Source organism: Blastococcus sp. TF02-09, from assembly GCF_003319105.1.
Classification (GTDB): domain Bacteria; phylum Actinomycetota; class Actinomycetes; order Mycobacteriales; family Geodermatophilaceae; genus Blastococcus.
The window spans coordinates 1-55,751 of sequence record NZ_QOHH01000014.1 but is presented as its reverse complement, the minus strand read 5'-3'; the positions used below and the strand labels follow the sequence as shown (position 1 = coordinate 55,751).

Below are 55,751 nucleotides of genomic sequence, written 5' to 3'. Positions count from 1 at the left end.
GTGGGCGGTACCGCGGGCGGCGTCGTCCTGGGCGCCAGCATGACGTCGGTGACGTACGCGATGGCCCGGGCCATCGCGAAGGCGTGGCGGCCCGGGGACGAGATCGTGGTGAGCCGCCTGGACCACGACGCCAACATCCGCCCGTGGGTGCAGCTGGCCGAGGAGCGCGGGGTGGCCGTCCGCTGGGCCGAGGTCGACATCGAGACCGGTGAGCTGCCCGCCTGGCAGTACGACGACCTGGTCAACCGGCGGACCCGGCTGGTCGCCCTCACCGCCGCGAGCAGCGCGATCGGCACCTGCCCCGAGGTGGCCGAGATCTCCTCGCGGGCGCACGCGGTCGGGGCGATGGTCTACGTCGACGCCTCGCACGCCGCCCCCCACATGTACCTGGACCGCACCGCCCTGGGGGCAGACTTCCTGGCGCTGTCGGCGTCGAAGTGGTGCGGCCCGCACGTGGGCGCCGTCGTCGCCGATCCCCAGCTGCTGGCCCACCTGCACCCGGACAAGCTGCTGTCCATGCCGGACAAGGTCCCCGAGCGCTTCGAGACGGGCGCGGCGGCCTACGAGCTCTACGCCGGGGTCTCGGCAGCGGTCGACCACCTGGCCGGGCTGAGCGGTGAGCCGTTCGGCTCCCGCCGCGAGCGGCTGCGGTCGTCCATGGCCGCCGTGGCGCGGTACGAGGGCGAGCTGTTCGGCTGGCTGGACGACGCCCTGCGGGCGATGCGGCACGTGCAGGTGCTGGGCAGCGCCCCACGGACGACGCCGACACTGGCGTTCCGCGTCGACGGCATGCGGCCCCGACAGGTGGCCGTCGAGCTCAACCGGCAGGGCATCTGCGTGTGGGACGGCGACGCCTACGCCCGCGAGCTCTTCGACGCCTTCGGCATCACCGAGAGCGGTGGAGCGGTGCGGCTGGGCCTCATGCACTACAACACCCCGGACGAGGTGGGGCAGGTCATCGACGCGGTCGCCGCCCTCCGGCCCCGCCCCCGTTAGTCCGCGGGGAGCAGCAGGACCTTGCCGACGTGCTCACTGGCCTCCACGGCCCGGTGCGCCTCGGCCGCCCGCGACATGGGCAGCCGCCGGTCGACGATCGGGCGGATCGTGCCGCGCTCGACGTCGGGCCACACGTCGTGGCGCACCGCCTCGATGATCTCGGCCTTGCCGCCGGGACCGGTCGCCGGGCGCGAGCGCAGCGCGGTGGCGTGCACCGCCGCCCGCTTGGACAGCAGCTTCCCGATGTTCAGCTCCGCCTTCGCGCCGCCCTGCAGGCCGATGATCACCAGCCGCCCACCCACGGCGAGCGCGTCGATGTTCCGGTCCAGGTACTTCGCGCCCATGTTGTCCAGGACGACGTCCGCACCCCGGCCGTCGGTCTCGGCGCGTACCCGCTCGACGAAGTCCTCGTCGCGGTAGTTGATCGCCACGTCGGCGCCGAGCTCCCGGCAGACGTCGAGCTTGGCCTGCGTGCCCGCGGTGGCGAACACCCGCGCGCCGGCGCGGGCGGCGAGCTGGATGGCCATCGTGCCGATGCCGCTGGACCCGCCGTGCACCAGGAAGCTGTCGCCGCGGCGCAGCCCGGCCAGCAGGAAGACGTTGGACCAGACGGTGCACACGACCTCCGGCAGCGCGGCCGCCGTCGCCAGCTCCACGCCCGCCGGGCGCGGCAGCAGCTGCCCGGCCGGGACGGCGACGCGCTCGGCGTACCCGCCGCCGGAGAGCAGCGCGCACACCTCGTCGCCCACCGACCAGCCGACGACGCCCTCGCCCACTTCGCTGATGACGCCGCTGCACTCCAGGCCGAGGATCTCGCTGGCCCCCGGGGGCGGCGGGTAGAAGCCCTGCCGCTGCATGAGGTCGGCGCGGTTCACCGCGGTGGCCGCGACGTCGACCAGCACCTCGCCCGGGCCGCAGACCGGGTCGGGGACCTCCGACCAGCCGAGGACGTCGGGGCTCCCGGGTTCGCTGATCGTCACCGCGCGCATGCCCCGACCTTAGGAGGGGCGGTGCGCGGGGTGGGCCTGCGGGGATCGCTCCTGCAGCGGCCGCCGACGTCCTCGCACACGCCCGGTCGACGGTGCGCACCGACGCGCCGTGCGGACCCCCGGCGGGGCGGATCGGCGCGCCCGCGCGGCCGGCGGGCCGCCGGTCCGGTGGGAGGGTGTCCGGGCCGCCGGCACGCGCCGCGGCGTCCGCGGCCCGGCGGCACCAGGAGGTGCCCCATGGCCGCCGACCCGCCCGCTGCCTCGCCGCCGTCCGGTCCTCCGGCCGGGAGGTGGGTCCCGCCGCCGCCTCCGCGGGTCGGTGCGGGGCGCATCGTCGCGGGCGTCGTGGGTGCCCTGCTGGTCCTGCTCGCCCTCGGCCTGCTCGGTGCAGGCGGGGTGCTGCTCTGGGCCGACCAGGGGGAGCGGGCCGACGACGGCTACCTCTACACCGCGTCCGACGCCTTCGAGACGCCGGGCGCCGCGCTGCTCAGCGAGCGGATCGACCTGGCGACCGGCGCGGACTGGGTGGGGTTCACCGCGGCGCTGGGCACGACGCGCGTCGAGCTGACGGCCGCCGATCCGACCAGGGGTGTCTTCGTGGGCGTCGCGCCGTCGGCCGACGTCGACGGATACCTCGACGGGGTGCGGCGCACCGTGATCGCCGACCTCGGGCTGGACACCTCGGCCGCCGATCAGGTCCTGCTGCCCGGGGGAGCCCCCAGCGGGCCGCCGGCCGACCAGGACTTCTGGACCGTCCAGGCCTCGGGCCCCGGGACGCAGCAGCTCGGCTGGGATCCGGACGACGGCACCTGGACGCTGGTGGTGATGAACGCCGACGGCTCGGCCGGGGTCGCCGTGGACGCGCGCGTCGGGGCCACCGTCCCGGCGCTCACCGGGTTCGCCTGGGCCCTGATCGGCGGGGGGCTGGTCGTGCTCCTGCTGGCCGTGCTCCTCCTGGTGGTCGCGCTGCGGCGTCCCGCCGTCCCTGCGGCGCCCCGCTCCGGCGGACCGCCCTCCTGGTCCCCGCCGCCCCCGGTCGACCGCAGGACGGCGGCCGACGCGCGGGAGAGCACCCGCAGCGACAGCGCTCCCCGGCGGCCACGAGACGGTTGACCGGGGCGACCGCGGCGCCGGGCCGGGACGACGTCGTCCCGGCCCGGCGCCGCCCTGCTCACGCCCGGGCCTTGAGCTCCTTGCGCAGGATCTTGCCGGCCGAGGACTTCGGCACCTGGTCGATGAACTCGACGAACCGGATCTTCTTGTGCGGCGCCACCTTCTCGCCCATGTAGGCGATGACGGCGTCCTCGGTGAGCTCCGAGCCCTGCGCGCGGACGACGAACGCCTTGGGCAGCTCCTCGCCGCTCTCCTTGTCCGGCACCCCGATGACGGCGGCGTCGGCGATCTCCGGGTGGTTGATCAGCACGGCCTCGAGCTCGGCCGGGGCCACCTGGTAGCCCTTGTACTTGATCAGCTCCTTGACGCGGTCGACGACGGTGTAGATGCCGTGCTCGTCGACGATCGCGACGTCGCCGGTGTGCAGCCAGCCCTCGGCGTCCACGGTGGAGCGGGTGGCCTCCTCGTTGTTGAGGTAGCCCTTCATCACCTGCGGCCCGCGCACCCACAGCTCACCGCGCTCGCCCGGGGCGGCGTCCTCCCCGGTGTTCGGGTCGATGAGCCGGCACTCGGTGTTCGGAATGGCGAAGCCGACCGAGCCCTTCGGCACCTCGCCGGAGAAGCCCGGCGGCATGGCGTCGGGGTCCGGCGTGGTGTGCGAGACCGGGGAGAGCTCGGTCATGCCGTAGCCCTGGCCCACCGTGACGCCGCTGTCGGCGCCCTTGCGCAGCCGCTGCTCGACCGCGAGGGCCAGCTGCTCGTCCAGCGGTGCGGCGCCGGAGAGGATGGACTGCAGCGAGCTGAGGTCGTACTGGTCGACCATCGGGTGCTTGGCCAGCGCCAGCAGGATGGGCGGCGCCACGAAGGCGCGGGTGATCTTGTGGTCCTGGATCGTGCGGAGGAAGTCCTCGAGCTCGAACCGGGGGAGGGTCACCACCGTGCCGCCCAGCGCCAGGCCCTGGTTCATGAGCACGGTCAGCCCGTAGATGTGGAAGAACGGCAGGACGGCGATGATCCGCTCCTCCGCGCCGGTCTTGAGCAGCGGGAGGCACTGCGTCACGTTCGCCACCAGGTTGCGGTGGGTGAGCATGACGCCCTTCGGGAGCCCTGTGGTGCCGCTGGAGTAGGGCAGCGTGACCAGGTCGTTCGCCGGGTCGATGTCCACCGTGACGCTCGGGGCGTCGGCGCCCAGGAGGTCGAAGAGGTTGGCGTGCCCGTCCGCGCCGTCGAGCACGACGATCTCGTCGACGGGCGACTTCTCGGCCGCGGCCGTGGCCCGGTCCAGGAACATCGAGATCGTGATCAGGATCTTCGCGCCCGAGTCCTTGAGCTGGAAGGCGATCTCGTCGGGCGTGTAGAGCGAGTTGATCGGGCTCATCACGCAGCCGGCGGCCGCGATGCCGTGGAACACCACGGGGAACCACTGGGTGTTGGGGCAGAAGACGGCGACGACGTCGCCCTTGCGCAGGCCCCGCGCGTGCAGGTTGGCCGCCACCCGGTCGACGTACTGGGCCAGCTGACCGTGGGTGATCACGTCACCCTTGAGACCGTCGATGAGAGCGGGCGCGTCGGGGCGCTCCCTGCCTGCGGCCAGGACGGCCTCGGGGACCGACTTGTCGGGGATCGCTACGTCCGGAAACGGGCTGGCCAGTGCCACGGGGGTCCTCCTCGATGCTGGTGTGGCGCCAGTCTCACATCCGGCGTGTCGGCGGTCACCGCCGGGTCGGGCGCGCGGACCGCCGTCCTCAGCGGGGCCAGAGCACCGATTGCGTGCAGCGGAACAGCGCGATCGTCTTCCCCGACTCCGCGTTGCGGACGACGGCGTCCCAGACCTGCGTGGTCCGCCCGGCGTGGGCGGCGGTCGCCTCGCAGGTGATCCGGCCCTCGCGCGCGGTGCCCAGGTGGTTGCTCTTGAGCTCGATGGTGGTGAACCCGGAGGAGCCCTCGGGCAGCAGCGCGCGCGTGGGCAGGCCGCAGCTGGTGTCGGCGAGGGTGACCACGGTGCCGGCGTGCAGGTAGCCGTTCGGGGCGAGCAGCTCGGGGCGGACGTCGAGGTGGCTCGTGAGGCGCCCGGGCTCGTGGGTGTCCACGACGATGCCCAGCAGCCCCGGGAGCGTGCCCGGGAGGAGGGCGTTGAGCTCGTCGGCGGTGAGGAATCCCGTGGCGGCCATGCGGGCAACGTAGCGAGCGCATCCTTCGCCCTCACCGGGCGCCGTCGACCTCGCGCGGCGCGGTCGACCTCGCGGTGTGGCAGCCGGGTGCGCGGTCGACCGCGGGGTTCGCTGCCGTACCGCGAGGTCGAGCGGTCAGCTGCGGGCGGTCTCCCACAGGCCGACGACGTTGCCCTCGGGGTCGGAGACGTAGGCGGCGAAGCCCATGTCACCCACCGGCATCTTCCCCGCGACGACGCTGCCGCCCAGCTCGGCCATCCGCTCCAGGGTCGCGTCGATGCTGGGCACGTCGACGACCACGACCGGATGCCGGGTGCTGGCCATCTCCCGCGAGAGCATCCCGCCGTTGATGAACCCGGGCTCGGTCGGCTCCTGCTCGCCGCTCGGGCCGGTCATGACCAGCGTGTAGCCGCCCATGTCCGGCATCTGGACGACCTCCCAGTCGAACGCGGCCTTGTAGAAGCTCCGCGCCCGGTCGCCGTCGTCGTAGGGGATCTCGAAGTGCACGACCCGACCGCTCATCCCGCCACCTCCGGTGCTCGCCGAGGGTCTGAGGACGCGGACGGTAGACCGGCCGGGCCACGGTCACCAGAGCCTTGCGCACCTCCGCGTCGGTACCGCCTCCGGGCTGCGGGTACCGCGGTGCAGCGCGGTACCGGGGCGGTCGGGGCGGTACCCGGCGGCGGGCTCAGGCGAGGCCGCGGACGGTGCGCAGCGGGGCGCGCGTGCCCTGGATCGAGGCGACCATGTCCAGCGTCTGCCGGGTGGGGCCGACGTCGTGGGCGCGGAACACCCGGGCGCCCAGCCAGGCGCTCACCGCCGTCGTCGCCAGCGTGCCGGTGAGCCGCTCCTCGAGGGGGACGCCGAGGGTCTCCCCGACGAAGTCCTTGTTCGACAGCGCCACCAGCACCGGCCAGTCCGTGGCGACCAGCTCCTCGAGCCGCCGCGTGGCCTCCAGCGAGTGCCGGGTGTTCTTGCCGAAGTCGTGCCCGGGGTCGACGAGCACCCGCTCGCGGTCCACCCCCGCCGCCACAGCGGCCTCGGCCAGCGCCGTCGTCCGGGTGACGATGTCGGCGACGACGTCGTCGTACTGCACGCGGTGCGGCCGGGTGCGCGGCGGCAGCCCGCCGGCGTGCGTGCAGACGATGCCGGCCCCTGCCTCCGCCGCGACGGCGGCCAGCTCCGGGTCCACCCCGCCCCAGGCGTCGTTGACGACGTCGGCGCCGGCGGCCAGGGCCTCGCGGGCCACCTCGGCGCGCCAGGTGTCGATGGAGATCGGCAGCGCGGGGTGCGCGGCGCGGATGGCCGCGACCAGGTCGACGGTGCGCCGGATCTCCTCCGCGGCGTCGACGTCCTCACCCGGCGCGGCCTTCACGCCGCCGACGTCCACCATGTCGGCGCCCTCGGCGACCACCCGGTCCACCCGCTCGAGGGCCGCAGCCATTCCGAAAGTGGCGCCGCGGTCGTAGAACGAGTCAGGTGTCCGGTTCACGATCGCCATCAGCACGAAGTCACCGTCTGGCACATCCAGCGCACCGATCCGGAGCAACCCGTTCCCTCCTCCGTGACGCCGGTGTGGTGGAGTCAGCCAACCAGACTCCTTCGGAAGGACGAGCAATGGCGCAGACCACCGTCGACGGCGTCGAGGGCGTGCAGAGCCTCGTCGGGCAGCACCTCGGCTACAGCGACTGGGTGACGATCACCCAGGAGCAGGTGCAGCAGTTCGCCGACGCGACCGGTGACCAGCAGTGGATCCACGTCGACCCCGAGCGCGCGAAGAAGGAGAGCCCCTTCGGCGGGCCGATCGCGCACGGCTACCTGACGCTGTCGCTGCTGCCCTCGCTGGTGCCGCAGATCGTCACGATCACCGGCTTCAGCATGGGCGTGAACTACGGCACCGAGAAGGTGCGCTTCCCCTCGCCGGTGCCCGTGGGCGCGCGCGTGCGGGCCGGCGCGACGATGGAGTCCGCGACCCCGTTCGCCGGCGGCATCGCGATGAATCTGGCTGTGACGATGGAGATCGAGGGCGGCACCAAGCCCGCGATGGTCGCCACTGTCGTCTACCGCCGCTACGTCTGACCCACCCTCCGGGACTTTCTGTACAGAAAGTCCCGGAGGGCTCTGCTTTTCCGCGGTAAAGCGGGCTGCTTTTCCGCGGAAAAGCGGTGGGTTCAGTCGACGAGGGCCTGGTTGACCAGCTGGCGCAGGTAGTTGCGGATCGGCAGGGTGCTCGAGGGCAGCAGCTGCGTGAAGAACTGCACCGTCACGTCCTCGACCGGGTCGACGTAGAAGGCCGTGGACGCCGCTCCGCCCCAGCTGTAGTCGCCGGGGCTGGAGAGCACCCCGTAGGCCGCCGGGTCCAGGACCATCGAGAAGCCCAGGCCGAAGCCGACGCCGCGCATCGGCGTCTCGGCGAACAGCGGCCGGCCGTAGGTGTCCAGGTCCACGTTGCCGGGCAGGTGGTTGGTGCGCATCTGCCGGATGGTCCGCGGGCTCAGCAGCCGCCCGCCGTCGTAGGAGCCGCCGCGCCGCAGCATCTCGACGAACCGCAGGTAGTCCCCCGCGGTGGAGACCAGCCCGCCGCCACCGGACAGGAAGTCGGGCTTGCGATGGGCGCCCCGGTCCATCGCCTCGCTGAACGTCATGCCCGAGGAGGGCCCGCCCGGCGTGCCCGGCGTCGCGAGGTAGAGGCGGGCGAGGGACTCGGGGTCGTCCTCGGGGCGCAGGCCGAAGGAGGTGTCCTGCATGCCCAGCGGGGCGAAGATGCGGGAGGCGAAGAACTCGTCCAGCGGCTGTCCGGAGATGACCTCGACGAGCCGGCCGAGGACGTCGGTGGAGACGCCGTAGTTCCACTCGGTCCCGGGCTGGAAGACCAGCGGTGCCGACGCCCACTGGCGGGTGACCTCGGCGGAGTCGGCGCCGCGGGGGGTGCCCCACTCGTGGCCCATGGCGCGGTAGATCGCGTCGACGGGGTGGGCGTGGTGGAAGCCGTAGGTGAGCCCCGACGTGTGGCTGAGCAGGTGCCAGACGCGGATCGGCTCGATCTGCGGGACAGTGACCGGCTTCTGCGCGGAGCCGGCGACGTAGACGCGGGTCTCGGCGAACTCGGGCAGCCACTTCGTGATCGGGTCGGTGAGCTCGAAGGCGCCCTCCTCGTACAGCATCATCGCCGCGACCGAGGTGATGGGCTTGGTCATCGAGAAGATGCGCCAGCGGGTGTCGTCCTCCACCGGCAGGCCGGCCTCCATGTCCCGGAAGCCGCCGCGGCCGACGTGCACGAGCTCGCCGTGCCGGGCGACGGTGACCAGGAAGCCGGGCAGCTGGCCGTCGTCCACCCAGCGGGACAGCCGCCGGTCCAGCCGCTCGAGCCGGCCGGCGTCGAAGCCCACCTCGGCCGGATCGGTGCTGACGGTCAGATCACTGCCCACGGGGGACCTCCGCTGCCTGTGCGCCGACCGCCGTCGGGCGGCGCCTGCACCCGCATCCTGACCCATGGCACTGTGGCCCGGACCACACGGGTGCGGCGCGACGCCCGACGGCGGTCGGCGGAGCGCTCAGGTCAGGAGACCGGGACGGCGCTCGCAGCCTTCTTGAGGTTCGAGCCGGCGGTCACCTTGACGGTGTTCGCGGCCGCGATCTCGATCGTCTCGCCGGTCTGCGGGTTGCGGCCCGTGCGAGCGGAGCGCTGCGTGCGCTCGACGGTCAGCAGGCCGGAGACGGCGACCTTGTCGCCGCGGGTGATGGCGTCGACGAGCTCCTCCTGGAGACCGGCGATGACGGCGTCCACGGTGGAGGCCGGCACATCGGCGCGCTTGGCGATGGCGGAGACCAGTTCAGCCTTGTTCATCGAGCATCCTTTCGTTGGGGGGTGACCGGTGCCTTCGGTTCGACACCTGGCCGACGCCCCGGGCGCGATCTGCGCCGTGGGGTGTCCGGATCCGCGCCACGCGGCGCAGGGGTCCGGGCCCGGCCTGACGAGAGCCGGACCCGGGGCACGCTGCCATGTCGGCCCGACAATCCGCCAGTGGGCGGCGATTTCCGGGCCCTGGATGGCTCCCAGGTCACATCTGCCCCACGCCGGACGGCGCGCAACTGTGGTCCAGCCCACTTAGCGTGGGGGCATGGCGCAGCTCCCCGGGACCGATCTGACCGTCAGCGACCTCTGCCTGGGCGGCAACGTGTTCGGCTGGACGGCGGACGCGCCGACGTCCTTCGCCGTCCTCGACCGGTTCCTCGACGCGGTGGACCCGCAGCCGGCGTTCGTGGACACCGCCGAGATGTACGGCAACGGCGCCTCGGAGCAGATCCTGGGCGACTGGATGGCGTCCCGGATCGCCCGCGACCGGGTCGTCGTCGCCACCAAGGCCTCGCCGGGCCGGAAGGAGCACCCGCTGGCCGCCGGGGAGATCCGCGCCGCGGCCGAGCGATCGCTGCGGCTGCTGCAGACCGACCGGATCGACCTGTACTACGCCCACTACGACGACCCGACGACGCCGCTGGAGGAGACCCTCACCGCGTTCGACGAGCTGGTGCAGCGGGGCTTGGTCCGGTACGTGGCGGCGTCGAACTACTCGGCGGCGCGGCTGATCGAGGCCCACGAGACGGCGCAGCGGCTGGGCATCCGGGGGTACACCGCCCTGCAGACGCACTACAACCTGGTGGAGCGCGAGGCCTACGAGGGCGAGCTGCGCGACGCCGTGCAGGCGCTGGGCATCGGGGTGCTGCCCTACTTCGGGCTGGCGAAGGGGTTCCTCACCGGCAAGTACCGGGCGGGGGAGCAGATCGACTCACCGCGCGCGAAGGGTGCGGCGGCCTACGTGGGCGAGCGCGGCGACCGGGTGCTGACCGCGCTGGGCGACGTCGCCCGGGCCCAGGGCGTTCCCGTGCCCGCGGTGGCCCTGCGCTGGCTGGCCGACCAGCCCACGGTGGTGGCGCCGATCGCGTCCGGCCGGAACGTGGACCAGCTGGCGGACCTGCTGCCGATGCTCGACCTGGTGCTCACCGACGACCAGCGCGAACAGCTGGACCGCGCCTCGGCCTGACCGGTGAGCCGGCGCGGCCGCGCCCGCCGACCGGTTGGTCAGGCAGGGCGGATGGCAGGCCGGACGAGCACGTCGGAGTCGGTGCCCGGCTCCGCAGCGCCGTGGGCCTCGACGGCATGACGCCGGGTCTGCACGAGGATGCCCTCGTCGTCCGCGGCCGTGAAGCTCGAGGCGCAGCCGGGGATGATGTCGCCGCAGGCGAAGCGCTTCAAGGGGTTCTCCTTCTGGTGAGGGATCGGGTGCAGGGGGTCGTGATCAACGGCTCTTGCGGGCCGCGGCGATGAGGTCCTCGACGCGGAGGATCCCCAGGACGTGGCCCGTGAGGTCGGTGCACACCACCGGCTCCCACCGGTGCGCCGACGCGCGGGTCATGGCGCGCTGGAGGGTCTCGTGGACGTCGCTGGACGGGTGGACCCGCAGCGAGACCGGGGCGGTGTACACCTCCGCCGTCCGCGGGTCACTGAGCAGCAGCCCGGCGGGCTCGCCGTGCAGGCCGAGGAGCAGGGCCGGCGGGACGCCGACGACGTCCTCGCCGTGGGCGCACTGGCGCACCGGCCGGAGCAGGCTGGCCACGCTCTCGGTCAGCCGGGCGCGGGCCACCTGGGCGCGGACGAGCTGCGCCACCTCGGGGGCGAGCGGGGCGAACGTGGGAGCGGGGCGGCCCAGCAGCCACCCCTGCGCGAGGGGGACGCCGAGCTGGGCGAAGGCGGCCAGCTCGGCCGCCGTCTCGACGCCCTCGGCGAGCATCCAGGCGTCGATGCGGCCGGCGAACTCGCCGACCATCTCGGCCAGCGCCATCCGGACGGGGTCGGCGTCGGCGTCGGCCACGAGTGCGCGGTCGAGCTTGACCAGCTGCGGGCGCAGGGCGGCCATCTGCTGGAGGCCGGAGTAGCCGCTGCCGGCGTCGTCGAGGGCGATGAGGGCGCCGCGGGCGCGCAGCGCGTCGGTCTGCCGCCGCAGGGCGGCGAGGTCGTCGACGGGGGTGTGCTCGGTGAGCTCGACGACGACGCGGTGCAGGTCGGGGCGGGTGGCCAGCGCGTTCTGCACCGGTGTCGTGCCCAGCAGGTGCGGGCTCACGTTGACGGTGAGGAACGTGTCGTCGGGCAGGGCGGGGACGGCGGCGAGCGCCTGGTGGAGGGCCAGCGCCTCGAGCTCGGCGGCGATCCCGGCCTCGGCGGCGGCGACGAACCAGACGTCGGGGCCGGCCGAGCCCGGGAAGCGGGCCAGCGCCTCGTACCCGGCGATCGTGCCGGTCTCGAGCCCGACGATCGGCTGGAAGGCCAGCGTCAGGTCGGCGGGGTCGGCCAGTAGCGGACGGCAGTCCGGCAGGCCGATGCGTGTCCCGAGCATGCTTGACCATCGGACGGTGCGGCGCCGTTCTTGAGGCAGGTGCGCGGGGTCACCCCGGCGAGGGAGGTCGCGCCACGGACGGTGCCGTCCCGTATCTCGGGCCGGGGCGTGCGAGCATTCTCCCGGTGGTGGCCGTCCCGGCGCCGTCGTTCCGCCCGGAGGGGGGCCACAGGTGCCCGGCTCGCAGGTGAGCTCCGCCGTCGAGGACGTCCTCGTCGACCCGGTGCGCATCGCGGCTGCCCGCCGGCTGCTCTCGGAGGTCCCCGGACCCGCCGCCTACGACCGGCTGTCCCGGCTCGCAGCCCGGCTGGTGGGTGCCGGCCACGCCAAGGTCACGCTGTTCACCGACGAGGACCTGGTCGTGGGCGGGTACGGGCTGCCGCCGGGCGTGGTGGGCGGTCCGGCGCTGCTCACCGGCCGGCTGTCGGCGATGGTCGTCTCCGGCGGCGCCCCGCTGGTCCTCCCGGACGCGCGGGTCGACGAGCGCATCGCGGACCTGCCCGCGGTGACCTCGGGACAGGTCGGCGCCTACCTCGGCTCGCCGTTGACGACGGCGGCCGGGCACGTGGTCGGGGTGCTGGCGCTCTACGACCCGGAGCCGCGCCCCTGGACCGCCGACGACGCCGAGCTGCTGCGGCAGCTGGCCGGCTCCGTGGTGGCCGAGCTCGAGCTGGCCGCCGCGAACGCCGCCGTCACGTCGTCGACCCGGCGCCTCGACGCCGCCCTGGAGGCGAGCTCGGTGGGCATCTGGGAGGTGGACCTGCGGCGCGGCGAGATGGACTGGGACGAGCGCAGCGCCGCCATCTTCGGGCACGAGGGTGCGCTCCGCCTGCCCATGGACGTGCTCATGACGGAGTACGTGCACCCGGACGACCGGGAGTCCGCCGGGCGGATCATGGGCGAGGCCATCGAGGCCCGCGCCCAGTACACGATCGAGCTGCGGGTCGTGCGGCGCGGCGGTGACGTCCGCTGGATCGTCTGCCGGGGCCGCGTCCTGTCCGACATCGACGGCTCACCGGTTCGGATCCTCGGCACCGTCCTGGACGTCACCGAGGCCCGGGACCAGGCCCGGACCCAGCTGGTGGCGGTGCAGCGGACGGCGGCGATCGCCGCCGTGGCCGCGGAGGTCGCGAACGCCACCGACATCGACCAGCTGGCCGAGATCACGCTGCGCGGGGCCGAGGTGCTGGGTGCGGTCTCCGGCGGGGTGGCCGTGAACGAGCCGGACGGCGCGACGGCCCAGCTGTACCTGGGCCAGCGGCTCCTGGACGCCATCGACCCCGATCTGCTGCCCAGCGACCGGGTGGTCATCGAGCTGGACGACGCGCTGCCCACCCAGTACACCGCGCGGACCGGGGAGCGCGTGCTGCTGGTCACCGCGGACGAGGGCGTCGCCCGCTTCCCGGCCATGGCCGGGGTCACCGACGTCCTGGGTGTCCGGGCGCTCGCGTCGCTGCCCCTGGTCGTCGAGGGGAACCTGCTGGGCAGCTTCGTCGCCTACTGGACCAGCGACCACGCCTTCGACGCCGACGAGCTCCGGCTGCTCGAGGGCCTCGCGGCGCAGATCTCGGTGAGCATCTCGCGGCTGCAGGCCGACACCGCACGCGACAGCGCCGTCACGGCGATGACCGAGGCCAACCAGCGGCTCGAGCTGCTGGCCGAGGCCGGCCGGGTGCTGTCGAGCACGATGGACATCGACGAGCAGCTCCAGCGCCTGGCCTCGCTGGTCGTGCCGCGCCTGGGCGACTGGTGCTGGATCGTCACGACCGACGAGCACGGCCGGCTGCAGGAGTCCGCCAGCGCGCACCGCGACCCGGCCCGCGGCGAGCAGGTGGCGGCCTACGTGCGGATGATGCTGCAGGCGGTCACGCCCGACAGCGCGCCGAAGACGGTGTTCCGCACCGGGCAGCCGCTGGTCATCCCGGCCCTGACGCCCGAGCGCATGGTGCGGTCGCTGTCGGACCCGGCGGCGCGCGAGGCGCTGTGGGCGCTGGCGCCCGCGTCGGCCGCGGCCGTGCCGCTGACCATCCGGGGGCAGACGGTGGGCGTGCTGTGCCTGCTCAACGGCGCCGAGCGCGGTCCCCACCCGGCCGCCGACGTCGAGGCCGCGGTGGAGGTGGGCCGTCGCGCCGGGATGGCGCTGCACCACGCCCGCCTCTACGGCCAGCAGCGCGCCCTCGCCGACGCGCTCCAGCGCAGCATGCTCACCGGGCCGCCGCGGATCCCCGACTGCGAGATCGTGGTGCGCTACGTGCCGGCGGCCGAGGGCGCCGAGATCGGCGGCGACTGGTACGACGCCTTCCAGCAGTCCTCGGGCACGACGGTGCTGGCCATCGGCGACGTCGTAGGGCACGACACCCGGGCGGCGGCCGCCATGGGGCAGGTCCGCAGCCTGCTGCGCGGGATCAGCTTCTCCAGCGGCGGCTCGCCGGCGTGGGTGCTGACCGAGCTGGACCGGACGCTGGCCGGGCTGGGCGTGCACACGATGGCGACGGCGCTCGTGGCGCACCTCGAGCCGGCCGACGGCCCGGGCATGCTGCTGCGCTGGTCGAGCGCGGGGCACCCGCCGCCGGCGCTGCTCGACGCGTCCGGGAGCGCCCGGCTGCTGGAGGGCGCGACGGCCGACCTGCTGCTGGGCGTCGACCCGGCGTCCGGGCGCGAGGACCACACCGCGGTCCTCCAGCGCGGGACGACGGTGCTGCTCTACACCGACGGCCTCGTGGAGCGGCGGGACCGGGACATCGACGCGGGCACCGCGGAGCTGCTCCGGGTCCTGGGCGGGTGCGCCGGCCTGCCGCTGGACGAGGTGTGCGACCAGGTGCTGCGCCGGATGTTCCTCCCGGACGCCGAGGACGACGTCGCCGTCCTCGCCGTCCGGCTGAGCTGACCCGAGCGCGCGAGGGGCAGCTCGACCGGACGGGGATGGAACGGCCCCCGTTCAGGGCCCCGGTCCGAGCCTGCGAGGACCGGGGGGAACGGGGGTCCTTCTACTGACCCGGGGGCACGTCCAGGTCGGTCGCGGTGTCGTTCGGGGTGGCCTCGCCGTTCTGGGCGCGCAGCTCGGCGTCCCGCGCGGCCATCGCCTCCTGGCGGCCGGCCTCCTCCTCCAGGATCGCCGCGGCCTTCCACGCGTCCGGGATGGCGAAGCCGTCGACCAGGGTGACCAGGTGCGGGCGCAGCTCCCGCAGCAGCTGGTTCACCGTGGCGGTGAGCAGCTTGGCGCGCGCCGGGGTGAGCTGGCCGTGCTCCAGGAACCAGGCCTTGTCCGCCTCGATGGTCGACAGGGCGTAGAGGTCGCACAAGGTGTCGAGCAGCCGCTGGGCGGCGGGGTCCTCGGTGCGGTCGACGCCGGCGACGAAGGACTCCAGCACGATGCGCTCGATGTGCGTCTGGGCCGCCTTGAGCACGTGGTCCTGGACGTCGTTGAACATGTCGAACGGCGCCATGCCCTCGGTCGTGGAGTTCTTCCGCAGCCGCCGGATCGCGCCCTCCAGCGAGTGCTTCTCGCGGAACTCGAACATCTTCAGCTGCCAGCCGCGCTCCAGCATCGGCACCTCGTCGGTGCCCGGGACGGCGTCGACGAGGCGGGCGATGAGGCCCCGGGCCGCCGTCCGCTCCAGCACCGTCTCCCGGACCATGTCGGCGACGAAGCCCACGCGGCCCCAGCCGTCCAGCGAGCCGAAGTTGTCGCGGTACCCGGTGAGCAGCCCCTTGGCGACCAGCTGCAGCAGGACGGTGTTGTCGCCCTCGAACGTGGTGAAGACGTCGGTGTCGGCCTTGAGGTGCGGCAGCCGGTTCTCCTGCAGGTAGCCCGCACCACCGCAGGCCTCGCGGCACATCTGGATGGTCTGCGTGGCGTGCGCGGTCTGGGCCACCTTGAGGCCGGCGGCCCGGGACTCCAGCTCGCGCTGCGCGTGCTCGTCGATCTCCTGGCCGTGCACGTGCACGGCGGTCTGGACGTCGTGCATCGTCGAGACCAGCTCGCCCTGCGCGAAGTGCAGCGCGTAGGTCTTCGCCAGCGCCGGCAGCAGCTTGCGCTGGTGCACGAGGTAGTCGTTGATGACGATCTCGCGCTCCTCGCCGGGGGCGGCGAACTGGCGGCGCACCTCGCCGTAGCGGGCGGCGATGTCGAGGGCGAGCTTGGTGGCCGAGCCCGCGGAGCCGCCGACGCTCACCCGGCCGCGCACCAGGGTGCCCAGCATGGTGAAGAAGCGGCGGGTCTCGTTCTCGATGGAGCTGGTGTAGGTGCCGTCCTCGGCCACCTGGCCGTAGCGGTCCAGCAGCATGTCGCGCGGGACGCTGACGTGGTCGAACGTGAGCCGGCCGTTGTCGACGCCGAGCAGGCCGGCCTTCGGGCCGTCGTCCTCGATGGTGACGCCGGGCATCGGGTTGCCCTGCTCGTCCCGGATCGGCACCAGCCAGGCGTGCACCCCGTGGTTGGTCCCCTGGGTGACCAGCTGGGCGAACACGACCGCCATCCGGCCGTCTTTCGCGGCGTTGCCGATGTAGTCCTTGCGGGCCGCCTGGTGCGGGGTGTGCAGGTCGAAGGTCTGCGTCGCGGGGTCGTACGTGCAGGTGGTGCGCAACTGCTGGACGTCGGAGCCGTGGCCGGTCTCGGTCATGGCGAAGCAGCCGGGGATGTCGAAGCTCATGACGTCGCGCAGGTACTGGTCATGGTGGCGCTTGGTGCCGAGCAGCTGCAGGGCGCCGCCGAACAGGCCCCACTGGACGCCGGTCTTGACCATGATCGACAGGTCGTTGAACGCGACCATCTCGATCGAGGTGACCGAGCCGCCGGAGTCGTCCTGGCCGCCGTACTCCTTGGGGAAGCCCAGGACGACGCGGCCGGACTCGGCCAGCTTCTTCGCCGCGCGGGTCACCCGCTCGCGGGCCTCGGTCATCGACTCGCCGTAGACCGGCAGGAAGTCCGGGTCGTCGAGGTTCTCGCGGGCGTCGCGGCGCACGTGGGCCCAGCGGCCGTCCAGGACCTCGCGGAGGACCTTCGGGTCGACCGGGGCGATCGGGGTGCTGGTCACGGTGCCTCCATCGGGTGCGCGGGTGCCACGACGCCGGAGAGTCCGGCCCAGGCGAGATCGGTCAGGTGTGCGGCGAGTTCGGTTCGGAGCATGGGACGCCCGGCGCGCAGCCACCAGTCGGCGGCCGAGCGGACCATCCCGACGAGGCCGTGGCCCCATGCGTCGGCGGGTGCGGGGTCCCGTCCGGCCTGCTCGAGGGCGAGGGCCATGAGGGCGGCGGCCTGGTCGCCGACGAGGTCGGCCAGGTTGGCGATCGGGTCGGCGCCCTCGGCCGGGTGCTGGGAGACGACGAAGCGGTAGACCTGCGGCTCGGCCTCCAGGAAGGCGAGGTAGGTCCCGATGGCGGCCGCGGTCATCTCGTGCGGGTGCGGGCTGCTGCGCATCGCCGTCCGCAGTTCGGCGAGCAGCCGCCCGGCCACCTCGGTGCAGACGGCGACGTAGAGCTGCGACCGGTCGGCGAAGTGCCGGTAGACGACGGTCTTGCTGGTCCCGGCCGCGGCGGCGATCTCGTCCATCCCGACGCCGGCGCCGTGCCGGCCGACGGCGGTCAACGTCGCCTGGACGAGTTGTTCCCGGCGCGCGCGGCGGTGCTCGTCCCATCTCGAGTCGCGACGGTCGCGCCGCTGCGGCACATTTCCGGAGGCGCTCAGGGCTGCTCCGGCCTCGCCGCGCGGGGCGCTGTCTCCGTGCGAGGAGCGTCTCACCGCCTCGGCTTTCATGTAATCGACGGTACCGCGTACTCTCGGTACCGGCCACTCACCCGAACCCCGGAGGTCCCCATGGCTGACACCTCGACGCCCGCGACCCGCACGGCGGCGATCGTCGGCGGGAACCGCATCCCGTTCGCGCGGTCCAACACGGCGTACGCGCAGGCGTCCAACCAGGACATGCTCACCGCGACGCTCGACGGGCTCGTCGCCCGGTTCGGGCTGCAGGGCGAGCAGGTCGGCGAGGTCGTCGCCGGCGCCGTCCTCAAGCACGCCCGCGACTTCAACCTGACCCGCGAGTCGGTGCTCGGCTCGACGCTCGCGGCCAGCACGCCGGCCTACGACATCCAGCAGGCCTGCGGCACGGGCCTCGAGGCCGCGATCCTGGTGGCCAACAAGATCGCCCTCGGGCAGATCGAGTCCGGCATCGCCGGCGGCGTCGACACCACCTCCGACGCCCCGCTGGCCGTCGGCGACGACCTGCGCCGCGTGCTGATCTCGCTCAACAGCGCCAAGACCCTGGGCGACCGGCTCAAGGCGCTGTCGCGGATCCGCCCGGGCCAGCTGGTGCCCGACATGCCGCGCAACGCCGAGCCGCGCACCGGCCTCGCGATGGGCGATCACGCCGCGATCACCGCCAAGGAGTGGGAGATCGGCCGCGAGGAGCAGGACGAGCTCGCCGTCCGCTCGCACCAGAACATGGCTGCCGCCTACGACCGCGGCTTCTTCGACGACCTGGTGACGCCCTACCTGGGCCTGACGCGGGACAACAACCTGCGGCCGGACTCCAGCGTCGAGAAGCTCGCGAAGCTGAAGCCCGTCTTCGGCAAGGGCGAGGGCGCGACGATGACCGCCGCGAACTCCACCCCGCTGACCGACGGCGCCTCGGCCGTGCTGCTGGCGTCGGACGAGTGGGCCGCCGCGAAGGGCCTGCCGGTCCTGGCGCACCTGGTCGACGCGCAGACCGCCGCGGTCGACTACGTGCACGGCGGCGAGGGCCTGCTCATGGCGCCGGCCTACGCCGTGCCGGTGATGCTCGCCCGCAACGGCCTGACCCTGCAGGACTTCGACTTCTACGAGATCCACGAGGCGTTCGCCTCCACGGTCCTGTCGACGATGAAGGCCTGGGAGGACCCGGCGTTCTGCAAGGAGAAGCTGGGCCTGGACGCCCCGCTGGGCTCGATCGACCGCTCGAAGCTGAACGTCAACGGCTCGTCGCTCGCGGCCGGGCACCCGTTCGCCGCGACCGGCGGCCGGATCGTCGCCTCGCTGGCGAAGATGCTGCACGAGGCGGGCCCGGGCAAGCGCGGCCTGATCTCCGTCTGCGCCGCCGGCGGCCAGGGCGTCGTCGCCATCCTCGAGTCCTGACCCCCACCTCCCCTGCTTTTCCGCGGTAAAGCGGCCTGCTTTTCCGCGGAAAAGCAGGGATCTCGGAAGGAAGACACCTCCAGTGGCTGACTGGTACACGAACTTCGCCAACTCCGGCGTCGGCACCACCCTCACCAAGCAGCTCGGCCTGCCCCGGCCTGGCGTGCTGCGCCGCTACGAGCCCGGCGACCCGCTGCTCGAGGGCCCGGCGGTCGTCGGCTCGGCCGGCCAGGGCCGGCTGCGCGACACCGTCACCGCCGTCCTCAAGGACGCCGGGGTGACGGTGCTGTCGCCGGTCGTCGCCGACGGGGACGCCACCGGCGAGAAGCTGGGCGCGGTGATCCTGGACGCCACCGGGGTCGCCGGCCCCGCGGACCTCGCGGCGGCGCACGACTTCCTCGCCCCGGCGATCAAGCGGCTGCGGGCCAACGGCCGGGTCGTGATCCTCACCGACCCGCCGGCCGGCGCGGACTCCCCGGCCCAGGCCGCCGCCCGCCAGGCCGTCGACGGGCTCACCCGCTCGATCGGCAAGGAGCTGCGCGACGGCTCGACGGCCAACGCCCTCTACGTGCCCGAGGGTGCCGAGTCCGGCGTCGCCGGGCCGCTCGCCTTCTTCCTCTCCGGCCGGTCGGCCTACGTCGACGGGCAGGGCGTCACCCTGGCGGCCGCCGACGTGCCCGCCACCCAGGACGCCGAGAAGCCGCTGGCCGGCAAGGTCGCCGTCGTCACCGGCGCCGCCCGCGGAATCGGTGCCTCGATCGCCGACGTCATGGCCCGCGACGGCGCGCACGTCGTGGCCGTCGACATCCCCGCGGCCGGTGACAGCCTGGCCGCGGTCGCCAACCGGATCGGCGGGACGGCGCTGCAGCTCGACATCACCGCGCCCGACGCCGCCCAGCGGCTGGTCGAGCACCTGCGCGAGCGGCACGGTGGCGTGGACGTCGTCGTGCACAACGCCGGCATCACCCGCGACAAGCTGCTGGTCAACATGGACGCCGCCCGCTGGAACTCGGTCATGGCGGTGAACCTGCAGGCGCAGCTGGACATCACCCAGGCGCTGCTCGACAGCGACGTCCTCAACCCCGGCGCCCGCGTCGTCTGCGTCTCCTCGCAGTCGGGCATCGCCGGCAACCGGGGGCAGACCAACTACGCGGCGTCCAAGGCCGGCGTCATCGGCATGGTGCGCGCGTGGGCGCCCGCCTTCGCCGAGCGCGGCGCGACGATCAACGCCGTCGCCCCGGGCTTCATCGTCACCGAGATGACGGCGAAGATGCCCTTCGGCACCCGCGAGGTCGGCGCCCGGCTCAACTCGCTGCAGCAGGGCGGGCTCCCGGTCGACGTCGCCGAGACGATCGCCTGGCTGTCGCAGCCGACCAGCGCCGGGGTCAACGGCCAGACCGTGCGGGTGTGCGGCCAGTCGCTGCTGGGTGCCTGACGTGGCGACGACGGTGCTGGACGCCGCCCCGAGCCTGGCGTCGCTGTACGCCAAGGCCGCGCTCACCTCGCGCGGGCGGGGCGGCGACCTGCCGGACACGCACCTGGCCCGGCACGGTGTGACCGTCGACCGCGACCACCTGGCCGCCTACGCGCGGGTCTGCCGGCTGCCGCTGACCGACGTGCTGCCGGCGACCTACCCGCACATGCTCACCTTCCCGCTGCAGATGGCGCTGATGACCGACCGCGCCTTCCCGCTGGCGACGGTGGGGCTGGTGCACGTGCGCAACCGCATCGAGGTGCTGCGCGGCGTGCGCGCCGACGAGGCGCTGGACCTGGAGGTCTGGGCCGAGCGGTTCGCCGCGCACCGCAGCGGTGCGACGGTCGACCTGTGCGCGTCGGCCACCGTGGCCGGCCAGGAGGTCTGGCGCTCCCGCTCGACCTACCTGTCCCGCGGGGCCAAGGCGCCCGACGGAGCCCCGGAGGCCGACGTCGACGTCGCGGTCGGGGCGCTGGAGCGGACGGCGGCGACCTGGCGGGTGCCCGACGACGCCGGACGGCGCTACGCGAAGGTCTCCGGTGACGTGAACCCGATCCACCTGTCGGGCCTGACCGCGAAGGCGCTGGGCTTCAAGCGGGCCATCGCGCACGGCATGTGGGTGAAGGCCCGGGTGCTGGGCGCGCTGGCGGGCCGGCTGCCCGAGGCGCTCGAGGTCGACGTCGCGTTCCGCAAGCCGCTGTTCCTGCCCTCGACCGTGGCGCTCGCCACCGCCGAGGTCGGCGGGGGCTGGGACGTCGCCGTCCGCAACGCGGGCAGCGGCACCGAGCACATGGTCGGGACCGTCCGGCCGCGCTGAATTACCCTCTCGTCGCCGTCCGCAGAACAGGGAAGAAGGACCCCGCCCTCCCCGCCCCTCGCACGCTCGGGCCGGGACCCTGGACAGGGCCGACAGACCTACCGGAAGAAAGAGGTTCACCCCCGCATGGCCGTCTCGTTCGAGCTCACCGAGGACCAGATCGAGCTGCAGAAGTGGGTGCACCAGTTCGCCGAGGACGTCGTGCGCCCCGCCGCGCACGAGTACGACGAGCGCGAGGAGACCCCCTGGGAGGTCATCCAGGAGGCCGCGAAGATCGGGCTCTACTCGATCGACTTCTTCGCCACGCAGTCCTTCGACGAGTCCGGCCTCGGCATCCCGATCGCCATGGAGGAGCTCTTCTGGGGCGACGCCGGCATCGGCCTGGCGATCGTGGGCACCAGCCTCGCCGCGGCGTCGGTGAGCGCGAACGGCACGCCGGAGCAGGTCGGCCAGTGGGTGCCGGCCATGTTCGGCACCGAGTCCGAGCCCAAGCTGGCGGCGTTCTGCTCCTCGGAGCCCGACGCCGGGTCCGACGTCGGCGCCATGCGCACCCGCGCCGTCTACGACGAGAAGACTGACGAGTGGGTGCTCAACGGCACCAAGACGTGGGCGACCAACGGCGGCATCGCCGACATCCACGTCGTCACCGCCGTCGTCGACCCCGAGCTCAAGGCCCGCGGGCACGCCAGCTTCGTCGTCCCGGCGGGGACGAAGGGGCTCACCCAGGGGCAGAAGTTTCTCAAGCACGGCATCCGCGCCTCGCACACCGCCGAGGTCGTCCTCGAGGACTGCCGGATCCCGGGCGCGAACCTGCTCGGCGGCAAGGAGAAGCTCGAGGAGCGCCTCGCCCGCGCCCGCGAGGGCGTGAAGACCGGCCGCACCCAGCCGTCGATGGCCACCTTCGAGCGCACCCGCCCCGCGGTGGGCGCCCAGGCCATCGGCGTCGCACGGGCCGCCTACGACTACGCCCTCGAGTACGCCAAGCAGCGCGAGCAGTTCGGCCGCGCGATCATCGAGAACCAGTCGATCGCCTTCATGCTCGCGGACATGAAGACCTCCATCGACGCCGCCCGCCTGCTGGTGTGGCGGGCCGCGTGGATGGCGCGCAACGGCCAGCAGTTCACCGCCGCCGAGGGCTCGATGTCCAAGCTGGTCGCGGGCGAGACCGCCGTCCGGGTCACCGAGCAGGCGATGCAGATCCTCGGGGGCAACGGCTACACCCGCGAGTACCCGGTCGAGCGGATGGCGCGTGACGCGAAGATCTACACGATCTTCGAGGGCACCTCGGAGATCCAGCGGCTGGTCATCGCCCGGACGATCTCGGGCGTCCACATCCGCTGATCCCCCGACGGGTTGCGGAACGCTGTCGGACTGAACTGATCCGCACAACGGGAGCGCGGCCGGTTCGTCAGTGTTCCGGTCGGCCCGAGCGGTGATCGCCTCGGCCGAGGTCACGGTCGAATCACGTCGCGCCCCGTGCGTTCGCGCAGCGTGGCGCGGCGTGGCGACAAGTGCGTGGCGTGGTCCCGTGCTCGCTGGACCGGCGACCCGGACCAGCGAGCCCGGCGTGTCCCGGGCCCTCCTCGGGGAGTCGGCGTGCACCTCGTCCCACCGTCCCGGCGTGCGCTCGGCCTCACGGCCGCCGGCGCTCTCGCCCTGTCCAGCTCGGTCCTCGCCTTCGGTGGCGTCGCCTCGGCCGTCGCCCCGGCGGGCGCCGTCGAGACGGCGAACCCTCCCGGCTTCTCCTACGACCACGACGGCGGCACCGACACGTGGGTGCTCCCGGCCGGCTACTGCGCCGTCTCCTGGCATCTCGAGGGTGGCCAGGGCGGTGCCGGCAGCGGCACCGGTGAGGACGGCGTCCCCGGCGGGGCCTGGACCTGGTGACCTACGTCGCGGACCCCACGGTCGCCACGACCTACCGGCTCGCTCCCGGTGGCGCGGGTGCCGACGCCGCCGCCGGCGGCCTGACCGGTGGGGCCGGCGGCACGAACGCGCTCGACCCGTCGTACGACGGCGCGGACGGCGACGCCGCGGGCGGCGGTGGTGGGGCGAGCTCCGTCGTCACCGGGCCCGGCGACTTCCTGCTCTCGGTCTACGGCGGCAACGGCGGCGGCGACCTCGCCGGCCCGGGCTCGGGGGACGGCATCAACCAGTACCCCGCCGACGGCGAGCTCAGCGTCGATGGCGAGGACGCCGACGGCGGCGCCGGTGCAATCTCCGCCGAGGGCATCGTCTGCGCACCCGCCACGCCGTCCCTCGACTGGGTCCAGGGCGGCGACCGGACGCTGACCCTGCACCTCTCCGAGGGCTGGGGCGGCGGCGTCCCGACCACCGGCTACCAGTACACGCTGGACGGCGGCACCACCTGGACCACCCTGACGACGGCGCTGCGCGACGACTCGCTCATCGGCACCCTCACCGGGCTCACCAACGGCACGAGCTACACCGTCGCGGTGCGGGCGGTCGCGGCGAACGGCACCCCCAGCGACGCGAGCGAGCCCCAGACCGCGACGGCGCACCGCCCGATCGGCGCTCCGGGCGACGTCGCGGTGACGCACACCCCCTCCGGTGGCCTGCACATCACCTGGAGCGCGTCCCCGGCCGACGGCACGTTCCCGATCGCCGGGTACGGCGTGGGCTGGGACGGCGGGCAGATGGGCGGTCCGCTCTGCAGCACCGAGGCGGACGTCCTCAGCTGCGACGTGGCCGCCTCCGACGTCCCGACCAGCGGCCTCTACTGGGTCACCGTCCAGGCGGCCGACAGCGCCGGCAACCCCGGCATCGCGTCCGAGCGGGTGTCCGCCAACGGCGTGCCCTCCGCCGTCCCCACCAAGACCGGCGACCTGGTCCGTCCGGCCGGGGAGAGCGGCCCAGTGACGTCCGGCTCCGCGGTCCGGATCACCGGCAGCGGCTACGCGCCGCACTCGACGGTGACGCTGATCGTCTACTCCGTCCCCCGGGTGCTGGCCACCACGGTGGCGGACGGCGACGGCGACATCGACGTCACGGTGACCCTGCCCGAGGACCTCGCGGCGGGCGAGCACACGCTGGTCGCGGCGGGCGTCGGCGCCGATGGCCAGGCCCACTACCTGACCCTGCCGATCACCGTCAGCGCCGCACCGGCCGAGGCGGAGCTGGCCTCCACCGGCGCGGACGTCGCATGGCCGGCCCTGGGCGGACTGGTCGCCCTGGCCGCCGGTGGCGGGCTGCTCGTCGCCGCGCGTCGCCGTCCGCAGGCCTGATCGCACCTCGCACGCAGCTCCGGCCCCGTTCCCGCACCCGCGGGACGGGGCCGGAGCCGTTCGGGCGCGGGAACCGGCACCCGGTCGCGCCTCACCTAGCATTCGGGCTGCTGCCGGCGAGGGGTCCGGCCGGCAGGAACGGGACCGGGGGAGCGGCATGACGGACCCGGACGGCGACCGGACGCAGCGGTGGGACCGCGTGCCCGGGCTCCCGCCGGTCCCCGGTGCCCGTGCCGACGCACCGCCCCGGCGGGGTCTCTGGCGGACGCTCGCCCTCGGCGCCGGCGAGCTGCTGGTCACCGCCGGCGTGGTGCTGCTCCTGTTCGCCGTCTACGCGGTGTTCGTGACCGACGTGGTGACGGCGCAGCGGCAGGACGAGCTGTCCGAGCAACTGCGCGAGGAGTGGGACTCCGCGCCCGGGCGCGGCGCGATCACCCGGGTCGAGCTCGGGGACGCGTTCGCCGTGCTGCGCATCCCGCGGCTGGGCGAGGACTACACCCGCGTCGTCCTGGAGGGCACCGAGGAGGAGCAGCTCTCGCAGGGCCCGGGCCACTACACGGACACGGCGATGCCGGGGGAGGAGGGCAACGTCGCGTTCGCCGGCCACCGCGTCGGCAAGGGCTCGCCGTTCCTCCAGCTGGACGCGATGCGGCCCGGTGACCCCGTCGTCGTGGAGACCGCCGACAGCTGGTTCGTCTACCGGGTGCTGGCCGAGGACGATCCCAGCGGGATCCCCGGGATGCAGATCGTCCGCCCGACCGCGCTCGAGGTCATCTCCCCCACCCCGAACGCCGCCGGCGCGGCGCCGTCGGGTGCCTACCTGACCCTGACCACCTGCCATCCCCGCTACTCCGCGCGGCAGCGGCTGGTCGTCCACGCACGCCTCGACGGCGGTGCGCTGAGCAAGGCGCAGTACCCCGACGGCCCCGACGCCCTGCACGAGAACCGCTGACCCGGAGGCCACATGTACGGCTGGATCTGGCGCCACCTCCCCGGCGGCACCGCGAGCAGGACGGTCTGCGCGCTGGTGCTCCTCACCGCGGTGGTCGCGCTGCTGCTCTTCGTCGTCTTCCCGTGGGTGGAGCCCCGGCTGCCGTTCGACGACGTCACCGTCGACTGACCCCGCTTCTCCGCGGAAAAGCCGCCTGCTTTTCCGCGGAGAAGCGGCCTGCTTTTCCGCGGAGAAGCGGCCTGCCTTTCCGCGGAAAAGCAGGGGGGCGTCCCGGGTCGGGTGGCCGGCCGGCGCGGACGGGTGGAAGGTCGGGCCCGGACGACGATCCCCGAAGCATCCGGAGGCTCCCGTGCGCGCCACCCGCCCTCTCGCCCTCGCCGTCGCCGGAACCCTCGCGCTGAGCGCCTGCGGGGGCGGGGAGTCCGTGGACACCGGCGGCGGCGGGGGCGGGGGCGGTGACAACACGCTGGTCGCCGCCGTCAGCGCCCAGCCCGACCAACTCGACCCGCACGTCACCACCGCGTACGCGAGCTTCCAGGTGCTGGAGAACGTCTACGACACCCTCGTGGTCCCCGATCCAGAGGACCTCACGATGCAGCCGAGCCTGGCCACGGAGTGGAAGACCAGCGACGACGGCCTGGAGTGGCGCTTCACCCTGCGCGACGGCGTCACCTTCCACGACGGCAGCGAGTTCGACTCCGCCGACGTCGTCTACTCCTACAACCGGATCATCGACGAGGAGTTGAGCAACTCCTTCCGCTTCCAGAACGTCGAGTCCGTGGCGGCCGACGGCCCGGACACCGTCGTCCTGACCCTGTCCCAGCCGACGCCGAACCTGCTCGAGCGGATCGGGTCGTTCAAGGGCATGGCGATCCTCCCGGAGGGCGCCGCCGACGACCTGGACCTCACCACCGAGGCCAACGGCACCGGCCCCTTCCGGCTGGAGAGCTCGGACGCCAGCAGCACCGTGCTCACCGCGTACGAGGACTACTGGGGCGGCGCCCCGAGCGTCGACGGCGTGGAGTTCCGGTACATCACCGAGCCGGCCGCCGCGCTGACGGCGCTGCAGAACGGCGAGGTGCAGTGGACCGACAACGTCCCGCCGCAGCAGATCGAGTCCCTGGGCGACGACGACTCGGTGGAGCTGGAGACCACGCCCAGCGTCGACTACTGGTACCTGTCCATGAACTACGCCCGCCCGCCGTTCGACAACCGCGACGTGCGGCGCGCGATCTCCCTCGCCGTCGACCGGGAGGCGGTGGCCGAGGCGGCCTGGTTCGGTGCGGCGCAGGCCAACCAGACGGCCATCCCCGAGGACAGCTTCTTCTACTACGACTACGCACCGTTCGACCGCGACGTCGACCAGGCCCGCCAGCTCCTGCAGCAGGCCGGGGTCACGACGCCGCTGACGATGGGCCTGATGGTCACCGACGAGTACCCGGAGACGGTGACCGCGGCGCAGGTGATCGCCAGCCAGCTCGAGGAGATCGGGGTGACCGTCGAGATCGAGACGCTGGACTTCGCCACCTGGCTGGACCGCCAGGGCGCCGGTGACTTCGACGCCTTCTACCTGGGCTGGCTGGGCAACCTCGACCCCGCGGCGTACTACCAGGAGCAGCACCAGACCGGCGGCCCGAACAACTACCAGGGCTACAGCAACCCGCAGGTCGACCAGCTGCTGCAGCAGGGCGCCACGGAGCCCGAGGACGAGGCCCGCAAGGCGATCTACGACCAGGCGGCGCAGCTCATCGTCGACGACGTCTCCTACCTGTACCTCTACAACCCCGACGTGGTGCAGGCCTGGGCGCCGGGGCTGTCGGGCTACCAGATCCGGGCGGACAAGGCGATCAACTTCGAGAACGTGGAGCTGCCCTGACCGGGTACGTCCTCCGCCGCACCGGGCAGTCGGTGGTGGTGCTGGCGGGGGTCAGCGTCATCGTGTTCGCGCTGGTCCACCTGGTGCCGGGCGACCCGGTGCGGCTGGCCCTGGGCACCCGGTTCTCGCAGGAGACCTACGACGCGCTGCGCGAGCGGTCGGGCCTGGACCAGCCGCTGGTGCAGCAGTTCGTCAGCTGGCTGGGCTCGGCGCTCACCGGCGACCTCGGCGTCAGCTTCCGCAGCGGGGACACCGTCGCCTCCCTCATCGGCGAGCGGCTGCCCGCCACGATCACGCTGGCGTTCGCCTCGATCCTCGTCGCGCTGGCCATCGCCGTCCCGCTGGGCACGATCTCGGCGCTGCGGCCGCGGTCGCTCGTCGACCGGGTCGCCACCGTCTTCAGCCAGTTCGGCATCTCGGTGCCGGAGTTCTGGATGTCGATCGTGCTGATCCTGGTGTTCGCCGGGACCCTCGGCTGGCTGCCGTCGGGGGGCTACGTGCCGCTCACCGAGGACCCGGCCGGCTGGCTGCAGCGGCTGATCCTGCCCGCGGTGGTCACCGGCGTGGTGTCCGGCTCGGTGATCACGCGGTTCGTGCGCTCCAGCGTGCTCGAGGCCCTCGGCGCCGACCACGTGCGGACGGCGCAGGCGAAGGGGCTGTCCTCGCGCCAGGTGTTCACCGGGCACGTGCTGCGCAACGCCCTGCTCCCGCTGGTGACCGTCACCGGCGTGCAGCTGGCCTACCTGCTGTCCGGCGTCGTCGTCGTGGAGATCGTGTTCTCCTGGCCCGGGCTGGGGCAGCTCGCCCTGCAGTCGGTGCAGGCGCGCGACTACCCGGTGCTGCAGGGCGCGATCCTGCTGTTCGCCGTCGTCTTCCTCGTCATCAACCTGGTGGTCGACCTGCTCTACACCGCCATCGACCCCCGGATCCGGCGATGACCGCCGAGGTCGGCGCCCCCGTCTCCCTGCGCCCCGCGACACCCCGGTGGCGCGAGACGCTCGGCCTGCTGGCGCACAACCCGACGGCCGCCGTCTCGGCGCTGCTCCTGCTCGCCCTCGTGCTGGTCGCGATCTTCGACGAGACGCTGGCCCCGCAGGGCCCCAACGAGGTCGACGTCGCCGCCCGGCTGGAGTCGCCGAGCGGGGCGCACCCGTTCGGCACCGACGACCTCGGCCGCGACATCCTCAGCCGGGTCGTCCTCGGCACCGGTGTCTCGCTGCGGGTGGGGTTCCTGGCGGTGGGCATCGCGCTGCTCATCGGCACCGGCATCGGGCTGCTCGCGGGGTTCTACGGCCGGTGGATCGACGACGCCCTCATGCGGCTCATGGACATGCTGTTCGCGTTCCCGGCGGTGCTGCTGGCCATCGCCGTGCTCGCCGTCCGCGGTACCGGCTGGGGCAACACCGCGCTGGCCATCGGCATCGTCTACATCCCGGTCTTCGCCCGGGTGACCCGCGCCAGCGTGCTGGGCGTGCGCGAGGAGGTCTACGTGCGGGCCTCGCGCTCGGTGGGCGCCTCGGACTGGCGGCTGCTGACCCGGCACGTGCTGCCCAACGCCGCGCCGCCGATCATCGTGCAGACCTCGATCAGCCTGGCCTTCGCCGTCCTCGCCGAGGCCGCCCTGTCCTTCCTCGGGCTCGGCACCCAGCCGCCGGACCCGTCGTGGGGGCTGATGCTGGCCGAGGGGCGCGGCTTCATCGACCTGGCCTGGTGGCTGGCGTTCTTCCCGGGGATGGCGATCTTCCTGACCGTGCTGTGCTTCAACCTGCTCGGCGACGGGCTGCGCGACGTCCTGGACCCCAAGCAGCGGACGCTCATGGCCGGCGGTGGCCGGTGACGGCGCCGGTGCTCGAGGTCGAGGACCTGCGCGTGCGGCTGCGGACGCCGCGCGGGCCGGCCGACGTGGTGAACGGGCTGTCCTACCGCGTGGGCGCGGGCGAGACCGTCGCCGTCGTGGGGGAGTCGGGCAGCGGCAAGAGCGTCTCGGTGCTGGCGCTGCTGGGCCTGCTGCCCGCGGGCATCGCCACGGTGACCGGACGGGCGCTGCTGCAGGGCGAGGACCTGCTCACCATGGCGCCCGAGCGGCTGCGGCAGGTGCGCGGACCCGGCGCGGGCATGGTCTTCCAGGACCCGATGACCTCGCTGAACCCGGTGCTGACCATCGGCCGGCAGATCGTCGAGGGCATCCGCGCGCACGGCGACGTCGACAAGGCCGCCGCCCGGCGCCGCGCCGCCGAGCTGCTCGGCGAGGTGGGCCTGCCGGACCCGGTCGGTGCGCTGGACCGCTACCCGCACGAGCTGTCCGGCGGCATGCGCCAGCGGGTGGTGATCGCGATCGCGCTGTCGAACTCACCGGCGCTGCTCGTGGCGGACGAGGCGACGACGGCGCTGGACGTCACCGTGCAGGCGCAGATCATCGACCTGGTCGAGAAGCTTCAGGCCGAGCGGGGCACCGGGGTCGTCTGGATCACCCACGACCTCGGGGTCGTGGCCGGGATCGCCGACCGGGTGCTGGTCATGTACGGCGGGCGGTGCGTGGAGGACGGCACGGTCGACGACGTCCTGGAGAACCCGGTCCACCCGTACACGCGCGGGCTGCTCGGCGCGCTGCCCGACCTCGCCCGACCGGCCGTCGGCGGCGTCGTCCCCGACCTCGCCACGGTGCCCGGGGTGCCGCCGGCGCCGACCGACCTGCCGGCGGGCTGCGTGTTCTGGCCGCGCTGCCCGGTGCGCGGCGACGCGCGGTGCGAGACCGAGCAGCCGCCGCTGGCGGTCATCGGCTCGGCGGACGTCCGGCTCCCGCACCGCGCCGCGACCTGGTGCACCGACCGGACTTCCGGTACCGAAAGTCCGGCAGGGGGGTTCCGGTGAGCGGCGACGTGCTGGTCTCCGCCCGGGGGCTGGAGGTGCACTTCCCGGTCGGCGGCCGGGGGTTCCGGAGGAAGCCCGCCGGGCTGCTGCGCGCCGTCGACGGCGTGGACCTGGACATCCACCGCGGGGAGACCCTCGGCCTGGTGGGGGAGTCCGGCTGCGGGAAGTCGACGCTGGGCAACGCGCTGCTGCGGCTGGTGCCCACGACCGGCGGCACGCTCACCTTCGACGGCACTGACCTGACCGGCCTGGAGGGCCGCCGCCTCAAGGAGCTGCGGCGCCGCGCCGGCATGGTGTTCCAGGACCCGTTCGCGTCGCTGGACCCCCGCCGCACCGTGGCCCAGACGGTGGGCGAGCCGCTGGAGGTGCACGGGCTGCGCACCGGCAAGCGGGCGCGCGCCGACCGGGTCGCCGAGCTGCTCGAGCTGGTCGGCCTGGATCCCGGGGTGGCCGGCCGCTACCCGCACGAGTTCTCCGGCGGGCAGCGGCAGCGGGTCGGCATCGCCCGCGCGCTGGCCGGCGAACCGGACTTCCTGGTGTGCGACGAGGCGATCGCCTCCCTCGACGTGAGCGTGCAGGCGCAGGTGCTCAACCTGCTGCGCCGGCTGCAGCGCCAGCTCGGGCTCACGCTGCTGTTCATCTCGCACGACCTCTCGGCCGTGCGGCACATCTCCGACCGCATCGCCGTCATGTACCTGGGCCGCATCGTCGAGGTCGGTCCCGCGCGGGCGGTGGGCACCGATCCGCAGATGCCCTACACGCAGGCGCTGCTGTCGGCGGTGCCGCTACCGCACCCGAAGCTGGAGCGGGAACGGAAGCGGATCGTCCTCACCGGCGACGTCCCCTCGCCGGCCGCCGTCCCCAGTGGCTGCCGGTTCCGCACCCGCTGCCCGTACGCGTTCGAGCCCTGCGACGACGTCGACCCCGCGCTGCAGTCGGTCGGGGCGCCCGGTCAGCAGGCCGCCTGCCACCTCCACGGCGTCGTCGGCGCGCCCGCGGCGGCCCCCGAAGGCGTCACGGCCACCCCCTGACGTCTGCTTCTCCGCGGAAAAGCGGGCTGCTTTTCCGCGGAAGAGCAGGGATCAGGCGGCGGGGGAGAGCAGGCGGGGACGGGCGGCGGCCCAGCCCACCACCAGCTGGAGGACGACGGCGGCGAGCATGAGCCCCAGGCCCGGCCCCCACGCCCCGGTCGCGTCGTGCAGCAGGCCCACGCCCAGCGGCCCGGTCGCGGCGAGCAGGTAGCCCACGCTCTGCGCCGTCGCCGAGAGCCGGCCGGTCTGCGCGACGTCGCGGCTGCGGGCGACGATCAGCATCATCGACAGCGGGAACGCGATGCCGCTGCCGATCCCGTAGAGCGTCGCCCACAGCAGGGGTGCCGCCGCCGGGGCCCCGAGCAGCCCGACGATCGCGGCGATCGCGGGCAGCGCGCCGGCCAGCACCCACGCCTGCTGACCCGGGCGCCGGCCGGCCAGCCCCGGGACGACCAGCGCGAGCGGCACGGCGAGCCCGGTGGCGACGGCGAGCAGCCCACCCGCCGCGACGGAGGAGACGCCCGCCTCCGCCTCGAGCACGTCGGCCAGCCACGTGAGCATCGCGTAGAACGACAGCGACTGGAACCCGAAGTACAGCGTGACCGCCAGCGCCACCCGGTCGCGCAGGATCGCCGTCCGGGCCCCGGACGGTGCGTCGTCCGGCCGCGGGGCGCCGCGCCGGGCCCGGGTGAGCAGCGCCATCGCCAGGACAGCAGCCAGCACGAGCACGCCCCAGAGCACCAGGCCCGCGGTCGGGCCGCCGGCGGCGGCGGACAGCGGCCGGGCCAGGCCCGCGCCGACCGCGGCCGAGCCGGACATGGCCGCCGTGATCAGCCCGAGGACGACGGCGGCACGGGCGCCGTACTCCGCGCGGGCGACGGCGGGCAGCAGCACGTTGCCCACCGCGATGCCGCCGCTGAGCAGGACGGTGCCGGCGACCAGCCCCGGAGCGCCGGCCACCCGGAGCAGGATGCCGACGGCGATCAGCACGACGCCCAGGAGGACGGCGCCGTGCACGCCGAACCGGGCGGCCAGCGCCGGCGCGAACGGTGAGACCAGGGCGAAGCAGACCAGCGGCAGCGCCGTGACGACGGACAGCCCCCCGGTCGACAGCCCCAGCTCGTCGCTCAGCTCGCCCAGCAGCGGCCCGACCGCGGCGAACGGCGCCCGCAGGCACAGGGCGACCAGGACGAGCACCGCGGCCGGCGCGACGACCCACCACCAGCGGCTCGACCGGCGTTCCCTGCCGGCTTCCACCGGCGCTCCCAATGACACGTGCCCCCCGTCCGGCCGTACGGCGCACGGCGAGACCTCCATCATCGGCCCGCCCCGCATCCGGCCGGCGAGTGACCCCCTGGGGGGAGACGGGCTCAAGCGGCCCGGGGCGCCGGCCGAGGGGGGGATCATGCGGTTCTCGTCCCGTCCGGCCCGACGCCGTCGTGGCACGCCCCTGTGGGCGTACCTGACGGCGCTGGTCCTGGTGCCGCTGCTGGGCGTGGTCGCACTGACCGGTGCCATCGTGCGCATCGCGGTCGACGAGGCCGACAGTGCAGCACGGTCGGAGGCGGCGATCGGTGCACTGGCCCGGCTGCACGCCGCCCGCAGCGCCGTCATCCGCGAGATCGTCCCGACCCTGACCCTGGTGATCATCGACAGCCCGAGCAACGCCACCCTCCTGGGCGTCGGCAGCGACGTCGTCACCGGGCTCCGGGACGGGGCCGCGACGCTGCTGCGCGACACGCGGGCAGCGACCGACGCAGCCTTCGACGACATCCGAGGCGACTCCCTCACCGCTGCCGGAGCGGCCGCTGCCGCCCGGCGGATCGGCTGGGTGCGCGCCGCCGCCGACGGCTCCGCTGCCGGCCCGAGCGACCTGTACCGCGACTTCCTCGCGCTGGCCGACGACCTGGCGGCCGCCCAGACCCGGGCCGCCCGCGCGGCCGGTGCCGAGCACGTGCCGGTCGCCACGACGGCGGCCACCGCCGACGCGCAGCTCGTGGCGAACCTGGCCACGGCTGCGGCCCGGATGGTGCCCGAGTTCATCGGCACGCAGCTGGTAGGGGTCGCCGGCGTGGACGAAGGTTCGTGGCAGGACGAGTGGAAGGACTACCTGCACGCGAAGGAGGACCTCGCCGATCTCACCCAGCCCGCACTCGCGGCGCGCTGGCGGGAGCTCTCGACCGCTCCTGAGACGGCCACGATCGATGCGCTGCTCGCCGACCACGCCGACGGCTCCGCCGAGACGCTGGACGTGCCGCGGCTGGTCTCCCTGCTCGGGCTGGCGACCGCCCGCGACGCGGCCCTGACCGCTCTGCTGGACGACGCCGTGAACAAGGCGCAGGAGCTGTCCGCGGCCGACCACGCGGCGGCCACCGGACGGCGGGACCTGCTGCTGTCGGTCGCCTTCGGGCTGGTCGTGATCTCGGTGGCCGGCGCTGTCTGGCTCGGCCGCGGGGTCTCCCGGGCGCTCGGGCGGCTCGCCGACCAGGCCGCCCAGATCAGCCAGGGGCAGCTGGTGGAGATCACGAGGACCGGCCCGCGCGAGGCACGCACCGTGTCCGCGGCGCTCGCCGCGACCGTGGCGGGGCTCCGGCGCATCCAGGCCCAGGCCGCCGCGGTCACCCGCGGCGACCTCTCCGCCCCTGTGCTCGCCGAGCCGCTGCCCGGCCCGCTGGGCCAGCTGCTGCACGCCTCGGTCGAGCAGCTGGTCGACTCGGTCCGCGACCGCGAGGAGCTGCAGACGGCGCTGGCGCACCAGGCCGCCCACGACCCCCTCACCGACCTCCCCAACCGCACGCAGGCCCGCGCGCTCACCGTCGCCGCTCTGCACCGCGGCCGCCGCTCCGGCACGATGACCGGCCTGCTGTTCGTCGACCTCGACGGGTTCAAGTCGGTCAACGACCGGCACGGCCACGCCAGCGGGGACACCGTGCTGCGCGTCATCGGCGACCGGTTGCGCTCGGCGCTCCGGCCGGGCGACGTCGTCTGCCGGCTGGGCGGCGACGAGTTCGTCGTCGTGGTCGAGGGCGTCGTCGCCGAACGCGACCTCGTGGAGCTGGCCGAGCGGCTGATCACCACGGTCAGCCGGCCGGTCCGCCGGTCGGGCGCGGAGTTCCGGGTCGGCGCGAGCGTCGGCATCGCGGTCACCCAGGACGGCGGCATCGACGCCGACGCCCTGTTCGCCGAGGCGGACGCCGCGGTCTACCGCGCGAAGGAGCGCGGCCGGGGGCGCGTCGAGCTGTTCGACGAGACGCTCCGGGCCCAGCTGTCCGCGCACACCGACCTGGAGACGGCGCTGTCGGCCGGACTGGCCGCGGGCGAGTTCCAGGTGCACTACCAGCCGGTCGTCGCCCTGGACTCCGGCCGGCTCGACGGCTTCGAGGCGCTGGTGCGCTGGGACCGCCCCGGGTCCGGCCCGGTGCCGCCCAGCGAGTTCATCCCGGTGGCCGAGAGCAGCACGCTGATCTGCGACCTGGACCGATGGGTGCTGCACGAGGCGACCCGGCAGCTCGCCGAGTGGCGGCGCACCGACCCGGCGGCGGCGGGCCTCACCGTCGCGGTCAACATCTCCGGCCGGCACCTCGCCGACCCGCGCGTCGTCCGCGACGTCACCGACGCCCTGCTGGCCTCCGCGCTGCCGCCCGAGCTGCTGGTCGTCGAGGTCACCGAGACGGTCCTGGTCAACGAGCCGGCCGCGTACGGGCACCTCGTCGCGCTGCGCGAGCTGGGCGTGGCGGTCGCCATCGACGACTTCGGCACCGGCTACACCTCCATCGGCCAGCTCGCCGGCATGCCGGTGGACACGCTGAAGATCGACCGCAGCTTCATCTCCTCGGGCTCGTCCGGCCACGCCGAGCTGGTCGCGCTGATGATCCGCGCCGCGCACACCTTCGGCCTGACCGTGGTCGCCGAAGGTGTCGAGGAGGACGCCCAGCTGGCGTGGCTGCGCGACCAGCGCTGCGACTTCGCCCAGGGCTACCTGCTGTCCCGCCCGCTGCCGGCCCCCGCCGCGGGGGCCGCCCTGCGGGAGCTGCTCGCGCCGACGCCCTGAGCCGCTCGGTTCGCGCGGGGACGGGCGGATCGTCGGTACGTTGGGCGCGGTGAGCGCGGTCCTCTCTCCCGCCACGCCCACCCGTGCGCTGCGGCGTGCCCGGGTGGCCGTGGCCGTCTGCTTCGCCCTCAACGCGATCTTCTACGCCAACCTCGTGCCCCGGCTGCCCGAGCTCCGGGACGACCTCGGCCTGTCCAACAGCGCCCTGGGCCTGGCGCTGGCCGGGGTGCCGCTGGGTGCGCTCGTGCTCGGCCCGGCCGCCGCGGTGCTGGTCCGCCGGTACAGCTCGGGCCTAGTCGCCTCCTACGGCTCGATCGTGCTGGGCATCGGGGTCGCCGCGGTGGCGGTGGCCCCCAACTGGCCGGTCCTGGCTGCGGTCCTGGTCGTCGTCGGGGGGATGGACGCGATCGTCGACGTCGCCCAGAACGCCCACGGCCTGCGGGTCCAGCGGGGCTACGGCCGGTCGATCCTCAACGCCCTGCACGGGCTGTGGAGCCTGGGCGCCGTCGCCGGTGGACTGCTCGGCTCGGCCGCGGCCGGCCTCGGCATCCCGCTGGGCTGGCACCTCGGGGTCATGGCGGTCGTGTTCGGCCTGGTGGCGCTGGCGATCGCCCGCTGGATGCTGCCCGGGCCGGACACCGCGGAGCCCACCGAGCCGCCGGCGGACCTCGCGGCTCCCGGCGGTCGCAGCGCCCGGCGGGGCGCGGTGCTGGCGCTGGCCGTGCTCGGCACCCTGGCCGCGGCGGCGGCGTTCGTGGAGGACTCCGCCTCCTCGTGGAGCGCCATCTGGCTGCGGGACGACCTCGCCGCGACGGCGGCGGTCGCCGGCCTGGGCTTCGTCGCCTTCCAGGTCGCCATGACCCTGGGCCGGCTGACCGGGGACCGGGTGGTGGACCGGTTCGGTCAGCGCCGGGTCGCCCGGATCGGCGGTGCGGTGGTGGCGTCGGGTGTCGGGCTGATGCTCGCCGTCCCCACCGTGCCGACGACGCTGCTCGGGTACGCCCTGGCGGGAGTGGGCGTGGCCACGCTGGTGCCGGCGGTCTACGCCGCGGCCGACGGCCTGCCCGGGCTGCGGCCGGGGGTCGGGCTGACCGCCGTCAACTGGCTGCTGCGCATCGGGTTCCTCGTCTCCCCGCCGCTGGTCGGCCTGATCGCCGACCTCACCGGCCTGCGTGCCGGCCTGCTGGTGGTCGTCGTCGCCGGCCTGCTCGTGCTCGTGCTGGGGCGCTCACTCCGCACGACCGTCTCCCCGGTCGAGGGCACCGGCTAGCCTCGGTGCCGCCAGGAGGGCTCGCCTAGTGGCCGATGGCGGCGGTCTTGAAAACCGCTATGGGGTAACACCCATCGTGGGTTCGAATCCCACGCCCTCCGCTCCTGCGTCTCCCGGGATCAGCGGGGATGCACGGTCACGGACACGAATCGGTGGTCGCCGAGCGCGAGCCGGCACGTCCGGGCGTCGCGCGATTCCAGGCCGGCCGGGCCGAGCACGTGGTCGAACTGCACGCGCGGCGCCGTCGCCGGGTAGCTCGGCTCGGCGACCAGCCGCGTGGCGCCGAAGACGCGCGCCGGCACCGGCCCGACCAGGTTGAGGTCGCCGGCCAGCACGACCGGCCCCGGGAGGCGGGCGCACCAGCGGCGCAGCCGGAGCAGCTGGCGCACCGCGGTGTGCGGGGCGAAGGAGAGGTGGGTGGCGACCACGGTGCAGTGCTCCAGCTCGGCCGCGATCGCCAGCCGCGGCTCGTCGGGGAACCACCACAGGTGGGTCCGCCCGGTGCGGGGGTCCGGCGCCTGCAGCGGCAGCCGGGCCCGGCCGGCGCCCAGCCCCAGCACCGACCAGCGGCGGACCGGCAGGCGGCTGACCAGCGCGATCCCGTAGTGCGGCCCGCTCGGCGCCCGGTCGGGGCCGCACAGCACCGGCGGGTCGGCCGGCGTCCAGGTGCGGAACGGGCCGGGCGTGCCGGCCAGGGCGGGGGCGAACCGCCAGTCGACGGCGTCCAGCCCGGCGGCCACCTCGGCCGGCTGGTCGACGCCGTGCGACCGGGGCTGGTCGACGTCGACCTCCTAGAGGGCGAGCACGTCGACGTCCAGCTCGGCGACGGCGGCCCGCAGCGCCGCGGCGTCGACCGAGCGGCCGCCGCCGTCCCGGCCGGAGGCGAGGTTCAGCGTCCCGATCCGCAGCGCCTGCACCGGGCTCACGCTAGGGCCGCGGTCGAGCGCCCCCGACAGTGGGCGCGGATGCGTCATCCCGGCCGCCAGGACGACACATCCGCGCACCCGGTCGCGGCGGCCCGAGACCTGCGACACGCCACGCAGCAGCGCCCGATCCAGGTCACCGACGGTCCACGAGGCCTTTTCACGCTGGTCAGGGGGGTGTTTGTCGACAAGGCGCCGCCCCGGAGGCAGGGTCACCACACCCCCGGCGGGGCTCCCGCAACGATCAGGTGACGGGGCGGTCACATGCGTGTCCGGGACCGCCGATGGAGAAGCCGGAGAGCCCTAGCGTCTGCCCTGTCCGCGACACTTCCCCGTCGCGGCGTAGGCGCTGAGGAGACCCGCGTGACCATGGGCGCGACGCTGGTGTGGCCGGCAGTTGTGGTGCTGGGGTTCTGTGTCTTCACCGCGGTGGTGGTGGTGCTGGCCGCCAGTTCCACCGCCCGGTACGAGTTCGAGCGCAACGGGGCGCGGCAGCCCCAGCGCGCCGCGACGCCGCGGTCGGCGAACCATCCCGCGGGCCGTCGTGCCCCCGGCCGGCCGGTCGAGACCCCGGCGGCCCCGACGCGTACGGCGCAGGCGAGCAGCGTCGCCGTCCGGCCCGCCCCGGCGGCGGTGGCCGAGGGCGGCCCCACCTGGTGGCTCGTGGGGGAGACGGCCCAGGTGCTGGCCGGCCCGTTCGCCGACCGGCTCGACGCCGACTGGGCGGCCTTCGCCGACGAGCTGTCCGCCGTCTCGGTCTTCGGCACCCGGCGCACCGACGGCACCGTCAAGCCCAAGCCGTCGCCGGAGGAGCGCGCCTGGCTGGGTGAGCTGGGCCGCCACCTGGACCGGCTGCCGGCCGAGTGGGACGACCTGCTCACCGACACCGACCCGCTGACCACCCTCGTCGTCGAGGTCGCCGCGGCCCTGGTCGAGGCCGGGCTCCCGCTGCACGACGCCGGTGCGACGCAGTCCGGCGGAGGGGTGTGCCTCGTGCCCGACCAGGACGCCGGCGGGCTGCTGGTCAGCTGGCGGCCGCACGACCGGATGAGCCTGCAGCAGTCGCGCGGCGCCACCGCCGACGAGGCCGTGCAGCGGCTCATGAACGCCGCGATCCTCGACGTGCTGGAGCAGCTGGGCTTCGTGGTGGAGGAGGCCGGCTCGACCGCCTGCGCGCTGGTCACCGCCCTGCGCTGAGCCTCCGCCCGAACCGTGCGGTCAGACGGGTTCAGCGCTCAGCTGGTTGGTGTGCCGCAGGACCAGCTCGCCGCCGTCCTCGGCGAAGCGGATGCGCAACCGGCGCAGCAGGTCCAGGCCGGCGTCGTCCGCGGCCTGCACCCCGGCGAGGTCGACGACGACGCGGCGGTGGCCGCCCTCCCGCAGCGCGCGGGCGGTGCCCCGCAGCAGGTCGGCCCCCTGGGCGCTGAGGTGCCCGCTGGCCCGGATGACGCCGACCCGCCGGTCCACGGTCTCCGACAGCATCACGCCACGCCCCGGCCGCTCTCCAGCCGCAGCACGCGCTCCAGCCCGGTGCGGTGCAGCAGGTCGAGGGTGCGCCGGTTGGCGCCCCGGAGGACGACGGTGCCGCCGCGCGCTCGGCAGATGCGGTGCGCCCACAGCAGGCTGGCCACCGCGGTGCTCGACAGGTGCTGCACCCGGGTGAGGTCGACCAGCAGCCGTCGCGCCCCGGCCAGCAGCGCGTCGTGCAGCAGCCAGCGGACGTCGGCGAGGCCGTCGGCGAACAGGGCGTCGTCGAGCCGGATGGTGACCTCGTCCCCGATCCGGTCGACCCGGCTGCCTGCGGCGACGCGGGCAGCGGCGGTGGTGGTCATGCAGCGGCTCCTTGGTCGCCGGGTGCGGGAGCTCCACCCTCGCGCCGCCGTGTTGCGATTCGCCGGGACGCTGCTTTGCGATCCCGTGACGGTCTCGCCGGCCGAGGGGGACCGTCCCGGGGCGGTGGCAGCATGGCCGCCGTGCCCCTGCGTCTGCTGGTCGTCGAGGACGACGACTCGATCCGCACCGCGCTGCGGTGGGCGCTGGAGGACGAGGGCTACGACGTCGCCGAGGCCGTCTCGGGCGAGGACGCCGTGCGGGCGGTGGCCGTCGCCGCGCCCGACCTGATGGTCGTGGACCTCATGCTCGGCTCGATGGACGGGTACGCCGTGATCCGCGAGGTCCGGCGCAGCCGCGACCTGCCGATCATCGTCATCAGCGCGCGGGCCGACACCGACGACATCGTGGCTGCGTTGGAGGCCGGCGCCGACGACTACGTGACGAAACCGTTCGAGGTCAAGGAGATCACTGCGCGGCTGCGGGCGCTGCGACGGCGGGCCGGCAGTGCCGCTCCGGAGCGCGGCCCGGAGGAGGTCGTGCTCGACGCCGACCCGGCCGGCCCGCTGGTGCTCAACGAGGCCCGCGGCACGGTGCACCGCGGTGCCACGCAGGTGCCGCTGACGCTCACCGAGTTCCGGCTGCTGTGCGAGCTGGCCGCCTCGCCGGGCCGGGTGTTCAGCCGCCAGGCGCTGCTCGAGCGGGTCTGGGAGCACGGCTTCTTCGGCGACGAGCGCATCGTCGACGTCCACGTCCGGCGGCTGCGCACCAAGGTGGAGATCGACCCGAGCGCGCCGCGGCTGGTGATCACCGTGCGCGGGCTGGGCTACCGGCTGGACCCGCGATGAGGCTGGACCCGCGGTGAGGCTGGCGCTCGGGCCGCGCGGGCTCCGGGCGCGCATCGTCCTGGGCTTCGCCGCGGTCACGCTGCTGGTGTCGGTCGTGCTGGTCACCGCCACCTTCCTGCTGGCCCGCAGCTACCTGCTGGACCAGCGCGAGGCCTCGCTGACCCGCCAGGCGTTCGCCGACGCCAACGTGCTCAACAGCCGGCTGGCCACCGCCGGCACCGACGTGGGCGACCTGCTGGCCGAGCTGGTGCCCTCCGGCGGATCCGACGTGGTGCTGCGCAGCGGCGACGCCTGGTACTCCTCCACCCTGGACGTCGGCGCGCGCGACGTCCCCACCGACCTGCAGGAGATCGTCGCCGGCGGCGAGGCCGGCACCGTGCGCATCGACGCCCCCGACGGCCCGGCGCTGGTGGTCGGGGTGCCGCTGCGCGCGGCGGGCGTGGAGTTCTACGGCGTCGGCCGGCTCACCGAGCTGCGGCAGGTGCTGGCGACGCTGTCCGTGGTGCTCGCCGCCTCGGCGGTCGCCGCCACCGCGGCGGGCGCGGGCTTCGGGGTGTGGGCCAGCCGGCGCGCGGTGCAGCCGCTCGAGCAGGTCGCCGGCGCCGCGACCCGAATCGCCGGCGGCGAGCTGGCCACTCGGCTGCCGCCGACCGACGACCCCGACCTGGTCGGCATCGTCGCGGGCTTCAACAGCATGGTCGACGCGCTGTCGGCCCGGATCGAGCGCGACGCCCGCTTCGTCGGCGACGTCAGCCACGAGCTGCGCAGCCCCCTGACCAGCCTGGTCACCAGCGTCGAGGTGCTCGCCGGCCGCCGCGCGGAGCTCTCGCCGCGGGCCGGGGAGGCGCTCACGCTGGTCGAGGGCGAGCTGCGCCGGTTCCGCCGGATGCTGGACGACCTGCTGCAGCTGGCCCGGCTCGACGGCGACGCGAGCGCCGCGCCCGGGACGGCGGTGTCCCTGACGGCGCTGGCCCGCGAGGTGCTGGCGGTGACCGGCCGGCCGGGCGGGCTGCTCGAGGGCGATCCGGACGGGCGGACCGTGGTGCTGGCGGACAAGAACAGCTTGGAGCGGGCCGTGCGCAACCTGCTGGACAACGCCGACCGGCACGCCGGCGGTCCGCTGCGGGTGGTGGTGCAGCGGCGGGAGGACGCCGTCGTCCTCGCGGTGGACGACGCCGGGCCCGGGGTGCCGGTGGAGGACCGCGAGCGCATCTTCGAGCGGTTCGCCCGGGGCGCGGGAGCCGCCCGCCGCTCGCTGCCCGGCGCCGGCCTCGGGCTGGCGATCGTGGCCGAGACCGCGGCCCGGCACGGCGGCGCGGCCTGGGTCGCCGACGGTCCCGACGGCGGCGCGCGGTTCTGCCTCTCCCTGCCGGCGGTGGGCCCGTGACCCGCCGCGCCGTCCCCGTCCTGCTCGCCGCCCTGGCCGTCCTCGCCGGGTGCGGCGTGCCGACCGGCGGCGAGCCCTCGACGATCGCCGCGAGCGACGTGCCCTACGGGCTCGCCGAACCCGCGCCGTCGTCCGCGCCGTCGTCGCCGCCGGATGCCGTCGTGGACGCCTCGCTCGTCCACTGGGTCAGTGCCTCGGACAGCCTGGTGCCGCGGGTCCGCGAGGTCAGCGGGACGACGCGCCGCGCGCGACTGGCCGACCTGCTCGAGCAGCTCGCCGACGGGCCCACCGGCGCCGAGCGCGACGAGCAGCTGTCGACGGCGCTGCCCCCGGAGGTCCGGCTGAGCGTCACCGGGGTGGACGGCGGAACGGCGACGATCGACCTGGACGCGCCCGCGGAGGCGCCGGTGGGGGTGTCGGGGCGGCTGGCGGTCGCGCAGATCGTGCTCACCGCCACCAGCGTGCCGGGCGTGGACGCCGTCCTCCTCCAGCTGGCCGGTGAGCCGATCGAGGCGCCGCTGCCCGACGGGGAGCTGACCGACCGCCCCCTGACCGCGGCGGACTACGCGGCCACCGCAGCGGCGCCCCCGGCGCCGGCCGCCGCCGTCCCGGCGGAACCGCCGGTCCCGGCGCCACCGAGCTGACGGTCCGGCCGAGTGGTCAGCGGAGCCGGCGGGCCGCGGCGGCGAGGGTCGGCAGGGTGAGCCGGCCGTCGGCCAGCCCCAGGGCGACGACGTCGTCGAACACCCGCTGGTCGGCGGCGGCCGCCCGGAACGCGGCGTCCATGATCCGCGGCCACCGGCTCAGCAGCGAGGCCGCCGAGGAGTGCCGCAGGTGCCGGCCCAGCCGACGGCGCAGCGCCCGGCGGTAGGCCTGCCCGGCCGCCGCTCCGGAGACCGCGGCGGCACCGGCGAGCGCGCCGGAGAGGACCGCGTAGAAGATGCCCTCGCCGGTCAGCGGATTGATCAAGGACGCGGCGTCGCCGGCCAGGAGCACCCGCCCGTCGGGCTGGCGTGGGCGCTCGGTCGACAGCGGCAGGCGGTGCGCGCGCAGGCCGTCGGGCTCCACCCCGGGCAGCAGTCGGTGCAGCCCTTCGACCAGCGCCGTCCGGCTGGCGCCGCCGGAGACCAGCTCCCCGTAGCCGACGTTGGCCCGGCCGTCGCCGAGCGGGAACGACCAGGCGTAGGCCGGCCAGCGCTGCTCGGTCGTGGCGATGACCTGGACCCCGCGCTGCCCGGGCAGCTCCGGTGCGTAGCCGCGCAGGGCCACCGCCATCCGGTCCGGCCGGTTGGGGGCCAGGCCCAAGGCACGGCGGACGACGGACTCCGCGCCGTCGGCACCGATGACGACGTCGGCGGTCAGCGCGTCGTCGATCTCCACCCGGCGGCCGTCGTCGCTCAGCCGGCGCACCTGGTGCCGGCGCAGCTCCGCGCCCGCGGCGAGCGCGGCGTCCACGATGCGGGCGTCGAGGATCCGCCGGGGCACGGTGTGCGCGGGGCGGTGCATCGCCCGCTCGACGGCGGCGCCGCCGGGGGAGCGCATGCGCAGCCGCGGTACGGGGGCGAAGCCGTCGGTGAGCACGGCCGGGTCGGCGCCGAGTCGCTGCAGCACGTCGAGCGCCTCGGGGGCGATGCCGTCGCCGCACACCTTGTCGCGGGGGAAGTCGGCGCGGTCCAGCAGGAGCACGCGGGTGGCCGGCGCGGCCCGGCGGGCGGCGAGGGCGGCCGCGGCACCGGCCGGTCCCGCGCCCACGACGACAACGTCCCAGTGCTCCACGGCCGCGACGCTACGGGTCCTGCCCCGCGCACGCCTTGGCCGGGCAGCGACGCGGAGGGACCTCGTTCGACAGGCGCCAGGGACGTCCTCTACGGTAATGCCTATGGAATTGGTCGAGTTAGTGCGGAATGTGCTCACGGCACGCCGCCACGTCGACCTGCTCCGGTGCGCGAGCGCGCTCTGTCCGGCCTGACGCCCTCCGAGCCACCCGTTCGCCCCCTCATCCCCGGAGTTCCCGCATGACCCTGCTCGCTGCTCCTCCCACCGCGCCCGCTGCACCTGAGGCCACCACCGGTCTGGTGTTCGAGCGCCTCGAGCCGACCATCGGAGCCCGCGTCCACGGCGTGGACCTCGCCCGCGCGACCGATGACCAGGTGCGCGACCTGCGCGCCGCCCTCGCCCGGTACAAGGTGCTGTTCTTCTCCGGCCAGCACGACCTGCACCCCGACAGCCAGATCGCGCTCGGGCGCCGGCTGGGTGAGGTCACCGAGTCCCACCCCGTCGTCCCGGGCGTCGACGAGAACCACCCGGAGATCTACGAGCTCGACAGCAACACCGGTGGTTTCGCCGACATCTGGCACACCGACGTCACGTTCGTGCGCCGCCCTCCGCTGGGCTCGATCCTCCGCGCCGTCGTCCTCCCGCCCACGGGCGGCGACACGCAGTGGGCCGACCTGGAGCTGGCCTACGACTCGCTCAGCGAGCCGGTGCGCCGCGTGGCCGACCAGCTGGTGGCCGTGCACGACGGCACCCGCGAGTGGGGTTACTACCTCGCCCAGCGCCAGGAGCGCACCCAGTGGGAGGGCGAGGAGTTCACGGCCCTCGTGCCGATCGAGCACCCCGTCGTCCGCGTGCACCCCGAGACCGGCCGCCGGAGTCTGTTCGTCAACCCCGGCTTCGTCTCCCACATCGCCGGCGTCTCCGACGCCGAGAGCCGTCACCTGCTCGACCTCTTCTACGCCCACATCACCAAGCCGGAGCACATCGTCCGGCACCGCTGGTCGGTCGGCGACGTCGTTCTGTGGGACAACCGCTCGACGGTGCACTACGCCAACCGCGACTACGGCAACCAGCGGCGGGTCATGCACCGAATCACTCTTCGGGGTGACCAGCCGGTGGCTCCGGTGCCCGCCTGACCTGCACGACCGCCGAAAACACGAGACGCTCTTCCCGAACACGCGGCACGGCGCAGGCTCCCTCCGGGGAGCCTGCGCCTCGCCGCGCGCTGACCGACGTCGGGACCCCGACGGTCCCGGACCCCCTTCATGAGAGAAGACCCATGCTGTCCACGAACCTCCGCCCCCGGGCGTCCGCGGTGGCCCTGGCCGCCCTCCTGACCACATCGGTCGCCGCCTGCACGGCGGAGGAGGGGGGCGGCGGTGGCGGTGGCGGCATCACCGTCCAGACCGCGCAGTTCAGCTGGACGGCCGCCGGGCTGACCAACGGCATCCTCAGCGAGATCGCCGCCGACAACCCGGACCTGGGCGTGGCCTCCCTCTCCACCACGCAGCTCGACCCGGCCGCCGCCTGGACGGGTGCGCAGCGCGGGGACATCGACCTGCTGACCGAGGTCGCGCTCCCCAACCAGCAGGAGCTTGCCGACAAGGCCGCCGATCAGGTCGACATCGTGTCGGAGACCTACGGCGAGGCGGCCCAGGGCTGGTTCGTCCCGGCCTACGCGGTGGAGGCCGGCGGGCCTCTGGAGGGGCTGACCAGCGTGGACCAGCTCAACGACTACGCCGACCAGCTCGGGAACAAGTTCTACGACGCCGACCCCGGTTACATCACCACCGAGCAGAACCGCAAGCGCCTCGACGGCTACGGCATCACGCTGGAGCAGGTCGTCTCGAGCGAGTCGGCCGAGCTCGCGCAGCTGGAGAACTCCTACAGCCGCGAGGAGCCGATCGTGCTGTACCTGTACCACCCCCACGCGGTCTTCGCGCAGTACGACATGGTGCAGCTCGAGGAGCCCACGCCCTACAGCGACGGCTGCCTGACCACCGGCGACGGCGCCTGCGCGATGCCCTCGTACAGCGCCAACATCGCCGCCAGCAAGGAGCTGCAGGAGGACGCGCCGAACTTCGTCGCGCTGCTGGAGAACCTGCGCATCTCCGTCGACGAGATGGAGGAGATGCAGAAGGCGGTCGACGTCGACGGCGAGGACGTCAGCACCGTCGCGCGGCAGTGGGTGGACGACCACGCCGACGAGATCGACGAGTGGATCGGCTGACCGTGACACCGGCGCTGCAGGTGTCCGGCCTGACGAAGGTCTTCGGCGGCCGGGAGGCCGAGGCGCTGCGCCTGGCGTCCGACGGGCTCGGGCGCGACGAGATCCAGCGGCGCACCGGGGCCACGCTCGCGGTGCACGACGTCAGCTTCTCCGTCGAGCGCGGTGAGCTGTTCGTGATCATGGGGCTGTCGGGCTCGGGCAAGTCGACGCTGGTGCGCCTGCTCAACCGGCTCATCGAGCCCAGCGCCGGCACGGTCGAGGTCGACGGCAGGGACCTCCGGGCGCTGACCGACGACCAGCTGCGGCAGGTGCGCAACGAGAAGATGAGCATGGTCTTCCAGCACTTCGCGCTGCTCCCGCACCGCTCGGTGCGGGAGAACGCCGCGTACGCCCTGAAGATCCGCGGGGTCGGCGGGGCCGAGCAGCGCGAGCGCGCGGACTGGGCGCTGCGCACCGTCGGCCTCCTGGAGCGGGCCGAGGCCCGGCCCGACCAGCTGTCCGGCGGCATGCGCCAGCGCGTGGGCCTGGCCCGGGCGCTGGCTGCCGACTCCGAGATCCTGCTCATGGACGAGCCGTTCTCGGCGCTCGACCCGCTGATCCGCCGTGACATGCAGGACCTGCTGGAGCGGCTGCAGTCCGAGCTGCACAAGACCATCGTCTTCATCACCCACGACCTCAACGAGGCCATGCGGCTGGGCGACCGCATCCTCATGCTCAAGGACGGCCGGACCGTCCAGCTGGGCACCGGCCCGGAGATCATCTCCGCGCCCGCCGACGACTACGTCGCCGACTTCACCTCCGACGTCGACCGCACCCGGGTGCTCACCGCCGGTGACCTCATGCGCGAACCGCGGATGACCGCGCACCTCGGCGATCCGGCGGCCGACGTGCTGCGGGCGCTGGGCTCGGCGGAGGCCAACGGCGTCTACGTCCTGGACGACGCGGGCCGGGTGGTCGGGGTGGCGCGCGACGACCTGCTGGCCCGCGCGCTGCAGGAGGGGCGCACCAGCCTGGACCACCGGTCGCTGGTCGCCGAGCACGCCAGCACGACGGCCGACCGTCCCGTCGTCGAGTTCGTGCACCTGCTGGGTCGCCACCCCGTGCCGCTCGGAGTCGTCGACGGCGACGGCCGGCTCCTGGGGGTCGTGCCGCGGGCCGCGGTGCTCGACGCGCTGTCCGCCGTCCCGGTCCGTGGAGGTGCCCGGTGATCCCGCACGTGCCGATCGGTGAATGGGTGGCCGACGCCATCGACTGGCTGCTGGCCACCGTGCCGTGGCTCTTCGACGCCATCTCCGAGGTCATGTCGACGATCGTCACCAGCCTCACCGACGTCCTGACCACGCCGGCGCCGGTCGTCTGGGTGGTGGTGCTCGCGGTCATCGCCCTGCTGGTCCGCGGCCCCTGGCTGGCGCTGTACGCGGTGGCGGCGTTCCTGCTCGTGGTGTCGCTGGAGCTGTGGGTCGAGACCATGCAGACCCTGGCGCTCGTGCTGGTGGCGGCGCTGATCGCGGCGGCCATCGGCATCCCGGTCGGGGTCCTCGCGGCCCGGCACCGGGCGGTGAGCATCGCCGTCCGCCCGGTCCTGGACTTCATGCAGACGACGCCGGTCTTCGTCTACCTGATCCCCGCGGTGTTCTTCTTCGGCGTGGGCGTCGTCCCCGGTGTGGTGGCCACCATCCTGTTCGCCATCCCGCCGGGGGTGCGGCTGACCGAGCTGGGCATCCGTCAGGTCGACCGGGAGGTCGTCGAGGCCGCGCAGGCCTTCGGTGCCCGGCCGGGGCAGATCCTGCGCGAGGTCCAGCTGCCGCTGGCGCTGCCCTCGATCATGGCCGGCGTCAACCAGGTGATCATGCTGGCGCTGTCGATGGTCGTCACGGCGGGCCTGCTCGGCGCGGCCGGGCTCGGCGCCGTCGTGGTGCGCGCGGTGACGCAGCTCGACGTCGCCGCGGGAGTCGAGGGCGGCCTCGCCGTCGTCCTGCTGGCGATCTACCTCGACCGGCTCACGGCCTCCTTCGGGCAGCAGACCGCGCTGTCCCGGGTGCTCGGCACCCGGCGGCGGAGCCGGGCGGCCCGCGCCGAGGACGACGCGCCGGCGCGGCCGGCCGTGGAGGAGCCCGCCCTCAGCGCCCGCTGAGGGCGCGTTCCGCGGCCAGGAGGGCGCGCCAGCCGTCGCGGTCGTGGTCGACCGGCTGCGTCTCGGCGATGAAGTCCAGCAGCACGTCGGCGAAGCGGTCGGGTTCGGCGAGGTGCGGCCAGTGGCCGGCGTGCGGGAAGACCTCGACCCGAGCTGTCGGCACCAGCCGGCGCACGGTCTCGGCGTGGGCGACGGGGACGATCGGGTCGCGGCTGCCCCACACGACCAGCATCGGGATGGCCTGGGCGAGGTAGAGCCGGTCGACGGCCGTCACTGACTGCCCCCCGGCATCGACGACGCTGCGCAGCGTCCGCAGGAACGCCCGGCGGGCCTCCGCGTGGGAGAGCGCCAGCATCGCCTCACCGGCCTCGGCCAGATCCTGGGCGCGGGTCCAGCCGATCGCCCGCCCGACGGCGTCCAGTGCCCGCAGCCCCGAGCGCAGCGGCAGGGGCAGGCGGGTGAGTGCGGTCAGCACGGCCTCGCTGCCGGGCATGCTGGCCGCACGCAGACCCAGCGAGAGCTCGGGACCCAGGCCCCCGCTGCCCACGAGGGCCAGCCGCTCGCAGCGCTCGGGGAACTGGTAGGCGAACTGGAGCGCGATGCCGCCGCCGAGGGAGTGACCCACGACCGTCACCTGCTCGATGTCCAGCACCGACAGCAGGTCGCGCATGCCGTTGGCGTAGCCGGCGATCGAGTAGTCGCCGCGGGGCTTGTCCGAGGAGCCGTGACCGAGCAGGTCGGGGGCGATCACCGTGTGCGAAGCCGCCAGCCGGTCGACGACGCCGGCCCACGTCTGCGCGCTGTTGCCGATGCCGTGCAGGAGCAGGAGCGGCGGTCCCTGCCCGGCGCGGACGAACGCCCGCCGGTGCCCGTGCACCACTCGGGTCTCGCGGGGGAGCGGCGTCGACGGCATCGCTCCAGTGCACCACGTTCCTGTTGCCGCCGGGTTACGCCAACCTCTGGACTTTCGGTACAGAAAGTCCGGAGGGAGTCAGGTCAGGACGACGACGGGGCCGACCACTTGCGCGCGGGGTGCCGGTAGCCCTCCACGAAGCGCAGCAGCTCGCCGGCGTCGCGCACCACGCCCAGCGCATCGAGCCGGGCCGCGTCGAGGTAGCCGTCGTCCACCATCCGGCGGAGCTGGCCGAGCAGCGGCTGCCAGAACCCGTCGACGTCGACCAGCGCCGTCGGCTTGGCGTGCAGGCCGAGCATCCCCCAGGTCCAGGCCTCGAACAGCTCCTCGAGGGTGCCCGCGGCGCCGGGCAGCGCCACGAAGACGTCGGCCAGGTCGGCCATGACGGCCTTGCGCTCGTGCATGGTCTGCACGACCTCCAGCCGCGGCAGGCTGGTGTGCGCGACCTCGTCGTCGACCAGGTGCTGCGGCATGACGCCGATGACCTCGCCGCCGGCCGCCAGCGCGGCATCGGCGACGACGCCCATCAGCCCGACCTTGCCGCCGCCGTAGACGATGCCAACCCCGGCCCGGGCCAGCCCGGTGGCGAACTCCGCCGCCGCCCGGGCGTGGCTCTCGGGGCCGGCGTGCGACCCGGTGAAGACGGCGACCCGCACCTGTCAGCCGCCGTAGTAGCGGTACACCGGCTCCGCGATGCAGACCGGCTTGTCGCCGCCCTCGCGCTCGATGACGCAGGAGAAGGTGAGCTGCTTCCCGCCGGCGATGTCCTCGATGTTGGTGAGCGTGGCGGTCAGCCGCACCTTCGAGCCCACCGGCACCGGCGAGGGGAAGCGGACCTTGTTCAGGCCGTAGTTCACGCCCATGACGGTGTCGGTCACCCGCAGCACGCCGCCGAACAGCGGGACGAGCAGCGACAGCGTCAGGTAGCCGTGGGCGATCGGGCCGCCGAAGGGGCTCTCCTTGGCGGCGCGCTCGGGGTCGACGTGGATCCACTGGTGGTCGCCGGTCGCGTCGGCGAACAGGTTCACGTGCTCCTGCGTCACCTCGTACCACTCGCTGGTGCCCAGCTCCTGGCCGACGAGTCCGGGCAGCTCGGCCATGGTCGTGGTGGTGCTCATCGAGAGGTCCTCCGTCGGGGTCGTGCTGAGGGTGTCGCACTGGAACCTACGTCCCGGCCCCTCCGGCGGTGAGCGCGCCTGCTCGCGGGCGCTGGTTCGTCGCGCCTACCCGCCCAGGGCGTCCTCGGCGAAACCGATCTCCATCGAGGTGATGCAGTGGGGGAAGGTCTCGAAGACCGCTGCCCGCTCGGGTGAGGCGTTGTAGGTCTCGACCCGTTCGGTGAAGGCCGCCTCGTCGCCGTCGAAGGCCACGGCCCAGGTGAAGGTGTCGTGCTCCCGCTCGGCGACGGCGAACAGCACCCGGAAGCCGTACTGCTCCCGGACCGGGACGAGCGCGGGGAACCAGGCGAGGAAGTCGTCCATCCGGCCCGGTTCGACGACGTAGCGGCGCAGCTGCACGGTGGTCATGGCCCGATCCTGCCCGGCGCGCTGGCCGAGCCGCGCGGACACCGGGTTCACTGGGCGCGTGGCGTTCTTCTCGACAGACGGCTGGACCTCGTGCGCGCTGGGCCACAAGCACTGGGGCCGGGCGGGGGCAGCGGGGCTCCTCCTGCACCGCGACGGCGACGACGGCCCGGAGGTGCTCCTGCAGCACCGCGCGCTGTGGTCGCACCACGGCGGCACGTGGGGGACGCCCGGGGGTGCGCTGCACGCGGGGGAGCAGGCCCACGTCGGTGCGCTGCGGGAGGTGCGCGAGGAGCTGGGGCTGGACCCCGAGGACGTCGTCCTGGGTGCCTGCTCGGTCGACGACCACGGCGGCTGGGCGTACACGACCGTCCTGGCGCGCCCGGCCCGGCCGATCGACCCGCGCGAGCTGCGCCTGGACGGCGAGAGCGACGGCGTGGGCTGGTGGCCGCTGGCCGATCTGGGCGCCGTCGACCTGCACCCCGGGCTCGCCGCCTCGCTCCCGCGGTTGCTCCCCCTGCTGGCGGCCGCCGTTCCGCAACGGGACGGGACACGCCGGACGGAGGAGTAGCGCAGGGTGAACATGGGCAGGTGGCCTCGCAGGTCCCAGCCCGACCGTCCCGAGGAGCCCGCTTGCCCCGCCACGCCGCCCCCGAGCCCCCGCCGCCGCCCACGCGCGCCGTCGGCGCCACGGCGACGACGGCGACGGCCTCCACCGGCGACCGTCGCCGGGTGCGCGCCCTGCTGCTGCTGGCGCTGGCCTGTGCCGCGCTGTTGATCGCCGCGCCCGTGGCCATCGTGCTGTCGCCCGGCGCGACGGACGCCGCGGGCCGGGACGCCGAGGTCTACACCCCGGACGAGAACGGCTCCGACGGGTCCGACAGCGACGACGGCGACGACGGCGGCGTGCAGTCCACCTTCGCGCCGCTGCCGGACGGAGCGGTCCCTCCCGCGCCGGGCGCACCGGGACTGGACCCCGCGGCCAGCATCACCCCCTCGGCTCCCGCGGCCGACGACGCCGGTGCCGCTGCCGGCGCGGACCCCGCAGCGGGCTGGACCGCCGGGACGGGCGGCGGGACGTCGGGCAGCGCTCCGCAGGCCGGCGGCTCCGGGTGGACGCAGCCCGGCACCAGCCGGATCCCGGTCCTGCCCTCCAGCCCGGCGGGGTCCTCGAGCCAGCAGCCTGCCCAGCAGCCGCCGGCCGGCCAGCCGTCCGGGGGCTCGCAGACCGGTGGTTCGCAGAGCGGTGGCACGCAGAGCGGCGGCACCCAGACGGGCGGGTCGCAGCCGCCTCCGCCACCGCCTCCGTCCAGCTCGCAGCCCGTCCAGCCACCGGCGAAGGACTGCGTCTGCGAGGTGCTGGCGCCGGTCGTCGAGCCGCTGACGGACACCGTCGGCGGCGTGACCGGCGGGCTGCTCGGCAAGTGAGGCGAGCGGTCGCGGCCGGTGCCGGCTTTGTAGAGTGCGCTGCATGAGCGCCCGCGACGACGTCTCCGAGATCTTCGACAGCTCCGCCTGGCGCCCGGTCGAGGGCTTCGACTTCGCCGACATCACCTACCACCGGGCCGTCGACGCCGGTGTCGTCCGCATCGCGTTCGACCGGCCGGAGGTGCGCAACGCGTTCCGGCCGCAGTCGGTCGACGAGCTGATCACCGCGCTCGAGCACGCGCGGCTGTCCACCGACGTCGGGTGCGTGATCCTCACCGGCAACGGCCCTAGCCCCAAGGACGGCGGTTGGGCGTTCTGCTCGGGCGGCGACCAGCGGGTGCGCGGTAAGTATGGCTACGAGCACGCCCAGGGTTCGAGCGGGCGGCTGCACGTCCTGGAGGCGCAGCGGCTCATCCGCTTCATGCCCAAGGTGGTCATCTGCGTCGTCCCCGGGTGGGCGGCCGGCGGCGGGCACAGCCTGCACGTCGTCTCCGACCTGACCCTGGCCAGCGCCGAGCACGCCCGGTTCAAGCAGACCGATGCCGACGTCGGCAGCTTCGACGGCGGGTTCGGGTCGGCGTACCTCGCGCGGCAGGTCGGGCAGAAGTTCGCCCGCGAGATCTTCTTCCTGGGCGAGGAGTACACCGCCGCGGAGGCGCACGCGATGGGGATGGTGAACCGCGTCGTCCCTCACGCCGAGCTCGAGGCGACCGCGCTGGAGTGGGGCAGGACGATCGTGGCCAAGAGCCCGACCGCCCAGCGGATGCTCAAGTACTCGTTCAACCTGATCGACGACGGGCTGGTCGGCCAGCAGCTGTTCGCCGGCGAGACCACCCGGCTGGCCTACATGGCCGAGGAGGCCGTCGAGGGCCGGGACGCTTTCCTGGAGAAGCGCGACCCGGACTTCACCCGCTTCCCCTGGCACGTGTGACGGACTTTCGGTACAGAAAGTCCCTGCGGGGCTCCGGACTTTCGGTACCGAAAGTCCCTGACGAGTGGGAGACGGCATGATCGTCGAGGTGGTGACGGGTGCCGGGGAGCGTCCCGAGGCGCGGGTGGTCGACATCGACGACCTGAGCCGGTGCGTGCTGGCCCTGGGGCAGGTCACCGACGAGGAGGCGGCCGAGGCGCTGGAGCGCTCCGGGCTCGGCCGGATGCAGGACGCCGAGACCGCCCAGCTGGACGCCGCGGCCCTGCGCGCTGCCGCCGAGCCCCGCGCCACCGCCCCGGACTGGGCGGCGCAGTGGGACGCGATGGTCGAGCGGGCCCGCGGCGAGGACCGGCTCTCCCCGGACGGTGCGAGCATCCGGGTGCAGGTGGAGTCCGCGGCCGGCGCCTGACCCGCCGGGGATCGGGCCCCGCCGGGGAACGAATCCCTTTTCCTCCGCAATACCAGGGCCAAAGGTCATTGTGGTGACTCCACTGTCGCGCCAATATGTCGCGGTGCAGATGATCAGCCAGGTCAGAGGCCCGTCGTGAGCGGAACCCCGGGGCGCCCGTTGAGCGCCGAGTTGTCCGAGCAGCTCCTGGCGGTGACGGTCGAGATCCTGGCCGACGAGGGCTGGGGCCGGCTCAACAGCGACCGCGTCGCCGCCCGCGCCCGCGCCGGCAAGGCCGGCATCTACCGCCGGTGGCCCACCATGGCCGCCCTCGCCCACGCGGCGGTGGGCCGGTTCCGCCTGGTGGCGACCCCCGAGGACACCGGCTCCGTTCGCGGCGACCTGCGCGCGCTCGCCGACCACTGGACGAGGCCGCTGGACCGCGAGGAGCGCGCCGCGGCCAGCATCCTGGGTGCCGCCCGCCACGACCAGCAGCTGCGTGCGGGGCTGGAGCAGGCGCTGGTGCAGCCGCTCGCCGCGGCGGTCGCCGCCATCGGCGAGCGTGCCCGGGCCCGCGGTGAGGAGATCGACGACGAGCGGCTGGGGCTGCTCTACTCGGTGCTCGAGGCCTTCTGGTGGCAGCGCTTCACCGCGGCCGGCGACGGCGCTCTGGTCGCCGACCACGTCGAGCGGGTCGTGGACGAGGTGCTCTGCCCGCTGGTCGAGCCGGAGGACGTGCCGGTCGCCCTCTGAGGGGGTGCCGGTCAGCCGGCGCGGCGGTCCTCCGGCAGCTCCGGGAGGTCGGACGGCTCGCCGACGAGGCCGTGGAAGCTGCCGAAGCCGGTCTGCATGTACCCCAGCAGCCGGTCGCCCAGCACCTCCGCGGCCTCGGCGGCCTCGGTGGCCTCGAGCCCGTCGCGGACGCGGACCCGGTTCTCCACGAGGAGCACCCGCACCGCGGCCAACCACATGGCGGCGGTCAGCCGTGCGGAGATCGCCGGGTTCGGCGGGGCGCACTCGCCACCCTCCGCCGGCTGCTGCCACGCCGCGAGCAGCGCCTCGGCGAGCCGGCGCTCGGACGTGAACACCAGCCTCCGCTCGAAGGTGCGCAGCGTCGGGGAGGCATCCAGCGTGACCCAGTAGTCGCGCTGGTCCGGGCAGCTCATCGACGTGAGCTGGCGGGTCATGAACGCGAGCAGGTAGGCGCGCAGCGCGGACAGCGGGCTGACGCCCACGGCGCGGTCGCGCACCGCGGCCGCGATGCCCTCGACCCACGGCACGCGGCCGTCGAAGAAGAGGTCCTCCTTCGTCGTGAAGTGGTTGAAGACCGTCTGGACGGCGACGTCTGCCTCGCGGGCGACGTCGGCGATGGTGACGGCGTCGAATCCGCGCGACGCGAAGAGGCGGTGGGCGGTGGTGCGGACCAGCTCCCGGGTCTGCGCTTTCTTCTGGGCGCGACGGTCTCCAAGATCACTCACTGTGCAAAGGTTAATGACCGAACGTGTTCGGCGCATCGGCACTGGTCAGGGCCGTAGAGCGCCCCGGGGTGCCTCCGCCGGGGCGTGCCAGTCGCCCAGGACGGCCCGCGCCCACGACTCCACGAGCACACCCAGGTCGATGACGTCGAGGTCGGCGGCGACGTCGGCGATCGTCGTCGTCCACACCGGGGGCGGGCCGGACCGGCGCGCAGCGCTCCCGCCCAGCTCGCTCTCCAGCAGGTCGAGCGCGGCGGAGACCGACGACGGGTCGCCGGGGACGGGGTGCTGGGCGGCGTAGGCGGCGTCGGCGAGGCGCGCCGTCGCGGCGGCCCCGGCGTCGGCGGAGGCCTCCTCGTGCGGTCCGCGCAGCGTGACGTCGAACAGGCGGGCGCAGGACGGGGAGGCGCCTGATCTCGGCGGGGCGCCGGTGGGAACGGGGGCCAGGACGGCGCCGCAGCCCGGGCACACCTCGGTCGCGGGATCGGGCAGGGGAGGTGTGGACATCCGCACGATCGTGCCGCACGCCGGAGCGGCCCGCGGCACGGACGCGGAGAAGCAGGACGTCGGTTGGGCGGCGCGCGGGCTGGGCAGCCCCGCGGCATGAGTTCTCCGCGCATCGCCGTCCTCGACGTGGACGGCACCCTCGTCGACACCAACTACCAGCACGCCCTCGCCTGGTACCGAGCCCTCCGGTCGCTGGGCGAGACGTTCCCGGTCTGGCGCATCCACCGGCTGATCGGCATGGGCGGCGACCAGCTGGTCGCCGCACTGGGTGGGGACGACGTCGAGGAGCGGATCGGGGACGCCGCGCGCGAGCGCTGGGTGGAGGAGGTCGACCCGATGATGGGCGAGACGGCGCTGCTGCCCGGCGCCCGGGAGCTCATCGTGGCGCTCAAGGAGCGGGGCCACCGGGTGGTGCTGGCCAGTTCGGGCAAGCCGCACCACGTCGACCGCGCGCTCGACCTGCTCGACGCCCGCGACCTCGCCGACGCCTGGACCACCAGTGACGACGTCGAGCGGACCAAGCCGGCGCCGGACCTGCTGCAGGTGGCGTTGGAGAAGCTGGGCGAGCCGGCGGACGCTCCGAGCGTGGTGATCGGCGACTCGGTCTACGACGTCGAGGCCGCCAAGAACGCGGGGATGCCGGCGATCGTCGTCCGCTCCGGCGGCTTCGGCGACGACGAGCTGCGCGAGGCCGGCGCCCTCGCCATCTACGACACCCCGGGCGACCTGGCCGCCGCGCTGGACGACCTCGACCTGCTCTGACCCTCCACCGACAGTCGGCCCTGCCCACAGGTGTGGGCAGGGGCCGACTGTCCGCTGAGCACGCTCTGCCTCTGCTTGCCCCCGTAAGCAGAGGCAGAGCGCCGGCAGACAGGGTCTCCGCACAGTCGGGCTCTGCCCCGCGGACGTGGGCAGAGCCCGACTCTCCGCAGCACACCTGGCGTCGGGCCCGCTTTTCCGCGGAAAAGCGGGCCTCGGGTTCAAGGGGTCGATGCAACACCCCAGCAGATCGGGGTGGTGTCGATGGGGCGTCCGCGGATGCCGAGGGAGATCGAGCGCAGGTTCTGGCGGTTGATCGCCCAGGGTTGGTCGACCGAGC

At 74.2% G+C, this 55,751-nt stretch carries 57 protein-coding genes and 1 tRNA gene (1 of these 58 running past the window's edge); 35 read left to right on the top strand and 23 right to left on the bottom strand.

Translation table 11 applies throughout. The features are described from left to right. Positions 1 to 996: the 3' portion of a cysteine desulfurase-like protein gene (locus tag DQ239_RS18205; RefSeq protein ID WP_233489469.1), read on the top strand. It extends 225 nt beyond the left edge of the window; 996 of the gene's 1,221 nt are visible here — the last part of the coding sequence; its start codon lies beyond the left edge, outside the window; its stop codon occupies positions 994 to 996. On the opposite strand, the gene DQ239_RS18200 is transcribed toward DQ239_RS18205, so the two are convergent. Next, positions 993 to 1,985, bottom strand: coding sequence for an NAD(P)H-quinone oxidoreductase (locus DQ239_RS18200; RefSeq protein ID WP_113835833.1), 993 nt, complete (start codon positions 1,983 to 1,985; stop codon positions 993 to 995). The two genes, DQ239_RS18205 and DQ239_RS18200, sit on opposite strands and share 4 nt — an antisense overlap. 237 nt (positions 1,986 to 2,222) lie before the next feature. Here DQ239_RS18200 and DQ239_RS18195 point away from each other — a divergent pair, with 237 nt between their 5' ends. Then, positions 2,223 to 3,098 carry a hypothetical protein gene (locus DQ239_RS18195; protein WP_113835832.1) on the top strand — a complete coding sequence of 292 codons (876 nt, stop codon included), beginning with the start codon at positions 2,223 to 2,225 and terminating at the stop codon, positions 3,096 to 3,098. Between the two features lie 58 nt (positions 3,099 to 3,156). Here the strand turns inward: DQ239_RS18195 and DQ239_RS18190 are convergent, their stop codons facing one another. The 4 genes from DQ239_RS18190 to folP all read right to left on the bottom strand — a co-directional run bounded on the left by DQ239_RS18190 (position 3,157) and on the right by folP (position 6,770). Next, positions 3,157 to 4,755 (bottom strand): 4-coumarate--CoA ligase family protein, encoded by a 1,599-nt coding sequence (locus tag DQ239_RS18190; RefSeq protein WP_113835831.1) that lies wholly within the window; start codon positions 4,753 to 4,755, stop codon positions 3,157 to 3,159. Positions 4,756 to 4,843: 88 nt separating this feature from the next. Then, the gene (locus tag DQ239_RS18185) at positions 4,844 to 5,269 is read right to left on the bottom strand and encodes a PaaI family thioesterase (protein WP_113835830.1); all 426 of its coding nucleotides are present in this window, start codon (positions 5,267 to 5,269) and stop codon (positions 4,844 to 4,846) included. 135 nt (positions 5,270 to 5,404) lie between these two features. Continuing rightward, the gene (locus DQ239_RS18180) at positions 5,405 to 5,791 is read right to left on the bottom strand and encodes a VOC family protein (protein ID WP_113835829.1); all 387 of its coding nucleotides are present in this window, start codon (positions 5,789 to 5,791) and stop codon (positions 5,405 to 5,407) included. A 166-nt stretch (positions 5,792 to 5,957) separates the two neighbouring features. Continuing rightward, positions 5,958 to 6,770, bottom strand: coding sequence for a dihydropteroate synthase (gene folP, locus DQ239_RS18175; protein ID WP_233489479.1), 813 nt, complete (start codon positions 6,768 to 6,770; stop codon positions 5,958 to 5,960). Positions 6,771 to 6,886: 116 nt separating this feature from the next. Here folP and DQ239_RS18170 point away from each other — a divergent pair, with 116 nt between their 5' ends. After that, positions 6,887 to 7,348, top strand: coding sequence for a MaoC family dehydratase (locus DQ239_RS18170; RefSeq protein ID WP_113835827.1), 462 nt, complete (start codon positions 6,887 to 6,889; stop codon positions 7,346 to 7,348). A 92-nt stretch (positions 7,349 to 7,440) separates the two neighbouring features. On the opposite strand, the gene DQ239_RS18165 is transcribed toward DQ239_RS18170, so the two are convergent. Together DQ239_RS18165 and DQ239_RS18160 are read right to left on the bottom strand one after the other, a co-directional pair. Beyond that, the gene (locus DQ239_RS18165) at positions 7,441 to 8,697 is read right to left on the bottom strand and encodes a serine hydrolase domain-containing protein (protein WP_113835826.1); all 1,257 of its coding nucleotides are present in this window, start codon (positions 8,695 to 8,697) and stop codon (positions 7,441 to 7,443) included. 131 nt (positions 8,698 to 8,828) lie between these two features. Continuing rightward, complete coding sequence (locus DQ239_RS18160) at positions 8,829 to 9,116, bottom strand: HU family DNA-binding protein (RefSeq protein ID WP_091768128.1); 288 nt, start codon at positions 9,114 to 9,116, stop codon at positions 8,829 to 8,831. 274 nt (positions 9,117 to 9,390) lie between these two features. Here DQ239_RS18160 and DQ239_RS18155 point away from each other — a divergent pair, with 274 nt between their 5' ends. Continuing rightward, on the top strand, positions 9,391 to 10,311 hold the full coding sequence (locus DQ239_RS18155; protein ID WP_113835825.1) for an aldo/keto reductase: 921 nt from the start codon (positions 9,391 to 9,393) through the stop codon (positions 10,309 to 10,311). Positions 10,312 to 10,349: 38 nt separating this feature from the next. On the opposite strand, the gene DQ239_RS18150 is transcribed toward DQ239_RS18155, so the two are convergent. Then, a complete protein-coding gene (locus DQ239_RS18150; protein WP_158544892.1) occupies positions 10,350 to 10,523 on the bottom strand; it encodes a DUF1059 domain-containing protein in 174 nt (57 codons plus the stop codon). Between the two features lie 43 nt (positions 10,524 to 10,566). After that, positions 10,567 to 11,661 carry an EAL domain-containing protein gene (locus DQ239_RS18145; RefSeq protein ID WP_113835823.1) on the bottom strand — a complete coding sequence of 365 codons (1,095 nt, stop codon included), beginning with the start codon at positions 11,659 to 11,661 and terminating at the stop codon, positions 10,567 to 10,569. Positions 11,662 to 11,848: 187 nt separating this feature from the next. On the opposite strand from DQ239_RS18145, the gene DQ239_RS18140 reads away from it, so the two are divergent. After that, positions 11,849 to 14,548 carry a SpoIIE family protein phosphatase gene (locus tag DQ239_RS18140; protein WP_233489468.1) on the top strand — a complete coding sequence of 900 codons (2,700 nt, stop codon included), beginning with the start codon at positions 11,849 to 11,851 and terminating at the stop codon, positions 14,546 to 14,548. 100 nt (positions 14,549 to 14,648) lie between these two features. Here DQ239_RS18140 and DQ239_RS18135 read toward each other — a convergent pair whose 3' ends face one another. After that, entirely contained in the window at positions 14,649 to 16,697 is a 2,049-nt protein-coding gene (locus DQ239_RS18135) for an acyl-CoA dehydrogenase (RefSeq protein WP_113835821.1), read from the bottom strand. After that, positions 16,694 to 17,248: a TetR family transcriptional regulator gene (locus tag DQ239_RS18130; protein WP_233489467.1), complete on the bottom strand. Its 555-nt coding sequence runs from the start codon at positions 17,246 to 17,248 to the stop codon at positions 16,694 to 16,696. Before DQ239_RS18130 ends, DQ239_RS18135 begins: the two co-directional genes overlap by 4 nt. A gap of 228 nt (positions 17,249 to 17,476) precedes the next feature. On the opposite strand from DQ239_RS18130, the gene DQ239_RS18125 reads away from it, so the two are divergent. The 13 genes from DQ239_RS18125 (at position 17,477) to DQ239_RS18065 (ending at position 31,038) form a co-directional block, all read left to right on the top strand. Continuing rightward, positions 17,477 to 18,772 carry an acetyl-CoA C-acetyltransferase gene (locus DQ239_RS18125; protein ID WP_113835819.1) on the top strand — a complete coding sequence of 432 codons (1,296 nt, stop codon included), beginning with the start codon at positions 17,477 to 17,479 and terminating at the stop codon, positions 18,770 to 18,772. Positions 18,773 to 18,854: 82 nt separating this feature from the next. Next, the gene (locus tag DQ239_RS18120) at positions 18,855 to 20,207 is read left to right on the top strand and encodes a 3-oxoacyl-ACP reductase (protein ID WP_113835818.1); all 1,353 of its coding nucleotides are present in this window, start codon (positions 18,855 to 18,857) and stop codon (positions 20,205 to 20,207) included. Position 20,208: 1 nt separating this feature from the next. Further along, positions 20,209 to 21,063 (top strand): MaoC/PaaZ C-terminal domain-containing protein, encoded by an 855-nt coding sequence (locus DQ239_RS18115; RefSeq protein WP_113835817.1) that lies wholly within the window; start codon positions 20,209 to 20,211, stop codon positions 21,061 to 21,063. Positions 21,064 to 21,189: 126 nt separating this feature from the next. After that, a complete protein-coding gene (locus DQ239_RS18110) occupies positions 21,190 to 22,404 on the top strand; it encodes an acyl-CoA dehydrogenase family protein (protein WP_113835816.1) in 1,215 nt (404 codons plus the stop codon). 255 nt (positions 22,405 to 22,659) lie between these two features. Then, on the top strand, positions 22,660 to 22,950 hold the full coding sequence (locus tag DQ239_RS18105; RefSeq protein WP_113835815.1) for a hypothetical protein: 291 nt from the start codon (positions 22,660 to 22,662) through the stop codon (positions 22,948 to 22,950). Continuing rightward, a complete protein-coding gene (locus DQ239_RS18100) occupies positions 22,947 to 24,308 on the top strand; it encodes an LPXTG cell wall anchor domain-containing protein (protein WP_113835814.1) in 1,362 nt (453 codons plus the stop codon). The genes DQ239_RS18105 and DQ239_RS18100 overlap by 4 nt, the downstream gene beginning before the upstream one ends. 157 nt (positions 24,309 to 24,465) lie before the next feature. Continuing rightward, positions 24,466 to 25,260, top strand: a complete 795-nt coding sequence (locus DQ239_RS18095) for a class E sortase (protein ID WP_113835813.1) — start codon at positions 24,466 to 24,468, stop codon at positions 25,258 to 25,260. A 12-nt stretch (positions 25,261 to 25,272) separates the two neighbouring features. Further along, a complete protein-coding gene (locus DQ239_RS20725; protein ID WP_199583150.1) occupies positions 25,273 to 25,428 on the top strand; it encodes a hypothetical protein in 156 nt (51 codons plus the stop codon). A 181-nt stretch (positions 25,429 to 25,609) separates the two neighbouring features. Then, positions 25,610 to 27,136, top strand: coding sequence for an ABC transporter substrate-binding protein (locus tag DQ239_RS18085; protein ID WP_113835811.1), 1,527 nt, complete (start codon positions 25,610 to 25,612; stop codon positions 27,134 to 27,136). Beyond that, positions 27,133 to 28,074 carry an ABC transporter permease gene (locus DQ239_RS18080; RefSeq protein ID WP_113835810.1) on the top strand — a complete coding sequence of 314 codons (942 nt, stop codon included), beginning with the start codon at positions 27,133 to 27,135 and terminating at the stop codon, positions 28,072 to 28,074. The genes DQ239_RS18085 and DQ239_RS18080 overlap by 4 nt, the downstream gene beginning before the upstream one ends. After that, on the top strand, positions 28,071 to 28,973 hold the full coding sequence (locus tag DQ239_RS18075; RefSeq protein WP_113835809.1) for an ABC transporter permease: 903 nt from the start codon (positions 28,071 to 28,073) through the stop codon (positions 28,971 to 28,973). Before DQ239_RS18080 ends, DQ239_RS18075 begins: the two co-directional genes overlap by 4 nt. Beyond that, on the top strand, positions 28,970 to 30,007 hold the full coding sequence (locus tag DQ239_RS18070; RefSeq protein WP_113835808.1) for an ABC transporter ATP-binding protein: 1,038 nt from the start codon (positions 28,970 to 28,972) through the stop codon (positions 30,005 to 30,007). Before DQ239_RS18075 ends, DQ239_RS18070 begins: the two co-directional genes overlap by 4 nt. After that, a complete protein-coding gene (locus DQ239_RS18065) occupies positions 30,004 to 31,038 on the top strand; it encodes an ABC transporter ATP-binding protein (protein WP_113835807.1) in 1,035 nt (344 codons plus the stop codon). Before DQ239_RS18070 ends, DQ239_RS18065 begins: the two co-directional genes overlap by 4 nt. Positions 31,039 to 31,089: 51 nt before the next feature. Here DQ239_RS18065 and DQ239_RS18060 read toward each other — a convergent pair whose 3' ends face one another. Beyond that, on the bottom strand, positions 31,090 to 32,295 hold the full coding sequence (locus tag DQ239_RS18060) for an MFS transporter (protein WP_233489465.1): 1,206 nt from the start codon (positions 32,293 to 32,295) through the stop codon (positions 31,090 to 31,092). A 148-nt stretch (positions 32,296 to 32,443) separates the two neighbouring features. Between DQ239_RS18060 and DQ239_RS18055 the strand changes: the two genes are divergently transcribed. The 3 genes from DQ239_RS18055 (at position 32,444) to DQ239_RS18045 (ending at position 36,460) form a co-directional block, all read left to right on the top strand. Next, the gene (locus tag DQ239_RS18055) at positions 32,444 to 35,089 is read left to right on the top strand and encodes an EAL domain-containing protein (RefSeq protein WP_113835806.1); all 2,646 of its coding nucleotides are present in this window, start codon (positions 32,444 to 32,446) and stop codon (positions 35,087 to 35,089) included. 49 nt (positions 35,090 to 35,138) lie between these two features. Next, complete coding sequence (locus tag DQ239_RS18050; RefSeq protein WP_113835805.1) at positions 35,139 to 36,359, top strand: MFS transporter; 1,221 nt, start codon at positions 35,139 to 35,141, stop codon at positions 36,357 to 36,359. Positions 36,360 to 36,373: 14 nt separating this feature from the next. Then, positions 36,374 to 36,460, top strand: a tRNA-Ser gene (locus DQ239_RS18045). Between the two features lie 18 nt (positions 36,461 to 36,478). Here DQ239_RS18045 and DQ239_RS18040 read toward each other — a convergent pair. Together DQ239_RS18040 and DQ239_RS21220 are read right to left on the bottom strand one after the other, a co-directional pair. After that, on the bottom strand, positions 36,479 to 37,099 hold the full coding sequence (locus DQ239_RS18040) for an endonuclease/exonuclease/phosphatase family protein (RefSeq protein ID WP_233489464.1): 621 nt from the start codon (positions 37,097 to 37,099) through the stop codon (positions 36,479 to 36,481). A 51-nt stretch (positions 37,100 to 37,150) separates the two neighbouring features. Next, the gene (locus DQ239_RS21220; protein WP_255411256.1) at positions 37,151 to 37,276 is read right to left on the bottom strand and encodes a hypothetical protein; all 126 of its coding nucleotides are present in this window, start codon (positions 37,274 to 37,276) and stop codon (positions 37,151 to 37,153) included. A 375-nt stretch (positions 37,277 to 37,651) separates the two neighbouring features. Between DQ239_RS21220 and DQ239_RS18035 the strand changes: the two genes are divergently transcribed. Further along, on the top strand, positions 37,652 to 38,479 hold the full coding sequence (locus tag DQ239_RS18035; protein WP_113835882.1) for a hypothetical protein: 828 nt from the start codon (positions 37,652 to 37,654) through the stop codon (positions 38,477 to 38,479). Between the two features lie 21 nt (positions 38,480 to 38,500). On the opposite strand, the gene DQ239_RS18030 is transcribed toward DQ239_RS18035, so the two are convergent. After that, positions 38,501 to 38,764 carry an STAS domain-containing protein gene (locus DQ239_RS18030; RefSeq protein WP_147252162.1) on the bottom strand — a complete coding sequence of 88 codons (264 nt, stop codon included), beginning with the start codon at positions 38,762 to 38,764 and terminating at the stop codon, positions 38,501 to 38,503. After that, positions 38,764 to 39,114 (bottom strand): STAS domain-containing protein, encoded by a 351-nt coding sequence (locus DQ239_RS18025; RefSeq protein ID WP_113835803.1) that lies wholly within the window; start codon positions 39,112 to 39,114, stop codon positions 38,764 to 38,766. The genes DQ239_RS18030 and DQ239_RS18025 overlap by 1 nt, the downstream gene beginning before the upstream one ends. 132 nt (positions 39,115 to 39,246) lie before the next feature. On the opposite strand from DQ239_RS18025, the gene DQ239_RS18020 reads away from it, so the two are divergent. From DQ239_RS18020 to DQ239_RS18010, 3 genes are read left to right on the top strand one after another with little or no spacing between them, the layout of a single operon-like run. Continuing rightward, positions 39,247 to 39,960 carry a response regulator transcription factor gene (locus tag DQ239_RS18020; RefSeq protein WP_304544248.1) on the top strand — a complete coding sequence of 238 codons (714 nt, stop codon included), beginning with the start codon at positions 39,247 to 39,249 and terminating at the stop codon, positions 39,958 to 39,960. Positions 39,961 to 39,973: 13 nt separating this feature from the next. Then, complete coding sequence (locus DQ239_RS18015; protein ID WP_113835802.1) at positions 39,974 to 41,347, top strand: ATP-binding protein; 1,374 nt, start codon at positions 39,974 to 39,976, stop codon at positions 41,345 to 41,347. Continuing rightward, the gene (locus DQ239_RS18010) at positions 41,344 to 41,991 is read left to right on the top strand and encodes a GerMN domain-containing protein (RefSeq protein WP_158544891.1); all 648 of its coding nucleotides are present in this window, start codon (positions 41,344 to 41,346) and stop codon (positions 41,989 to 41,991) included. Before DQ239_RS18015 ends, DQ239_RS18010 begins: the two co-directional genes overlap by 4 nt. A gap of 16 nt (positions 41,992 to 42,007) precedes the next feature. On the opposite strand, the gene DQ239_RS18005 is transcribed toward DQ239_RS18010, so the two are convergent. Beyond that, the gene (locus tag DQ239_RS18005; RefSeq protein WP_113835801.1) at positions 42,008 to 43,123 is read right to left on the bottom strand and encodes a geranylgeranyl reductase family protein; all 1,116 of its coding nucleotides are present in this window, start codon (positions 43,121 to 43,123) and stop codon (positions 42,008 to 42,010) included. Between the two features lie 239 nt (positions 43,124 to 43,362). On the opposite strand from DQ239_RS18005, the gene DQ239_RS18000 reads away from it, so the two are divergent. The 4 genes from DQ239_RS18000 (at position 43,363) to DQ239_RS17985 (ending at position 47,487) form a co-directional block, all read left to right on the top strand. Further along, entirely contained in the window at positions 43,363 to 44,259 is an 897-nt protein-coding gene (locus tag DQ239_RS18000; RefSeq protein ID WP_113835800.1) for a TauD/TfdA family dioxygenase, read from the top strand. A 143-nt stretch (positions 44,260 to 44,402) separates the two neighbouring features. Further along, entirely contained in the window at positions 44,403 to 45,353 is a 951-nt protein-coding gene (locus DQ239_RS17995; RefSeq protein WP_113835799.1) for a glycine betaine ABC transporter substrate-binding protein, read from the top strand. 2 nt (positions 45,354 to 45,355) lie between these two features. Next, the gene (locus DQ239_RS17990; RefSeq protein WP_113835879.1) at positions 45,356 to 46,561 is read left to right on the top strand and encodes a glycine betaine/L-proline ABC transporter ATP-binding protein; all 1,206 of its coding nucleotides are present in this window, start codon (positions 45,356 to 45,358) and stop codon (positions 46,559 to 46,561) included. Further along, complete coding sequence (locus DQ239_RS17985) at positions 46,558 to 47,487, top strand: ABC transporter permease subunit (protein ID WP_113835798.1); 930 nt, start codon at positions 46,558 to 46,560, stop codon at positions 47,485 to 47,487. The genes DQ239_RS17990 and DQ239_RS17985 overlap by 4 nt, the downstream gene beginning before the upstream one ends. Here the strand turns inward: DQ239_RS17985 and DQ239_RS17980 are convergent. From DQ239_RS17980 to DQ239_RS17965, 4 genes are all read right to left on the bottom strand, one after another. Further along, entirely contained in the window at positions 47,474 to 48,400 is a 927-nt protein-coding gene (locus DQ239_RS17980) for an alpha/beta fold hydrolase (RefSeq protein ID WP_113835797.1), read from the bottom strand. The two genes, DQ239_RS17985 and DQ239_RS17980, sit on opposite strands and share 14 nt — an antisense overlap. A gap of 83 nt (positions 48,401 to 48,483) precedes the next feature. Further along, entirely contained in the window at positions 48,484 to 49,056 is a 573-nt protein-coding gene (locus DQ239_RS17975) for a TIGR00730 family Rossman fold protein (RefSeq protein ID WP_113835796.1), read from the bottom strand. Positions 49,057 to 49,059: 3 nt separating this feature from the next. After that, positions 49,060 to 49,518: a MaoC family dehydratase gene (locus DQ239_RS17970; RefSeq protein ID WP_113835795.1), complete on the bottom strand. Its 459-nt coding sequence runs from the start codon at positions 49,516 to 49,518 to the stop codon at positions 49,060 to 49,062. Positions 49,519 to 49,623: 105 nt separating this feature from the next. Beyond that, positions 49,624 to 49,926 (bottom strand): NIPSNAP family protein, encoded by a 303-nt coding sequence (locus DQ239_RS17965; RefSeq protein ID WP_147252161.1) that lies wholly within the window; start codon positions 49,924 to 49,926, stop codon positions 49,624 to 49,626. A 58-nt stretch (positions 49,927 to 49,984) separates the two neighbouring features. Between DQ239_RS17965 and DQ239_RS17960 the strand changes: the two genes are divergently transcribed. The 5 genes from DQ239_RS17960 (at position 49,985) to DQ239_RS17940 (ending at position 53,423) form a co-directional block, all read left to right on the top strand. After that, on the top strand, positions 49,985 to 50,494 hold the full coding sequence (locus DQ239_RS17960) for an NUDIX hydrolase (RefSeq protein ID WP_233489463.1): 510 nt from the start codon (positions 49,985 to 49,987) through the stop codon (positions 50,492 to 50,494). Positions 50,495 to 50,556: 62 nt separating this feature from the next. Continuing rightward, positions 50,557 to 51,351: a hypothetical protein gene (locus tag DQ239_RS17955; RefSeq protein WP_113835792.1), complete on the top strand. Its 795-nt coding sequence runs from the start codon at positions 50,557 to 50,559 to the stop codon at positions 51,349 to 51,351. 43 nt (positions 51,352 to 51,394) lie between these two features. Further along, positions 51,395 to 52,282: a 1,4-dihydroxy-2-naphthoyl-CoA synthase gene (locus DQ239_RS17950; protein ID WP_113835791.1), complete on the top strand. Its 888-nt coding sequence runs from the start codon at positions 51,395 to 51,397 to the stop codon at positions 52,280 to 52,282. Between the two features lie 76 nt (positions 52,283 to 52,358). Further along, complete coding sequence (locus tag DQ239_RS17945; protein ID WP_113835790.1) at positions 52,359 to 52,691, top strand: hypothetical protein; 333 nt, start codon at positions 52,359 to 52,361, stop codon at positions 52,689 to 52,691. 135 nt (positions 52,692 to 52,826) lie between these two features. Then, positions 52,827 to 53,423 (top strand): TetR-like C-terminal domain-containing protein, encoded by a 597-nt coding sequence (locus DQ239_RS17940; protein ID WP_113835789.1) that lies wholly within the window; start codon positions 52,827 to 52,829, stop codon positions 53,421 to 53,423. Between the two features lie 11 nt (positions 53,424 to 53,434). On the opposite strand, the gene DQ239_RS17935 is transcribed toward DQ239_RS17940, so the two are convergent. Further along, positions 53,435 to 54,148, bottom strand: coding sequence for a TetR/AcrR family transcriptional regulator (locus DQ239_RS17935; protein WP_233489462.1), 714 nt, complete (start codon positions 54,146 to 54,148; stop codon positions 53,435 to 53,437). Positions 54,149 to 54,193: 45 nt separating this feature from the next. Beyond that, entirely contained in the window at positions 54,194 to 54,652 is a 459-nt protein-coding gene (locus DQ239_RS17930) for a DUF5946 family protein (protein WP_113835788.1), read from the bottom strand. Positions 54,653 to 54,748: 96 nt separating this feature from the next. On the opposite strand from DQ239_RS17930, the gene DQ239_RS17925 reads away from it, so the two are divergent. Further along, complete coding sequence (locus DQ239_RS17925; protein WP_113835787.1) at positions 54,749 to 55,414, top strand: HAD family hydrolase; 666 nt, start codon at positions 54,749 to 54,751, stop codon at positions 55,412 to 55,414. The last annotated feature ends 337 nt before the right edge of the window (positions 55,415 to 55,751 follow it).

Bases quoted from the DNA above. Each gene is read 5' to 3' on its own strand.
- DQ239_RS18200 (WP_113835833.1), bottom strand. From the start codon at position 1,985: ATGCGCGCGGTGACGATCAGCGAACCCGGGAGCCCCGACGTCCTCGGC.
- DQ239_RS18195 (WP_113835832.1), top strand. From the start codon at position 2,223: ATGGCCGCCGACCCGCCCGCTGCCTCGCCGCCGTCCGGTCCTCCGGCC.
- DQ239_RS18185 (WP_113835830.1), bottom strand. From the start codon at position 5,269: ATGGCCGCCACGGGATTCCTCACCGCCGACGAGCTCAACGCCCTCCTC.
- DQ239_RS18180 (WP_113835829.1), bottom strand. From the start codon at position 5,791: ATGAGCGGTCGGGTCGTGCACTTCGAGATCCCCTACGACGACGGCGAC.
- folP (WP_233489479.1), bottom strand. From the start codon at position 6,770: ATGGCGATCGTGAACCGGACACCTGACTCGTTCTACGACCGCGGCGCC.
- DQ239_RS18170 (WP_113835827.1), top strand. From the start codon at position 6,887: ATGGCGCAGACCACCGTCGACGGCGTCGAGGGCGTGCAGAGCCTCGTC.
- DQ239_RS18160 (WP_091768128.1), bottom strand. From the start codon at position 9,116: ATGAACAAGGCTGAACTGGTCTCCGCCATCGCCAAGCGCGCCGATGTG.
- DQ239_RS18155 (WP_113835825.1), top strand. From the start codon at position 9,391: ATGGCGCAGCTCCCCGGGACCGATCTGACCGTCAGCGACCTCTGCCTG.
- DQ239_RS18145 (WP_113835823.1), bottom strand. From the start codon at position 11,661: ATGCTCGGGACACGCATCGGCCTGCCGGACTGCCGTCCGCTACTGGCC.
- DQ239_RS18125 (WP_113835819.1), top strand. From the start codon at position 17,477: ATGGCTGACACCTCGACGCCCGCGACCCGCACGGCGGCGATCGTCGGC.
- DQ239_RS18110 (WP_113835816.1), top strand. From the start codon at position 21,190: ATGGCCGTCTCGTTCGAGCTCACCGAGGACCAGATCGAGCTGCAGAAG.
- DQ239_RS18095 (WP_113835813.1), top strand. From the start codon at position 24,466: ATGACGGACCCGGACGGCGACCGGACGCAGCGGTGGGACCGCGTGCCC.
- DQ239_RS20725 (WP_199583150.1), top strand. From the start codon at position 25,273: ATGTACGGCTGGATCTGGCGCCACCTCCCCGGCGGCACCGCGAGCAGG.
- DQ239_RS18075 (WP_113835809.1), top strand. From the start codon at position 28,071: ATGACCGCCGAGGTCGGCGCCCCCGTCTCCCTGCGCCCCGCGACACCC.
- DQ239_RS18055 (WP_113835806.1), top strand. From the start codon at position 32,444: ATGCGGTTCTCGTCCCGTCCGGCCCGACGCCGTCGTGGCACGCCCCTG.
- DQ239_RS18035 (WP_113835882.1), top strand. From the start codon at position 37,652: ATGGGCGCGACGCTGGTGTGGCCGGCAGTTGTGGTGCTGGGGTTCTGT.
- DQ239_RS18030 (WP_147252162.1), bottom strand. From the start codon at position 38,764: ATGCTGTCGGAGACCGTGGACCGGCGGGTCGGCGTCATCCGGGCCAGC.
- DQ239_RS18025 (WP_113835803.1), bottom strand. From the start codon at position 39,114: ATGACCACCACCGCCGCTGCCCGCGTCGCCGCAGGCAGCCGGGTCGAC.
- DQ239_RS18020 (WP_304544248.1), top strand. From the start codon at position 39,247: ATGGCCGCCGTGCCCCTGCGTCTGCTGGTCGTCGAGGACGACGACTCG.
- DQ239_RS18000 (WP_113835800.1), top strand. From the start codon at position 43,363: ATGACCCTGCTCGCTGCTCCTCCCACCGCGCCCGCTGCACCTGAGGCC.
- DQ239_RS17995 (WP_113835799.1), top strand. From the start codon at position 44,403: ATGCTGTCCACGAACCTCCGCCCCCGGGCGTCCGCGGTGGCCCTGGCC.
- DQ239_RS17980 (WP_113835797.1), bottom strand. From the start codon at position 48,400: ATGCCGTCGACGCCGCTCCCCCGCGAGACCCGAGTGGTGCACGGGCAC.
- DQ239_RS17970 (WP_113835795.1), bottom strand. From the start codon at position 49,518: ATGAGCACCACCACGACCATGGCCGAGCTGCCCGGACTCGTCGGCCAG.
- DQ239_RS17965 (WP_147252161.1), bottom strand. From the start codon at position 49,926: ATGACCACCGTGCAGCTGCGCCGCTACGTCGTCGAACCGGGCCGGATG.
- DQ239_RS17950 (WP_113835791.1), top strand. From the start codon at position 51,395: ATGAGCGCCCGCGACGACGTCTCCGAGATCTTCGACAGCTCCGCCTGG.
- DQ239_RS17945 (WP_113835790.1), top strand. From the start codon at position 52,359: ATGATCGTCGAGGTGGTGACGGGTGCCGGGGAGCGTCCCGAGGCGCGG.
- DQ239_RS17930 (WP_113835788.1), bottom strand. From the start codon at position 54,652: ATGTCCACACCTCCCCTGCCCGATCCCGCGACCGAGGTGTGCCCGGGC.
- DQ239_RS17925 (WP_113835787.1), top strand. From the start codon at position 54,749: ATGAGTTCTCCGCGCATCGCCGTCCTCGACGTGGACGGCACCCTCGTC.